Source organism: Dorea sp. AGR2135 (assembly GCF_000420885.1).
In the GTDB taxonomy this organism is placed as follows: Bacteria; Bacillota; Clostridia; order Lachnospirales; family Lachnospiraceae; genus Dorea; species Dorea formicigenerans.
This window is the reverse complement of the sequence record NZ_ATVU01000011.1, coordinates 1-57671: the sequence shown is the minus strand read 5'-3', so window position 1 is coordinate 57671 and position 57671 is coordinate 1. Positions and strand designations below refer to the sequence as shown.

Annotated in this window: 59 protein-coding genes and 1 pseudogene (1 of these 60 running past the window's edge); 58 read left to right on the top strand and 2 right to left on the bottom strand. The window is 41.2% G+C overall.

Annotated elements, in window-relative coordinates:
- The 10 genes from cmk to G593_RS0108660 form a co-directional block, all read left to right on the top strand.
- Window positions 1-575 carry the 3' portion of a (d)CMP kinase gene (gene cmk / locus G593_RS0108705; protein WP_005336234.1) on the top strand. Its footprint begins 82 nt before the window's first position, so the window shows 575 of its 657 coding nt (coding positions 83-657); its start codon lies off the left edge, out of view; the stop codon is at window positions 573-575.
- A 23-nt stretch (window positions 576-598) separates the two neighbouring features.
- Entirely contained in the window at window positions 599-1456 is an 858-nt protein-coding gene (gene ispH, locus G593_RS0108700; protein ID WP_005336235.1) for a 4-hydroxy-3-methylbut-2-enyl diphosphate reductase, read from the top strand.
- On the top strand, window positions 1437-2516 hold the full coding sequence (gene rpsA / locus G593_RS0108695) for a 30S ribosomal protein S1 (RefSeq protein ID WP_005332898.1): 1080 nt from the start codon (window positions 1437-1439) through the stop codon (window positions 2514-2516). The genes ispH and rpsA overlap by 20 nt, the downstream gene beginning before the upstream one ends.
- Before the next feature lie 179 nt (window positions 2517-2695).
- Window positions 2696-4015 carry an electron transport complex subunit RsxC gene (gene rsxC, locus G593_RS0108690; RefSeq protein WP_005332896.1) on the top strand — a complete coding sequence of 440 codons (1320 nt, stop codon included), beginning with the start codon at window positions 2696-2698 and terminating at the stop codon, window positions 4013-4015.
- 44 nt (window positions 4016-4059) lie between these two features.
- The gene (locus tag G593_RS0108685) at window positions 4060-4989 is read left to right on the top strand and encodes an RnfABCDGE type electron transport complex subunit D (RefSeq protein WP_040015481.1); all 930 of its coding nucleotides are present in this window, start codon (window positions 4060-4062) and stop codon (window positions 4987-4989) included.
- Entirely contained in the window at window positions 4989-5582 is a 594-nt protein-coding gene (locus tag G593_RS0108680; protein WP_029731429.1) for an RnfABCDGE type electron transport complex subunit G, read from the top strand. Before G593_RS0108685 ends, G593_RS0108680 begins: the two co-directional genes overlap by 1 nt.
- 2 nt (window positions 5583-5584) lie before the next feature.
- Complete coding sequence (gene rsxE, locus G593_RS0108675; RefSeq protein ID WP_005336239.1) at window positions 5585-6304, top strand: electron transport complex subunit RsxE; 720 nt, start codon at window positions 5585-5587, stop codon at window positions 6302-6304.
- 14 nt (window positions 6305-6318) lie between these two features.
- Window positions 6319-6903: an electron transport complex protein RnfA gene (locus tag G593_RS0108670; RefSeq protein WP_029731428.1), complete on the top strand. Its 585-nt coding sequence runs from the start codon at window positions 6319-6321 to the stop codon at window positions 6901-6903.
- A gap of 12 nt (window positions 6904-6915) precedes the next feature.
- Entirely contained in the window at window positions 6916-7707 is a 792-nt protein-coding gene (locus G593_RS0108665; RefSeq protein WP_005336247.1) for an RnfABCDGE type electron transport complex subunit B, read from the top strand.
- An 18-nt stretch (window positions 7708-7725) separates the two neighbouring features.
- On the top strand, window positions 7726-8205 hold the full coding sequence (locus G593_RS0108660) for a DUF2752 domain-containing protein (RefSeq protein WP_005336249.1): 480 nt from the start codon (window positions 7726-7728) through the stop codon (window positions 8203-8205).
- Between the two features lie 25 nt (window positions 8206-8230).
- Here the strand turns inward: G593_RS0108660 and G593_RS0108655 are convergent, their stop codons facing one another.
- Window positions 8231-9208, bottom strand: a complete 978-nt coding sequence (locus tag G593_RS0108655) for an FAD:protein FMN transferase (RefSeq protein ID WP_029731427.1) — start codon at window positions 9206-9208, stop codon at window positions 8231-8233.
- Between the two features lie 198 nt (window positions 9209-9406).
- Between G593_RS0108655 and G593_RS0108650 the strand changes: the two genes are divergently transcribed.
- The 20 genes and pseudogenes from G593_RS0108650 (at window position 9407) to G593_RS0108560 (ending at window position 26492) form a co-directional block, all read left to right on the top strand.
- Entirely contained in the window at window positions 9407-9778 is a 372-nt protein-coding gene (locus G593_RS0108650; RefSeq protein ID WP_022278407.1) for a NusG domain II-containing protein, read from the top strand.
- A gap of 96 nt (window positions 9779-9874) precedes the next feature.
- Window positions 9875-10372 carry a Gx transporter family protein gene (locus tag G593_RS0108645; RefSeq protein WP_005336255.1) on the top strand — a complete coding sequence of 166 codons (498 nt, stop codon included), beginning with the start codon at window positions 9875-9877 and terminating at the stop codon, window positions 10370-10372.
- Window positions 10373-10391: 19 nt separating this feature from the next.
- Window positions 10392-11003: a Holliday junction branch migration protein RuvA gene (ruvA, locus tag G593_RS0108640; RefSeq protein ID WP_005336257.1), complete on the top strand. Its 612-nt coding sequence runs from the start codon at window positions 10392-10394 to the stop codon at window positions 11001-11003.
- A gap of 19 nt (window positions 11004-11022) precedes the next feature.
- Entirely contained in the window at window positions 11023-12030 is a 1008-nt protein-coding gene (gene ruvB, locus G593_RS0108635) for a Holliday junction branch migration DNA helicase RuvB (RefSeq protein WP_005336258.1), read from the top strand.
- 72 nt (window positions 12031-12102) lie between these two features.
- Window positions 12103-12516 carry a cell division protein ZapA gene (gene zapA / locus G593_RS0108630; protein WP_005332876.1) on the top strand — a complete coding sequence of 138 codons (414 nt, stop codon included), beginning with the start codon at window positions 12103-12105 and terminating at the stop codon, window positions 12514-12516.
- Between the two features lie 145 nt (window positions 12517-12661).
- A complete protein-coding gene (locus G593_RS0108625) occupies window positions 12662-14824 on the top strand; it encodes a peptidase U32 family protein (protein WP_029731426.1) in 2163 nt (720 codons plus the stop codon).
- Between the two features lie 8 nt (window positions 14825-14832).
- Window positions 14833-16305 carry an FtsW/RodA/SpoVE family cell cycle protein gene (locus G593_RS0108620; protein ID WP_029731425.1) on the top strand — a complete coding sequence of 491 codons (1473 nt, stop codon included), beginning with the start codon at window positions 14833-14835 and terminating at the stop codon, window positions 16303-16305.
- A 37-nt stretch (window positions 16306-16342) separates the two neighbouring features.
- Entirely contained in the window at window positions 16343-17674 is a 1332-nt protein-coding gene (locus tag G593_RS0108615; protein WP_242827070.1) for a peptidoglycan D,D-transpeptidase FtsI family protein, read from the top strand.
- A 62-nt stretch (window positions 17675-17736) separates the two neighbouring features.
- Complete coding sequence (locus G593_RS0108610; protein WP_005332872.1) at window positions 17737-18060, top strand: hypothetical protein; 324 nt, start codon at window positions 17737-17739, stop codon at window positions 18058-18060.
- A gap of 6 nt (window positions 18061-18066) precedes the next feature.
- The gene (locus G593_RS0108605; RefSeq protein WP_029731423.1) at window positions 18067-19095 is read left to right on the top strand and encodes a DUF2953 domain-containing protein; all 1029 of its coding nucleotides are present in this window, start codon (window positions 18067-18069) and stop codon (window positions 19093-19095) included.
- A gap of 15 nt (window positions 19096-19110) precedes the next feature.
- Window positions 19111-19503: a GerW family sporulation protein gene (locus tag G593_RS0108600; RefSeq protein WP_005332870.1), complete on the top strand. Its 393-nt coding sequence runs from the start codon at window positions 19111-19113 to the stop codon at window positions 19501-19503.
- 74 nt (window positions 19504-19577) lie between these two features.
- Entirely contained in the window at window positions 19578-19718 is a 141-nt protein-coding gene (locus tag G593_RS20495; protein WP_005332869.1) for a hypothetical protein, read from the top strand.
- A gap of 141 nt (window positions 19719-19859) precedes the next feature.
- Window positions 19860-20048: a 50S ribosomal protein L28 gene (gene rpmB, locus G593_RS0108595; RefSeq protein ID WP_005332867.1), complete on the top strand. Its 189-nt coding sequence runs from the start codon at window positions 19860-19862 to the stop codon at window positions 20046-20048.
- A gap of 162 nt (window positions 20049-20210) precedes the next feature.
- The gene (locus tag G593_RS0108590; protein WP_005336264.1) at window positions 20211-20570 is read left to right on the top strand and encodes an Asp23/Gls24 family envelope stress response protein; all 360 of its coding nucleotides are present in this window, start codon (window positions 20211-20213) and stop codon (window positions 20568-20570) included.
- A gap of 18 nt (window positions 20571-20588) precedes the next feature.
- Complete coding sequence (locus G593_RS0108585; RefSeq protein WP_029731421.1) at window positions 20589-22265, top strand: DAK2 domain-containing protein; 1677 nt, start codon at window positions 20589-20591, stop codon at window positions 22263-22265.
- 5 nt (window positions 22266-22270) lie between these two features.
- Entirely contained in the window at window positions 22271-24301 is a 2031-nt protein-coding gene (gene recG / locus G593_RS0108580; RefSeq protein WP_022278400.1) for an ATP-dependent DNA helicase RecG, read from the top strand.
- A 56-nt stretch (window positions 24302-24357) separates the two neighbouring features.
- A complete protein-coding gene (locus G593_RS0108575; RefSeq protein WP_005332859.1) occupies window positions 24358-24564 on the top strand; it encodes an alpha/beta-type small acid-soluble spore protein in 207 nt (68 codons plus the stop codon).
- Window positions 24565-24795: 231 nt separating this feature from the next.
- Window positions 24796-25350: pseudogene (gene rsmD / locus G593_RS0108570) on the top strand (16S rRNA (guanine(966)-N(2))-methyltransferase RsmD); the annotation flags it as partial.
- A 9-nt stretch (window positions 25351-25359) separates the two neighbouring features.
- Window positions 25360-25854: a pantetheine-phosphate adenylyltransferase gene (coaD, locus tag G593_RS0108565; RefSeq protein ID WP_005336268.1), complete on the top strand. Its 495-nt coding sequence runs from the start codon at window positions 25360-25362 to the stop codon at window positions 25852-25854.
- Window positions 25854-26492: a hypothetical protein gene (locus G593_RS0108560; RefSeq protein ID WP_005336269.1), complete on the top strand. Its 639-nt coding sequence runs from the start codon at window positions 25854-25856 to the stop codon at window positions 26490-26492. Before coaD ends, G593_RS0108560 begins: the two co-directional genes overlap by 1 nt.
- A gap of 84 nt (window positions 26493-26576) precedes the next feature.
- Here G593_RS0108560 and G593_RS0108555 read toward each other — a convergent pair whose 3' ends face one another.
- Window positions 26577-27524: a nucleoside recognition domain-containing protein gene (locus tag G593_RS0108555; RefSeq protein ID WP_029731419.1), complete on the bottom strand. Its 948-nt coding sequence runs from the start codon at window positions 27522-27524 to the stop codon at window positions 26577-26579.
- A gap of 156 nt (window positions 27525-27680) precedes the next feature.
- Between G593_RS0108555 and G593_RS0108550 the strand changes: the two genes are divergently transcribed.
- The 28 genes from G593_RS0108550 to obgE all read left to right on the top strand — a co-directional run bounded on the left by G593_RS0108550 (window position 27681) and on the right by obgE (window position 57582).
- Window positions 27681-29126 carry an aminoacyl-histidine dipeptidase gene (locus G593_RS0108550; protein WP_005336271.1) on the top strand — a complete coding sequence of 482 codons (1446 nt, stop codon included), beginning with the start codon at window positions 27681-27683 and terminating at the stop codon, window positions 29124-29126.
- Window positions 29127-29284: 158 nt separating this feature from the next.
- A complete protein-coding gene (locus G593_RS0108545; RefSeq protein WP_005336272.1) occupies window positions 29285-30031 on the top strand; it encodes a M23 family metallopeptidase in 747 nt (248 codons plus the stop codon).
- 63 nt (window positions 30032-30094) lie between these two features.
- Window positions 30095-31480, top strand: coding sequence for an RsmF rRNA methyltransferase first C-terminal domain-containing protein (locus G593_RS0108540; protein WP_029731418.1), 1386 nt, complete (start codon window positions 30095-30097; stop codon window positions 31478-31480).
- Window positions 31477-32193, top strand: a complete 717-nt coding sequence (locus G593_RS0108535; protein WP_005336274.1) for a pseudouridine synthase — start codon at window positions 31477-31479, stop codon at window positions 32191-32193. The genes G593_RS0108540 and G593_RS0108535 overlap by 4 nt, the downstream gene beginning before the upstream one ends.
- Window positions 32194-32216: 23 nt before the next feature.
- Window positions 32217-34118, top strand: coding sequence for a YgiQ family radical SAM protein (locus G593_RS0108530; RefSeq protein ID WP_029731415.1), 1902 nt, complete (start codon window positions 32217-32219; stop codon window positions 34116-34118).
- A 47-nt stretch (window positions 34119-34165) separates the two neighbouring features.
- A complete protein-coding gene (locus G593_RS0108525; protein WP_005336281.1) occupies window positions 34166-34927 on the top strand; it encodes an SDR family NAD(P)-dependent oxidoreductase in 762 nt (253 codons plus the stop codon).
- A gap of 9 nt (window positions 34928-34936) precedes the next feature.
- Window positions 34937-35515, top strand: a complete 579-nt coding sequence (locus tag G593_RS0108520; protein ID WP_029731413.1) for a hypothetical protein — start codon at window positions 34937-34939, stop codon at window positions 35513-35515.
- 4 nt (window positions 35516-35519) lie between these two features.
- Window positions 35520-36527 (top strand): RluA family pseudouridine synthase, encoded by a 1008-nt coding sequence (locus G593_RS0108515; protein ID WP_029731412.1) that lies wholly within the window; start codon window positions 35520-35522, stop codon window positions 36525-36527.
- Window positions 36485-37024, top strand: a complete 540-nt coding sequence (locus G593_RS0108510) for a Holliday junction resolvase RecU (RefSeq protein ID WP_029731410.1) — start codon at window positions 36485-36487, stop codon at window positions 37022-37024. The genes G593_RS0108515 and G593_RS0108510 overlap by 43 nt, the downstream gene beginning before the upstream one ends.
- A gap of 75 nt (window positions 37025-37099) precedes the next feature.
- Entirely contained in the window at window positions 37100-38347 is a 1248-nt protein-coding gene (hisZ, locus tag G593_RS0108505) for an ATP phosphoribosyltransferase regulatory subunit (protein ID WP_029731407.1), read from the top strand.
- Between the two features lie 75 nt (window positions 38348-38422).
- Window positions 38423-39058, top strand: a complete 636-nt coding sequence (hisG, locus tag G593_RS0108500) for an ATP phosphoribosyltransferase (RefSeq protein WP_005336290.1) — start codon at window positions 38423-38425, stop codon at window positions 39056-39058.
- 84 nt (window positions 39059-39142) lie between these two features.
- Window positions 39143-40435, top strand: a complete 1293-nt coding sequence (hisD, locus tag G593_RS0108495) for a histidinol dehydrogenase (RefSeq protein WP_029731406.1) — start codon at window positions 39143-39145, stop codon at window positions 40433-40435.
- 15 nt (window positions 40436-40450) lie between these two features.
- Window positions 40451-41038, top strand: coding sequence for an imidazoleglycerol-phosphate dehydratase HisB (hisB, locus tag G593_RS0108490; RefSeq protein ID WP_029731405.1), 588 nt, complete (start codon window positions 40451-40453; stop codon window positions 41036-41038).
- A gap of 22 nt (window positions 41039-41060) precedes the next feature.
- Window positions 41061-42347, top strand: coding sequence for a bifunctional phosphoribosyl-AMP cyclohydrolase/phosphoribosyl-ATP diphosphatase HisIE (gene hisIE, locus G593_RS19425; RefSeq protein ID WP_029731404.1), 1287 nt, complete (start codon window positions 41061-41063; stop codon window positions 42345-42347).
- Between the two features lie 85 nt (window positions 42348-42432).
- Window positions 42433-42750, top strand: coding sequence for a hypothetical protein (locus G593_RS0108480; protein WP_005336299.1), 318 nt, complete (start codon window positions 42433-42435; stop codon window positions 42748-42750).
- 123 nt (window positions 42751-42873) lie between these two features.
- Window positions 42874-44817, top strand: coding sequence for a polysaccharide deacetylase family protein (locus tag G593_RS0108475; protein ID WP_029731403.1), 1944 nt, complete (start codon window positions 42874-42876; stop codon window positions 44815-44817).
- A 150-nt stretch (window positions 44818-44967) separates the two neighbouring features.
- Window positions 44968-47214: an NlpC/P60 family protein gene (locus G593_RS19035; protein ID WP_049946473.1), complete on the top strand. Its 2247-nt coding sequence runs from the start codon at window positions 44968-44970 to the stop codon at window positions 47212-47214.
- Between the two features lie 138 nt (window positions 47215-47352).
- Window positions 47353-48699 carry an MATE family efflux transporter gene (locus G593_RS0108465; RefSeq protein WP_029731401.1) on the top strand — a complete coding sequence of 449 codons (1347 nt, stop codon included), beginning with the start codon at window positions 47353-47355 and terminating at the stop codon, window positions 48697-48699.
- 314 nt (window positions 48700-49013) lie between these two features.
- Window positions 49014-50879: a TIGR03960 family B12-binding radical SAM protein gene (locus G593_RS0108460; RefSeq protein ID WP_029731399.1), complete on the top strand. Its 1866-nt coding sequence runs from the start codon at window positions 49014-49016 to the stop codon at window positions 50877-50879.
- Window positions 50863-51582: a TIGR03936 family radical SAM-associated protein gene (locus G593_RS0108455; RefSeq protein ID WP_029731398.1), complete on the top strand. Its 720-nt coding sequence runs from the start codon at window positions 50863-50865 to the stop codon at window positions 51580-51582. Before G593_RS0108460 ends, G593_RS0108455 begins: the two co-directional genes overlap by 17 nt.
- An 84-nt stretch (window positions 51583-51666) precedes the next feature.
- Window positions 51667-52152 carry a Cys-tRNA(Pro) deacylase gene (gene ybaK / locus G593_RS0108450; protein ID WP_029731397.1) on the top strand — a complete coding sequence of 162 codons (486 nt, stop codon included), beginning with the start codon at window positions 51667-51669 and terminating at the stop codon, window positions 52150-52152.
- A gap of 54 nt (window positions 52153-52206) precedes the next feature.
- Window positions 52207-52815: an HAD family hydrolase gene (locus tag G593_RS0108445; RefSeq protein ID WP_005336312.1), complete on the top strand. Its 609-nt coding sequence runs from the start codon at window positions 52207-52209 to the stop codon at window positions 52813-52815.
- Window positions 52816-52901: 86 nt separating this feature from the next.
- On the top strand, window positions 52902-54233 hold the full coding sequence (locus G593_RS0108440) for an aspartate kinase (protein WP_005336314.1): 1332 nt from the start codon (window positions 52902-52904) through the stop codon (window positions 54231-54233).
- A gap of 10 nt (window positions 54234-54243) precedes the next feature.
- A complete protein-coding gene (locus G593_RS0108435; RefSeq protein WP_029731396.1) occupies window positions 54244-55035 on the top strand; it encodes an amidohydrolase family protein in 792 nt (263 codons plus the stop codon).
- 196 nt (window positions 55036-55231) lie between these two features.
- Window positions 55232-55540: a 50S ribosomal protein L21 gene (gene rplU, locus G593_RS0108430; RefSeq protein ID WP_005332804.1), complete on the top strand. Its 309-nt coding sequence runs from the start codon at window positions 55232-55234 to the stop codon at window positions 55538-55540.
- 20 nt (window positions 55541-55560) lie between these two features.
- Window positions 55561-55893, top strand: coding sequence for a ribosomal-processing cysteine protease Prp (locus G593_RS0108425; protein ID WP_005332802.1), 333 nt, complete (start codon window positions 55561-55563; stop codon window positions 55891-55893).
- A 5-nt stretch (window positions 55894-55898) separates the two neighbouring features.
- A complete protein-coding gene (gene rpmA, locus G593_RS0108420; protein ID WP_005332800.1) occupies window positions 55899-56180 on the top strand; it encodes a 50S ribosomal protein L27 in 282 nt (93 codons plus the stop codon).
- Between the two features lie 112 nt (window positions 56181-56292).
- On the top strand, window positions 56293-57582 hold the full coding sequence (gene obgE / locus G593_RS0108415) for a GTPase ObgE (RefSeq protein WP_005332798.1): 1290 nt from the start codon (window positions 56293-56295) through the stop codon (window positions 57580-57582).
- Window positions 57583-57671 lie beyond the last annotated feature (89 nt).

The following is a 57671-nucleotide window of genomic DNA, read 5'->3' as shown; positions in this document are numbered from 1 at the left end:
ATATATATGTAGATACGGGAGCAATGTATCGCGCGCTTGCTGTCTATTTTTTGGACAAAAAAATGAATCCGGAGAATCTGGATGCTATTGCCGCGGCATGTGAAGGTGCAGAAGTGAAAATACAGTATGAACAAGGTGAACAGCAAGTGTATCTGAATGGCGTAAATATTACTTCCAGGCTTCGAAATGAAGAGGTTGGAAATATGGCTTCTAAAGTATCCGCGGTTCCGGAGGTGAGGGAACATTTGCTGAATCTTCAAAAAGAACTTGCAAGAACTCAGGACGTTGTGATGGATGGAAGGGATATTGGAACCTGTGTGTTGCCTGAAGCGGATGTGAAGATTTTCCTGACAGCAAGTGTGGAGACGAGAGCGCTCCGTAGATACAAAGAACTGGAAGAAAAAGGTGTTTCATGTGATTTGGAAGAAATTAAGAAAGATATCAAAGAACGCGATGAACGCGATTGTACAAGAAAAATTGCACCTCTCAGACAGGCGGAAGATGCAGTGTTGATCGATAGCTCAGATATGACAATCGAAGAGGTTGTAAAAGCAATCACAGATAATATCGTGTGAGAAAAAGAAAAGGTGGGATGAACATGCAGGTAGAACTGGCAAAATCGGCAGGCTTCTGCTTTGGTGTACAGAGAGCTGTGGATACGGTATATAAGCAAATTGAAGAAAATTCGGCAGAGAAGATCTACACTTATGGTCCGATCATTCACAATGAAGAAGTCATCAAAGACATGGAGAAAAAGGGAGTTGAAGTAATCCTGTCAGAAGAAGAACTCAAGCAGATAAAATCAGGAATCGTGATCATCCGTTCCCACGGCGTTCCAAAGAGAATCTGTGATCTTCTGGATGAAAACGGAGTACGTTATGTAGATGCAACTTGTCCATTTGTGAAGAAAATACATAGGATCGTGGAAGAAAAAAGCCGGGACGGATATCATATTGTAATTATAGGAAACCGTGAACATCCAGAAGTTATGGGAATTGAAGGATGGGCGCAAGGCCCGGCTACGATCATTCAGACAGAAGAGGAAGCAAGGGCATTTGAACTGGTCCCGGAGAGTGAAAAAGTTTGTGTAGTAGCACAGACGACATTTAATTACAATAAATTTAAAGATTTAGTTGAAATTATTTCTGAAAAGCGTTATGATATTATTGTTTTAAATACGATTTGTAATGCAACGAAAGAGCGTCAGGAAGAGGCTTATGACATTGCAAAGCGGGTGGATGCGATGATTGTCATCGGAGACAAGAGAAGCTCAAATACCCAAAAGTTATTTGAAATCTGCAGCAATGCATGTGCGGATACGTACTATATACAGACACTTGGCGATTTGAATATGAATCAATTAAGGTCCGTGGAAACAGTAGGTATTACAGCAGGGGCATCCACGCCCAATAAAATAATTGAGGAGGTTCAAAATAATGTCAGAATTAACTTTTGAACAGATGTTGGAAGAGTCTTTAAAAACAATTAGAAACGGAGAGGTAGTAGACGGTACTGTCATCGATGTTAAACCAGATGAGATCGTTTTAAATATTGGTTACAAAGCAGATGGTATCATTACAAGAAGTGAGTACACGAACGACAGCAATGCAGATCTTACTACTATGGTATCCGTAGGTGACCCTATGACAGTGAAGGTTCTGAAAGTAAACGACGGAGAAGGACAGGTGTTGCTGACATATAAGAGATTAGCTGCCGAGAAAGGTAATGAAAGATTAAAAGAGGCTTACGAGAACCATGAAGTTCTGAAAGCTCCTGTTACACAGATCCTTGGCGGAGGTCTCAGTGTAGTAGTTGATGAAGCAAGAGTATTTATTCCTGCAAGCCTTGTGTCAGATACTTATGAGAAAGATTTGAGCAAATATCAGGATCAGGAAATTGAATTTGTGATCAGTGAGTTCAATCCAAGAAGAAACCGTGTAATCGGTGACAGAAGACAGCTTCTTGTTGCTGAGAAAGCTGAAAAACAGAAAGAGCTGTTTGAGAAGCTTCATGTTGGTGATACAGTAGAAGGTGTTGTTAAGAATGTTACTGATTTTGGTGCATTTATCGATCTTGGTGGAGTTGACGGACTTCTTCATATTTCAGAGATGTCCTGGGGACGTGTTGAGAATCCGAAGAAAGTATTTAAAGTTGGCGATGAGTTAAAGGTCCTTGTAAAAGATATTCACGATACAAAGATTGCTCTTAGCCTGAAATTCCCAGAGTCTAATCCATGGGCTAATGCTGCAGAAGATTATGCTGTTGGAACAGTAATTACAGGTAAAGTTGCAAGAATGACAGACTTTGGTGCATTTGTAGAACTTGCGCCTGGAGTAGATGCATTACTTCATGTATCTCAGATTTCAAAAGCACATGTTGACAAACCGTCAGATGTACTGAAAGTTGGAGAAGAAGTAACAGCTAAAATTGTTGATCTGAATGAAGCAGAGAAGAAGATCAGCCTTAGCATGAAAGCTCTTGAGGCAGCTGATGAAGAGACAGCTGACGCTGAGTAATAGATTATAAGATGCAAATAATAAGGGGTGGAAAGTTGTAGAACTTTCGCCCCTTTTCTTTGTTAATAAAAGAACGAGCTGTATTACATAATATACAAGAAAATCGAAGCTAACACTGGAAAAATCAGATATTTTCTAGTATAGTATAAAAAGATAAATTAGGAAGGAAGGATAAAAGGATGTCATTGTTAACATTTAAAGGTGGAGTTCATCCGAATGACGGCAAAGCTCTGGCAAAAGATAAAGCAATTGTCCAGGTACAGCCGAAAGGTGATCTGGTATATCCGATGTCACAGCATATCGGTGCACCGGCAGTACCGATTGTGGCAAAAGGTGACCATGTCCTTAGAGGACAGATGATTGCGGAAGCCGGTGGTTTTGTATCAGCGCCAATTTACGCATCAGTTTCTGGAACCGTAAAAGTTATTGAACCGCGTTTCACTCCGGCTGGCTCCAAAGTCAACAGCATTGTGATTGAAAATGACGGAGAGTATGAGGAAGTTGAGTACAGTACACCAAAGGCAGTGTCAGAGATGTCAAAAGAAGAAATCCTGAATGCAATCGGAGATGCCGGAATTGTCGGTATGGGTGGAGCTGGATTTCCAACAAAGGTAAAATTATCTCCAAAAGAACCGGATAAGATCGATTATATCATTGCCAATTGTGCGGAGTGTGAGCCTTATATTACAGCAGATTACAGACAGATTTTGGAGCATGGCGAGGAGTTAGTAGAAGGTATGAAGATAATTCTTCGACTGTTTGATAATGCAAAAGGTCTTTTTGGAGTAGAAGATAATAAACCGGACTGTATTGAAAAATTAAAAGAACTGACAAAAGATGAGCCGCGTATGGAAGTGCTGAAACTCCAGACAAAGTACCCACAGGGGGGTGAGCGTCAGCTCATTTATGCAACAACTGGACGTGCGATTAATTCATCAATGCTTCCGGCTGATGCTGGTTGTGTTGTAGACAATGTTGCTACGATTTCAGCAATTTACCGTGCAGTTGCAAAAGGTGAGCCATCTATGGATAGAATTGTAACAGTCAGTGGAGATGCAGTTCATGAACCTGGCAACTTCAAAGCGCCATTTGGTATGAATCAGGCAGAATTGATTGAAGCAGCTGGGGGCTATAAGGTTGATCCGGAGAAGATTATTTCCGGAGGTCCGATGATGGGATTTTCTATGTTTACAGTGGATGTTCCGGTAACAAAGACTTCTTCATCCATTCTCTGCTTCACAAAGGATGAAGTTGCACAGTACGAGCCGACAGCATGTATTAATTGTGGAAGATGTGTGGAGGTCTGTCCAAGTCGTCTGATTCCATCAAGACTTGCAGATTATGCGGAACACCATGATGAAGAAGCATTTACGAAACACGAAGGCCTGGAATGCATGGAATGTGGATCTTGTAGTTATGTCTGCCCGGCTAAGCGTCAGTTAAAGCAGGCAATCGGTTCTATGAGAAAAACAGCACTTGCAAATCGCAAGAAGAAATAAGAAAGAATAAGAGGTGAATCAACGTGAGCGATCAAACATTAAAAATGTCATCATCACCACATATCCGTGATAATATGACAACCAGCAAGATTATGCTCATGGTAGTAATTGCACTGCTGCCTGCATCTGCGTTCGGTATATATAATTTTGGAGTTCCGGCGCTCATTATGCTCATCAGTACGACAGCATCTGCAGTACTGACAGAATATATTTATGAAAAATTAATGCACAAAAAAATTACAATCGGGGATTACAGTGCTGTTGTAACAGGACTGCTTCTGGGGCTTAATATGCCACCTACAGCACCATGGTGGATGGGTGCACTTGGAAGTGTATTTGGTATCTTGATTGTAAAACAGCTTTTTGGAGGTCTGGGACAGAACTTTATGAACCCGGCACTTGGAGCAAGATGTTTCCTTTTGATTTCTTTTACAAGTCAGATGACGACATTCGTCTATGACGGAGTAACAGGAGCAACACCACTGGCGCTTCTGAAGTCAGGGAAAGCTGTTAATTCTATGGACATGCTGATCGGAACAATTCCTGGAACAATCGGTGAGACTTCAGTGATTGCAATTATCATTGGAGCAATCTTCTTAATTTTAATGGGAATTATTGATCTTCGTATCCCTGGTACATATATTGTGACATTCGTTATCTTTATTGGTATTTTTGGACATTTCCAGAATCCGGCTGTAGGATTTTTTGATGCACAGTATATTACAGCACATCTGTGTGGCGGTGGACTGATGCTTGGTGCATGGTTCATGGCAACGGATTATGTAACATGTCCGATCACGCCAAAGGGACAATACGTATATGGAATCTTGCTTGGAATTCTGACTGGACTCTTCCGTCTGTTCGGCGGTTCCGCAGAGGGAGTTTCCTATGCGATCATTATCAGTAACTTAATTGTACCATTGATCGAGAGAGTTACTCTCCCAAAACCATTTGGTAAAGGAGGAGAGAAATAATGAATAAGATTTTGAAAAACACATTGATTCTGACTGCTATCACTTTGATTGCAGGACTTGGACTTGGTCTCGTTCATGAGATAACTCTGAATCCAATCGCCCAGGCGCAGGAAAAGGCGAAAAAAGAAGCCTGGCAGGCTGTATTTCCAGATGCAAAGCTTGATGAGTTTAAAGAGACAGATGTAGATCAGAAGGCTGCAAAGCAGGCAATCAGTGATCTTGGTGTTAATGCAACTATTGATGAAGTCTGTACAGTTGGTGATACAGGATATGTCATCACAACAACCGATAAGGACGGATATGGCGGAGATATTCAGGTTAGTGTTGGTATCCAGTCTGATGGTACTGTGACAGGTGTTTCCTTCCTTTCTATCAGTGAGACTGCAGGTCTTGGTATGAAAGCAAAAGAACCGTCTTTCTATGAACAGTATGTAGGAAAGAATCCGACAAAGTTTGCTGTGTCAAAAGATGGAGGAGACGGTGAGCAGATAGATGCTTTAAGTGGTGCAACAGTCACTTCAAGAGCAGTGACCGGAGCTGTCAATGCGGCCCTTGGCTATTATCAGAATGCATTTGGACAGGGAGGTAATTAAAGATGAATAAATGTACGGAAAGAGTTTATAATGGACTGATTAAAGAGAACCCTACTTTTGTTCTGATGCTTGGTATGTGTCCGACACTTGCGGTTACGACATCTGCAATCAATGGAGTTGGTATGGGACTTTCAACAACAGTTGTACTGGTCCTTTCCAATATGTTGATTTCCATGCTGCGTAAGATCATACCGGATTCAGTCAGAATGCCGGCGTTCATTGTAGTTGTTGCTTCATTTGTAACAATTGTTCAGTTCCTGTTAGAAGGATTTGTGCCGAGTCTTTATGATGCACTTGGACTTTACATTCCACTGATTGTAGTAAACTGTATCATTCTTGGACGTGCTGAGAGCTATGCATCCAAGAACCCGGTTCTTCCTTCTATCTTTGATGGAATTGGTATGGGACTTGGATTTACATTTGGACTTGCATGCATTGGTATTGTTCGTGAGTTCATCGGAACAGGAGCAATTTTCGGAAAACAGATTCTGCCGCTTGCAGATCTTGCAGCCGGACAGGGCGGTTATGTCCCGGCAACAATCTTTATCCTGCCACCAGGAGCATTCCTTGTTCTTGCATTCTTGGTTGCAGGTATGAATAAAATCAGAAAAAATGCTGAAAAGAAAGGCAAGAAAATCGCAGAGCCTCAAGGATGCTGCTCAGACTGTGCCGGATGTGCCGGATGTAGCGGAAAAGTATTTCCAACAGGCGATGAAGAATAGGAGGAGTGCAGAGTATGAAGACATTATCAGAATTACTGATTATTGCAATCGGTTCAGCTATTGTAAATAACGTTGTACTCAGCCAGTTTCTTGGAATTTGTCCATTCCTTGGAGTATCCAAAAAAGTTGAGACAGCTACAGGTATGGGAGGAGCGGTTGTGTTTGTTATTACACTTTCTTCCCTGTTGACAAGTTTGATTTATAAATTTATTCTTGTTCCATTAGGATTTGAATATCTGCAGACGATTGTATTTATATTATTTATTGCAGCACTCGTTCAGTTTGTTGAGATGTTTCTGAAAAAAGTGATGCCATCACTTTATCAGGCACTTGGAGTATATCTTCCGCTGATCACAACAAACTGTGCGGTTCTTGGTGTAGCACTTACAAATGTCCAGAAAGATTATACAATTTTAGAAGGCGTTGTAAATGGTGTTGGAACATCTGTTGGATTTTTGATTGCAATCGTAATTATGGCAGGTATTCGTGAGAAGATTGAGTACAATGATATTTCAGAGTCCTTCCAGGGGACGCCAATTGTCTTGCTTACAGCATGTCTTATGGCAATTGCGTTCTGTGGATTTTCAGGACTGATATAGGAGGGATAGACAATGAATATTACAGCTGTTATTATTGCTGCTGTTATCGTAGGTGGTACTGGCTTGTTCATTGGTGTATTCCTTGGACTTGCCGGAAAGAAATTTGCGGTTGAAGTAGATGAGAGAGAAGAGGCAATTCTTGGAGTGCTTCCGGGAAATAACTGTGGCGGTTGTGGATATGCCGGATGCTCCGGCCTTGCGGCAGCAATTGCAAAGGGAGAAGCGGAAGTTGGAAGCTGTCCGGTCGGAGGTGCACCAGTCGCAGCCAAGATTGGTGAGATTATGGGAGTGTCTGCAGGCGAGCAGATCCATGAAGTAGCATTTGTAAAATGTGGTGGAACATGTGAGCAGGCAGCAACAGATTACGAATATTATGGAATTGGTGACTGTGTCATGGTCAATATGATGCAGAATGGCGGGCCAAAGACTTGTACATATGGATGTCTTGGAGAAGGAACGTGTGTGAAAGCCTGTCCGTTTGATGCAATCCACATTGTTGATGGCGTTGCTGTGGTTGATAAAGAAGCTTGTAAAGCTTGTGGAAAATGTGTTGCCGCGTGTCCTCGTAAATTGATTGAGATTGTGCCATATGACATGAAACATCTTGTAAAATGTAATTCTAAAGACAAGGGTAAAGACGTCATGAAGGCATGTAAAGTTGGATGCATTGGCTGCAAGATGTGTGAAAAAGCATGCCAGTTTGATGCTGTTAAGGTTCTGGATAATGTTGCGCATATTGATCCGGAAAAATGTACCGGATGCGGTGCATGTGCGGCAAAATGTCCGAAGAAAGTTATTCTCTAGAAAGAATTAAAGTGGAAGATGGAGAAAAAACGTAATCTGAAACAAAGATTAAAAATTGGAAAAACGATATTTTTTAAAGATGTGAAACATGCAAAATGGGCGATACTTTCAGTATTCGCCTATTTTGTGTTGCTTAGGAAATTTTTTATTACAATCTGTCCGGCTGTGCTGATTACCGGACTTCCGTGTCCGGGTTGTGGCATGACGAGAGCGTTTATACATCTTTTGCATCTGGATTTTGCGGGAGCTTGGCAGATGCACCCATTTGTATATCTTTTTATGATTTTTATTCTGTGGTTCGGAATACGAAGATATATATTGGGAATTTCTGATACAAAAAAAGCATGGAAAATTCTTGCCATGCTTGGAATATTGATGATTTTGTTTTATATCTGGCGGATGCTCAGGTATTTTCCCGGAAACCCGCCAATGAGTTATTATTATGGAAATGTGTTATTGAATCTGCACCATATTATTAAAAGCTTCTTACAAATCTGAAAGATGAAATAAGTATTTGCCGGAATTATCGAAGAAAATTCTTTGTGTAGTGAATTTCGTCGTCATTTGTAATAAACAATGCATCTACATTTTCTAACTGATCGATCAGATCGCTGGCAGCTTCATATCCCATGAGATAACATACCGTACTCAGAGCATCAGCTGTCAGGGAAGAGTCAGTAATGATTGTATCACTGTACAATGTATTCTCACATGGATAACCTGTGCGAGGATCAAGAATGTGATGGTAAATTTTCCCATCTGCCTCAAAGTAACGCTGGTAAATCCCGGTTGTAACAACAGATTTATTTGCTACTTTGATGGAAGTGATCGGTTCTCCGGTCTCGCCAAAGGGTTTCTGGATTCCGATGTTATATTTGGAGCCGTCGGTCTTGGATCCGATCAGAAGGATATTTCCACCCAAATCTATGACTGCATGTTTTACACCATTTTTTTTCAGATAATCTTTGATACGATCCGCAATATATCCTTTGGCAATAGCACCTACATCAATGGAGGCGTTTGGATCCAAAAGCTGGACGGTGTTATCAGATACACTGATATTTTTGTAATTTACGTGACTGAGCGCAGAGGCAATTGCATCTGCATCTGGAACAGTTCCGGAACCAGAAGTAAAATCCCATAATTGGGAAACAGATCCAATCGTGATATCAAAAGATCCATTGGATAAATCGCCGTAGTAGATACCTTTTTTGATAAGTGTCGCAGTATCAGAGGAAACGGCTACCGGCATGCCTTGGGCATGATTGATATTGTAAATGTCACTGCCTTCTACATACATAGAAAACATGGTATTGTATTTTTGACAAAGACTTTTTAATCCGTTCATGACATTCTCGTTTACAGGATCCAGAATCTGGACCTTTACAACTGTATCGTAAAGTGTGTCGGAATAAGTCTGGTCTTTTGCATTCGCAGAACTGCAGCCACATAAGAGCATGGCAACTGAACTTAGAACAGCAATCATTTGTTTTAGTTTCATAATAATCTCCATTTTCAAGTATTTATAACTATGGTAATTATAACATGAAATATGAGATATGCAATGATATTGTTCTTTCAGACGCTTGACACTAGCTGCCTTAAGTTTAAGAAAGTGATTCTGGTGAAAGAAACAATCGAACATGTGGTTGCATAGATAGAAGTACTGTGCTAAAATATCCGTAGAGAGGTAGCCGAGATGAAAAATAGATTGAAGAAAAAAGATATTGTACTAATGATCATCATTCTGGTAGTGGCGGGATCGTGTGTGTTGTTACATAGGATTATTGGAGAGAAAAGCGCAGATTACATTACTGTAAAGGTGAATGGAAAGATAGAAGGCGTATATAGTCTGGCAGATGATCAGGAGATCGTGCTGAATAATGGAAGCAATGTTTTGAAGATCAAGAATGGAGAAGCTGATATGATCCGTGCGGATTGCCCGGATCAGCTTTGCGTGAAGCAGAAGGCGGTTTCTAAGAATAAAGAAAGTATTATCTGCCTGCCGAATAAGATTATTGTGGAAGTTGACAGCCATCAGAACAGCCAGTATGATGCGGTAAGTAATTAAAGTTCAGAATTAGTGTCCGTGAAGCAGTAGCATTAAGTGCCGCAGAGGATAAAGAATAAGAAAAAGCGGCCTGATATAGTAGGAGGAGACATAAAAGTGAAAAACCGCGTAGCATATTTTGGAGTATTTACAGCGCTTGCATTGATTTTTAGCTATATTGAAACTCTTGTTCCGATTTCGTTTGGAATCCCGGGAGTCAAGCTTGGGCTGGCTAATCTGATTATCGTGATTGCACTTTATAAGATACCGCTTAGGGAAGTGTATGTATTATCTATAGTACGTGTCCTTTTAAGCGGTGTTTTGTTTGGAAATTATTTTAGTATTGCGTATAGTCTGGCAGGTGGATTACTTAGTTTAACTGTGATGGCACTTTTGAAAAAGGCAGGAGGATTCAGTGTTATTGGAATCAGTATTGCAGGCGGTGTCTGTCACAATATTGGACAACTGGTTGTTGCAATGATTGTGGTTGAGACATTTGCAATGTCATATTATATGCCGGTGCTTCTTGTTGCCGGACTGATTACAGGATTTTTGATCGGTGTTGTTGCAGACCAGGTGCTTAGGAGAATAAGCAACATTATGTTTTTAGAGTAGAAGGAGCAGAGGAGGTACTATGATATCATATATACGAGGTGAGCTGGCTGCTCAATATGAAGATAAAGTAATTGTAGATGTAGGAGGCGTAGGATATGGAATTTATATGTCAGCGCAATCTATGAGTAAGCTTCCACCGGTTGGAAGTGAAGTGAAGATACATACGTATTTGAATGTCAAGGAAGATTCCATGCAGCTGTTTGGATTTCTGACAGTAGATGATTTGAATGTATTTAAGTTACTGATCGGAGTCAGTGGAATCGGGCCTAAAGGAGGTCAGGCAATTCTGTCGGTATTGTCACCAGATGATCTGAGGTTTGCAGTTATGGCTGATGATGTGAAAGCCATTTCATCCGCACCTGGGATCGGGAAAAAAACAGCGCAGAAGTTGATTGTGGAACTTAAGGATAAGTTGAGTATCGAAGATGCTCTGGAACATGCAATAACAGAAGATGGTGCTTTAAAAGCCCAGATGTCAACAGGAGGAGAGATTCAAAGCGAAGCGGTTCAGGCGCTGGTTGCATTGGGATATGGCAATACAGAAGCACTGAAAGCTGTGAAACAGGTGGAAATCACATCAGATATGCAGGTGGAAGAATTGCTTAAACGAGCATTGAAGTTCATGTTCTGATTACTGCAAGGGGAGAGATATGAGCAGGAGAATTATAACAACAGAGAATCTGGAAGAGGATGTCAAGATTGAAAGTCACCTAAGGCCCCAGCTTTTAGATGATTATATTGGACAGGAAAAAGCAAAAGAGATTTTAAAAGTATACATTACTGCGGCAAGAGAGAGGGGGGAAGCCCTGGATCATGTACTTTTTTATGGCCCTCCAGGCCTTGGTAAAACAACACTGGCCGGAATTATTGCTAATGAGATGCATGTGAATATTAAGATTACATCTGGACCGGCAATTGAAAAGCCGGGTGAGATGGCAGCAATCCTCAATAATCTGCAGGAGGGAGATGTACTTTTTGTAGATGAAATTCATCGTTTGAATCGTCAGGTGGAAGAAGTCCTTTATCCGGCTATGGAAGATTATGCGATAGATATTATGATTGGAAAGGGAGCAAGTGCCAGATCCATTCGACTGGATCTTCCGAAGTTTACATTGGTGGGAGCAACAACTCGTGTCGGCATGCTGACGGCACCGCTCAGAGACCGATTTGGTGTGATTCACCGATTGGAGTTTTATACAGTTGAAGAACTTAAGAGAATTATTGCCCGGTCAGCAAAGGTTCTTGATGTAGGGATAGATGATGCCGGAGCTACTGCACTTGCGAGACGTTCCAGGGGGACGCCGAGACTTGCAAATCGTCTTTTGAAACGTGTGAGAGATTTTGCTCAGGTGAAGTATGATGGATATATTACAGAAGATGTGGCGAATTATGCACTGGATCTTCTTGACGTAGATAAGTGTGGACTAGATCAGACAGACCGGACTCTTTTAATGACGATTATAGAAAGATTTGATGGCGGTCCTGTTGGATTGGATACTCTGGCGGCTTCTTTGAGTGAGGATTCAGGAACAATAGAGGATGTGTACGAGCCATATTTATTGAAGAATGGATTTATTCAGAGAACACCGAGAGGGCGGATCGTGACAGATCTTGCGTATGCACATTTAGGGATTTTGAAGCAAAATCATGAAAAATAGTTGGTTTTTATGACAGTTTAGTTTATAATAAATTATATTCATAAGAAATAGCAGAGTTTGTGGGAGGCTTTTATGGCATCATCAAAGAATTTTACAGAAGTTTTAATTGGAGGAAAAGTATTCACTTTAAGTGGATTTGAAAGTGAAGAATATCTACAAAAGGTATCTACATATTTGAATCATAAGATTGACGAATGCAGCAGTAGTGAGGGATATCGTAAGCAGAGTGCAGAGACAAGAAGTGTTCTGCTGGCACTTAATATTGCGGATGATTATTTTAAAGCACGAAAACAGGGCGGTACATTGGAAAGTGATATTGAAGCGAAAGATAAAGAGATGTATGATCTGAAGCATGAACTGATATCTGTACAGATCAAATTAGAGAATGCGGATAAAGCATTGGACAAGTTAAAGGAAGAGAACAAGGAACTTCAGATGAAGATTGTTCAACTGGAGACAGAGATTAAGAATAATAAAGAGAATTAGAATATGAGAGGGGCTGTCGGATTGACGGCCCTTTTTAAAGATAAAGATACCGGAATGACGGAAAAATCATAGAAAATGACAGAGAATTAAAAACTCCTGAATCCTGGTATTCTTGAATAATAATTAATTTAAGGACGAAATCAGAATGAAAAGAGAAGTTGAGATACTTGCGCCGGCGGGTTCATGGGAATGCCTGGAAGCAGCGGTCTGTGCCGGAGCAGATGCGATATACATAGGGGGGAGCCGTTTCGGGGCAAGGGCGCATGCAGATAATCTGAATGAGGAACGCATGTTGGAAGCAATTGACTATGTGCATCTGCACGGACGTAAATTATATATGACAGTCAATACGTTATTGAAAGAGCAGGAACTGGGAGAACTTGTAGATTATCTCCGCCCATATTACGAACAAGGGCTGGATGCAGTGATTGTGCAGGATATCGGGGCTATGCGCCTGATTCGGGAAGCATTTCCGGATCTTCCGCTTCATGTAAGTACTCAGGCAACTGTGACACAAACACTGAGCGCACAACTTTTTCAGAGAATGGGAGCAGAGAGAATTGTGCCGGCAAGAGAGTTGTCTCTGGAAGAAATTAAGAATATGAAAAATGCAACTGGTCTGGAGATAGAATGTTTTGTGCATGGTGCTTTGTGTTACTGTTATTCCGGACAGTGCTTAATGAGCAGTATGATTGGCGGACGGAGTGGAAACCGCGGGGAATGTGCGCAGCCATGCAGACTTCCATATCGAGTTGAAAATCAAAAATCTGCAGATCTAATGAGCATGAAAGATCTTTGTACGATCGATATGATACCCGAACTTGTTGAGGCCGGAATTGATTCTTTTAAGATTGAAGGGCGCATGAAACAGCCGGATTATGTATATACGGTGGCGCAGATGTATCGGAAATATACAGATATTTATCTGCAAAAAGGGAAAAAAGAGTTTCATGTCACAAAGGAGGACAAAGAAAAGCTGGAAAATTGTTACCGCCGAAGAGGGTACTGTGATGGGTATTACAGAAAGCAGAACGGAAAGGAGATGCTTTCTTTGAAGCGTCCCGGAAAAGAGACGGAACCGAAGAAAGAAAAAATGGATTACATATTACAGGAAAGAATTGACGGAAGCCTAAATCTTGCAGAAGGCACTGTCTCAGAACTGACTGTATGGCTGCATGACAGACCGGAAATGACGGTAACTGTGACAGGAGATATGGTCCAGACTGCAAAAAATCAACCCCTTGCGGCAGAACGGATCGAAAAGCAGATACGGAAGACCGGAAATACTCCGTTTGCATTTGAAGAGGTGTATATCGATGTGTCTGGAAATCTGTTTCTGCCGATGCAGAGTCTGAATGAACTACGTAGAGCAGCGCTCTCGGATCTGGAAGTGCAGATTACAGGAGAATATCGCCGGCATATGATCTGGTCGGAGATTCAGGCAGAAGACATGTCTGATAATAAGTTTGAAAATAGCAGAAGAAATTATGAGATTCAGATTTCAGTAGAGACAGTGGAACAGTTAAAGCTGGCTTTAGCCAGGGAATATGTTGATCGCATCTTTATATCTGATGCAATTGCATTTGATGAAACAGTTATCGACATGTTAGAAGAATACCGCTTAAACATGAGAGATAAAAAACATGAATCAAAGATCTGTCTGGCGATGCCATACATTTTCAGGGAAAGAGCAATGGATCTCTACAAGGTATATTTTGAGAAGATCAGCCAGTATTATGAAGGCGTTCTTGTTCGGAACTGGGAAGCTTTAGAATGGATGAAATCAAAAGGATATAAAGGGGAGATTCTGTCAGATTATAATTTGTACGGATGGAATAACAGGGCAATAAAAGAATTGTCAGAACTTGGAATTGATCAGTATACGTCTTCCGTTGAATTGAATTTCCGGGAGCTTAGTGAACTGTCTACGGGAGGTAATCTGATTGTCTACGGGTATCAGCCTGTAATGATTACAGCAAACTGTATCAGAAGGACGACGGAGGGCTGTCTTGGAAAAGATAGTATGTTATATATTACAGATCGCCTTGGAAATAAATTTCCTGTTAAAAATTACTGTAAATACTGTTATAATATAATATATAATTCAGCTCCGATTGTTCTTTTGGATCAGAAAAATGAAATCAGGAGCCTGGAACCATCTGGAATCCGTCTGAATTTTACATTAGAAAAAGAACGGGAGATGGAACAAATCTTAGAAAGTTATAAAAATGTTTTTCTGGAGGATAAAGAGATACCGATGCCAGATATCAGTTTTACCAGAGGACATTTTAAGCGGGGAGTAAAGTAGGTGAAAAATTGGTAAACATTATTGTTGAATTGTCAAAATATCTGATGATCATATTGATGACCTCGTACACATTCTTGTGTTTTAGTATTTTTGGATATCAAGATCCGGATAAAAAGAAGAGTCTTTTAAGGCAGCAGAATGTGTTGATGTTCATGATACATATTATTGCATATCTGGTCATGTATTTGGAAAAGGAGGATATCAAGCTTCTTGCATTTTATCTGATGCAGGTAGTGCTGTTTGGAGCTACTATATTACTATATACGAATATTTATCCGAGAGTATCCAGGCTGGTCGTAAATAATATGTGTATGTTGTTGTGTATCGGTATGATCATGTTGACGAGACTAAGTTATTCCAATGCAGTAAAACAGTTCGTTATTGCAGCAGGCGGTGTGGCAATCAGTCTGGTAGTACCAGTCGTGATCCGAAAGGTGAAAAAGCTTTCGGAATGGAGAAAGGTTTATGCAATTATTGGTATTGTATCTCTGGCTCTTGTCATTGTAATTGGTTCTGTGTCTTATGGAGCAAAGCTTGGTTTTCAGGTGGCAGGAATTAACGTTCAGCCGTCTGAGCTTGTGAAAATTGTATTTGTATTTTTTGTGGCTTCCAGTTTTAAACAGTCCATGGCATTTAAAGATATCGTTGTGACGACAGCACTAGCAGCGTTTCATGTATTGATTTTGGTTGCGTCAAAGGATCTTGGAGCTGCACTGATTATATTTGTAGTGTACTTGGTTATGCTGTATGTGGCAACCAGACAGCCCTTATATGTATTGGCAGGACTAGGAGCCGGAAGTGTAGCTTCAGTGGGGGCTTATTACTTGTTTAATCACGTTAGGAACCGTGTGATCGCCTGGAAAGATCCGATTGCTTCATATAGCGGAAGCGGATATCAGGTAGCACAGTCTTTATTTGCAATTGGAACAGGAAGCTGGTTCGGTATGGGACTGTTTCAGGGACAGCCAGATACGATTCCTGTTGCATCGTCAGATTTTATCTTTTCTGCAATCTGCGAGGAGATGGGGCTGATTTTCGGATTATGCATGACGTTGGTATGTGTTAGTTGTTATGTAATGTTTTTAAACATTGCGATGCAGCTTCGCAATATGTTTTATAAACTGGTAGCACTGGGTCTTGGAACTTGTTACATTTTTCAGGTATTCTTGAATATTGGAGGAGTAACAAAATTTATTCCATCTACTGGAGTGACACTTCCGCTTGTCAGCTACGGAGGAAGTTCTATACTCAGTACATTGATCATGTTTGCAATTATTCAGGGACTTTATATTTTAAGAGAAGACGAGGAAGAGAATCTTGAAAGAAAAAAGAAGGAAAGGTTACGAGCAGAGAGAGGCAGAGGAGAGGTTAAAAAGAGAGCGCGAAAAACGGCAGATGTCCCGCAGAGAGCGAAAAGAAGCAGACCGGCAGGACAAGCGCCGAGAAAAGAAAAAGCGCGCCCGCAACAAAGAGTTCGCTAGAGTCACATATATTTTTGTAGCACTGTTTATTGCTATGATGGGTTATATCTCTTATTTTAATGTTGTGAAAAGCAGAGATATCATCAGCAGCCCTTATAATAAGAGGCAGGATTCTTATGCGGACCGTGTGATCCGCGGAAAGATTCTGGACAGAAATGGAAATGTGCTGGCTCAGACAAATGTGGCAGAAGATGGGACAGAGACAAGAGAATATCCGTACAATAATATATTTGCTCATGTGGTCGGTTATACTGCTCAGGGAAAATCTGGTCTGGAGTCTGTTTCTAACTTTGAACTTCTGACTTCCAATGCATTTTTTGCAGACAAATTAAAAAATGAATTCCAGGATAAGAAAAACCAGGGAGATAATGTAGTAACGACACTGGATACAAATCTCCAGGAAGCAGCTTATGATGCACTTGGTTCTAATAAAGGTGCAGTAGTTGTTATGGATCCAAGTACAGGAAAGATTTTAGCTATGGTTTCAAAACCTGATTTTGATCCGAATACAGTTGGACAAAACTGGAATGAACTCAGCACAAGTGAGGATAGTGTGCTTCTGAATCGTGCAACGCAGGGGCAGTACGCACCTGGTTCTACGTTTAAACTTGTAACAACACTGGAGTTCATACGTGAAAATGCAGATTTTGATTCCTATTCCTATAACTGTACAGGTTCTATTGAAAGTGGTGATGTTACAATTCATTGCTATGGTGGACACGTACACGGACAGGTGACTTTGAGGGATAGTCTTGCGTATTCATGTAATACTTCATTTTCCAATATCGGAAGATCATTGAATGCAGACACTTACAAGGATACTGCGCAAGAGCTTCTGTTTAATAAGAAACTTCCGTCTGTCCTGCCGTACAGCAAGAGTCAGTTTACGTTGACTTCATCGGACACGGAGGCAGAGCGGATGATGACTGCCATGGGACAGGGAAAAACACAGGTAAGCCCATATCATATGGCTTTGATCACGTCAGCAATTGCCAATGGCGGAACATTGATGAAACCATATCTGGTAGATTCTGTTACCAACAATGCAGGAAATGTGATCGAGAAGACAAAACCGGAGAAATATAAAGATCTGATGACTTCCAAAGAGGCGGCGCAGCTCAAAGATTATATGACGGCTGTTACCGATTATGGAACAGCATCTGTACTTGGTGGACAAAACTACACGGCTGCAGGAAAGACCGGAACGGCAGAATATAGCTCAGATAAGGAAAAAGATCATTCCTGGTTCGTTGGAATTGCTAATGTTGACAACCCGGAACTTGTGATCAGTGTGATTATTGAGCAGGCTGACGGTTCTGCAAAAGCAGTTAATATTGCAAAAAAAGTGTTTGATGCATATTATCAATAAAGAAGATTCTGTGATATGTGCAGGTAATAATTGGCAAATAGTTGAGAAAATGGAAAGGTAACATGAGATATTATCGCAGACTTTACTGGGGTGAAGACCTGAAAAAGAAAAAAGAAAAGATTATAAGAAGACTGAATACGGGAAAACTTCAAAGAGATATCTATGTACTGGTATTGCCGGAACATGGGTCGAATCAGCTTGAAATTTATAATGCAGCGCTTTTTCTCCAGCCGGATTTTCCAAATGATGATTTCTTTGTTGTAGGAATTGTAAGAGGTTACGAGGCGGCTCTGGAGCTGGTAGAAGAGATCGCCGGGAAAGTGTATGAACAAACAGGAGCGGCGGATATCCGCACATATCTGTTAGAAAGAGAACAGGAAGGCTAAGATGCGATGCTACATATTTTGATTTTGATATTAAAAATAATCGGCATAATAATCGCTGTAATACTGGGAATCCTATTGCTATTGATTGCTATTTTTCTTTTTGTGCCGGTTCATTACGAGGTACAGGGAAGGTGTGATGGTGACCTGGATTCTCTGAAGGGAAAAGTGCAAGTTACCTGGCTTTTGCAGCTTGTTCGGGCGGACATCTTGTATAAGAATGGAAAAATGAAGTGGCGGCTTAGATTTGCATGGATAAAAAGAGGAAATACAGGAGCCGGAAAGAAACAAAAAGAGGTACAGACGCTGCAGAAACAAGCTGAGATTTCAGAAATAGAAGAAGAGGAGAAAACTGAGATTTCAGAAATAGAAGAAGAGGAGAAATCGAATCATGAGAAGAGTATTACAGAAACAGACAAGATTGAAAAGAATGAACCTGAAAAATTTACAGAAAAATCTGAAGAGAATCTGGCGACGCCGCAGACGATACGCCAAAAGAGTGCGCATGCTCCGGAATCTGAAAAATGGAAAACTGAAAAAGAAATTCCTGAAAAAGAAAAATCCGTGGACTGTGAAAAGAATGGAAGCTTCTATCAGAGGATTCTTTCGTGGATTCAGAAGATAAAATGTACTTTTGGAAAATTGTGTGATAAAATAAAAGCATTGTCAGGAAAGAAAGAAAAGTTGGAAGAATTTCTTCGAGATGAGGTGCATAAAGGGGCATATCACAAATGTAAAAAAGAACTTTTCAGGCTTATGAAACATTTAAAGCCAAAAAAGGCAGATGTGAGGATTATTTATGGATTTGATGATCCGTATCATACCGGACAGGCTTTGGCAGTGTTTGGCGTGCTATATCCATTTGTTGGAGGATGTATAAGTGTGACACCTGATTTTGGACATCAGGTGCTGAAAGGTTCAGCATATTTAAAAGGAAAGATTTATCTGTGGCATTTTGTTCAGAGCGGCTGGAAACTGATCTGGAATAGAAATGTGCGTCAGACTTATCGTGATATTCGTAATTTTAAAATAAAATAACAGGAGGATTTTTATATGGCAGATAATAATTTTAAAGGGACTGTGGAGGCATTGTTCACAGGAATTGATGGAGTTGTTTCATCGAAGACAGTAGTAGGAGATGCAATCCATATCGGGGACACGATCATTCTTCCACTGGTGGATGTATCTTTTGCAATTGGAGCCGGAGCGTTTAATGCGGACAAGAAGGAAAAAGGAGCCGGAGGTGTTGGCGGCAAGATGACACCTTGCGCAGTTCTTGTGATCCAGAATGGACACACAAGACTGGTAAATATTAAGAACCAGGATACGATCACAAAGATTCTTGATATGGTGCCTGACATGGTCGACAAATTTACAGGAGGTAAAGATTCAAAACTTGACGAGAATGATGTGAAGGATATTCTTGATAGCGTAGATGTACAGTAGTTATCTGTAATGCCCGGTCTGTGTGAAGCATAGAATAGAGTAAGATACGTTATAAGAGAAGGGTTGATAAAAAAATGAAACGGGTAGTGGGATTTGCGCTGTTTGGAATAGCAATCGGACTTGTGATTGCCATGCTTTTGCCCAATACATTTGTAACTGTTCTGTGTGTCATACTATGCCTGCTGGCTGGATATAATTTGTTTTGCTGTAAATAACAAAAAAGGCAAATATAAATCTTGATTGAAAAATGTCGGAAAAATCTTGAAAATAATACTTGCTTTTGTGAGAATTATCTGCTAGTATATTATTGTTGCGAGTCTGAAAAAGACTTATTATGAGCGTTAGGAGGTGCAGTCATGGCAAAATGTGCTATTTGTGAAAAGGGTGCTCACTTTGGAAACAACGTAAGCCACTCTCATAGAAAATCCCCAAAAATGTGGAAATCTAATGTAAAATCTGTTCGTGTTAAGACAGAGAACGGAGCTACAAAGAGAATGTATGTTTGTACTTCTTGTTTGAAATCTGGCAAAGTTGAGCGAGCATAATAGTATAAAAGCTCAGATTCCAGAAATGGAATCTGGGCTTTTTTTCGTATGTGAAAATGATGATCAGGCAGAACAGTCGGGACATGCCTGTTTTGCCTTGTAATATATAATGAAACAGAGTATAATACATATGTTAAATATACGGATATGGAGGTATCGGATATGAAAGGTTGTATGAGCACGGATCTCGGAATTATTACGATTGATCCTGAAGTGATAGCAAAATATGCAGGAACTGTAGCGGTAGAGTGTTTTGGAATCGTTGGAATGGCTGCAGTGAATATGAAGGATGGTCTGGTTCATCTGTTAAAAAAAGAGAGCCTGACCCGTGGAATTAGGGTACGTATCTCTGAGGATAACCATGTAAGCTTGAGCTTTCATATCATTGTTGCGTATGGCGTAAGTATTTCAGCGGTTACGGATAACCTGATCAGCAATGTGAAGTATCGTGTGGAAGAGTTTTCCGGAATGCCGGTAGATAAGATTAATATCTATATCGAGGGCGTACGCGTCATTGATTAATCAAGGAGGACATAAGAAGTGGCTACAAAGACAATTGATGCAAATATGCTTGCGAAGATGTTTCTTGCAGGCGCGCAGAATATAGAAGCAAAGAAAGAATTTATCAACGAACTGAATGTATTCCCTGTTCCGGATGGAGATACGGGAACTAATATGACTTTGACAATCCTGTCAGCAGCTAAGGAAGTGACAGCGCTTGCAGATGTTGATATGAAGAACCTGGCAAAAGCAATTTCTTCCGGTTCCTTAAGAGGAGCCAGAGGTAACTCGGGAGTTATTCTTTCTCAGCTTTTAAGAGGGTTTACAAAGTTGATTCGTGATGAAAAAGAGATTGACACTGCAGCCCTTGCAGCAGCTTGCCAGAGAGCAAGAGACACAGCATACAAGGCGGTTATGAAGCCGAAGGAAGGAACAATCCTTACTGTTGCAAGTGGAATCGCAGATAAAGCAGCAGAGCTTGCTCTTGAGACAGAAGATCTTGAGGAGTTTATCCCGGCAGTTATTGAGCATGCGGATGCAGTTCTTCAGAAGACGCCGGAGATGCTCCCGGTTTTGAAAGAAGCAGGGGTAGTGGATTCTGGTGGACAGGGACTCTTAGAAGTTATCCGCGGAGCATATGATGCATTTCTTGGGAAAGAGATTGATTATAGCGCAATTGCACCGGCTGCTGGAAATAGTACAGCAGTAAAAGTCAGCGTCGAGGAAGAAAAAGAGATTAAATTTGGCTACTGTACAGAGTTTATCATTCTTCTCGAAAAGGAATTTACAGAGAACGACGAGCATGAGCTGAAAGCATACTTGTCATCAATTGGTGATTCTATCGTATGTGTAGCAGATGATGAAATCGTGAAGATCCACGTACACACGAATGATCCAGGACTTGCGATTCAGAAAGCACTGACTTATGGACAGTTATCACGCATGAAAATAGATAATATGCGTGAGGAGCATAGGGAAAAACTGATTCGTGATTCCGAGAAGCTTGCAAAAGAACAGGCAGAAGCCGAAGAAGCTAAAAAGACTGCAGAGCCGAAGAAGCCAATGGGATTTATTGCAGTATCTATCGGTGATGGAATGAACGAAATCTTCCGTGAACTTGGAGCAGATTATATCATTGAGGGTGGACAGACTATGAACCCAAGTACAGATGATATGTTAAAAGCCATTGATCAGGTCAATGCAGAGACAATTTTTATTCTTCCAAATAACAAGAATATTATTCTCGCAGCAAACCAGGCAAAAGACCTTGTAGAAGATAAAGAAATCATTGTAATCCCAACAAAGACTGTTCCACAGGGGATTACTGCAATTATTAACTTTGTTCCGGATGCAGATGCAAAGTCTAACGAAGAGACAATGCTTGATGAAATTAAGAATGTGAAAACCGGACAGGTTACTTATGCAGTCCGTGATACACACATTGATGACAAAGAGATTCATCAGGGAGACATTATGGGAATTGGTGATGCAGGAATCCTTTCTGTAGGACAGGATATTGCAGAGACTACACTGGAAATGTTAGAACAGCTTGTAGATGATGATTCGGAACTGATCAGTCTGTATTATGGACAGGATGTGACTGAGAAAGAGGCGGATGCCTTTACACAGGAAGTTGAAAAACTCTATCCAGATATAGATGTTGATGTGCACTGTGGTGGTCAGCCAATCTATTATTATGTATTAGCTGTAGAATAAGAGATATGATTGAACAGAGTAAGATTCATGAAATAAAAGGCGTCGGGGAGAAGACGGAGAAGCTGTTTGCAAAACTGGGAATTTATACAGTTGGTGACCTTCTCAGGTATTATCCGAGAAATTATGACGTGTATGAGGAGGCCGTCCCTATCGCAGAGGTAGAGGACGGTCGAACTGTTACTGTAACAGGAATGATTTTCGGGCGTGTGCAGGTGGGTGGAAGTCGGAACTTGCAGGTGACGACCATTCACGTAAAAGATCTGACGGGGACGATCAAAGCAGTCTGGTTTCGTATGCCGTTTCTTAAAAATACGCTGGCAGGTGGTAGTCAGGTTACCTTGCGCGGCCGAGCTGTGAATCGGCGGGACGGACTTGTACTGGAACATCCGGAAATCTTTTATCCAAGTGAAAAATATGAAGAAAAACTGCATACACTACAACCGATTTATAATCTGACAGCAGGCCTGACGAACAATGCGATTTCAAAAGCTGTTAAGCAGGTCATAGAAAGCCTTGATCTTACAAAAGAGCATTTGCCTGAAGAAATCCGTCTGCATTATCAGTTGGCAGAATATAATTATGCCATTCGTGGTATTCATTTTCCGGAAGATAAAGAAGTCTTTTATCATGCAAGAGAACGGCTTGTATTTGAAGAGTTTTTACAGTTTATACTTGCAATCCGGAAACTAAAAGACAGCAATAGCCGCATGGATAATGAATATGTGATTCCATTGGATTTACGGACAGAGGAGTTTCAAAAAGCGTTACCATTTGAACTGACCAGGGCACAGCAGAACGTATGGAGAGAAATCCAGCAGGACATGGCATCTGCGCATGCCATGTCAAGACTTGTGCAGGGAGATGTAGGGTCAGGTAAAACGATCGTTGCAGTATTAGCGCTTCTGAATACCGCATTAAAAGGCTATCAGGCGGCAATGATGGCACCGACAGAGGTGCTGGCAAGACAACATTATGAATCGATCACCAGTCTTTTTGAAGCATATAATATTCCGATAAAAGTAGTGCTTTTGACAGGTTCGATGACGGCAAAAGAAAAACGCAGAGCTTACGACCGGATCGAGTGCGGACTTGCGAAGATCATCGTGGGGACGCATGCACTTATTCAGGACGCAGTTTATTATGATAATCTGGCACTTGTAGTGACAGATGAACAGCATAGATTTGGGGTAAAACAAAGAGAGTCATTTGCAAAAAAAGGCGGTGTTCCGCATGTTCTTGTTATGAGTGCGACACCGATCCCGAGAACCCTTGCAATCATTTTATACGGAGATCTTGATATTTCTGTGATAGATGAACTTCCGGCGAACCGTCTGCCTATTAAGAATTGTGTGGTAGACACCAGTTACCGGCAGACGGCCTACACATTTATGAAAAAGCAGATTGCAGAAGGAAGACAGTGTTACATTATCTGCCCGATGGTAGAAGAAAGTGAAGCTATGGAGGCGGAAAATGTGACAGATTATTCCAGAATGCTGCAAGAAGAAATGGGGACTCAGATTGTAGTTGATCATCTTCATGGGAAAATGAAGCAGGCAGCAAAAGACGAGATTATGGAGCGTTTTGGACGTAATGAAATCCAGATCCTTGTGTCAACGACAGTGATTGAGGTTGGAATTGATGTGCCTAACGCAACCGTTATGATGATTGAAAATGCAGAGCGTTTCGGACTGGCGCAGCTTCATCAGCTCCGCGGTCGTGTTGGACGAGGAAAATATCAGTCTTATTGTATTTTTATGACCGGCTCAAAGGCAAAAGAAACAAAAAAACGTCTGGAAATTTTAAATAAAACGAACGATGGATTTAAAATCGCAAGCGAAGATTTAAAACTTCGCGGTCCGGGAGATTTGTTTGGAATCCGTCAAAGCGGACTTATGGATTTTGGACTGGGAGACATTTATCAGGACGCGGCAATTTTGCAGAAAGCGAACGAAGCTGCAGAATGGCTCTTAAAAAATAATCCTGAATATGTCCAGCAAATTCCAGATTATGAAGGAACTTCTAGTGTAATAATTTAAATCCTCCATATACTAACAACGTAACAAAAACAAAGTTACAAAAGGAGGAGTATAAAATGGCAAATCGTTCATCTAACAAAGCAGCAGTTCCAGAGGCAAAAGGAGCACTGGACAAATTCAAGTATGAGGTAGCAACAGAACTTGGAGTACCATTAACAGACGGTTACAATGGTGACCTGACTTCCAGACAGAATGGATCAGTTGGTGGTTATATGGTAAAAAAGATGATTGAACAGCAGGAAAAACAGATGGCCGGTAAATAATATTTAACGGTAACAGAACAAAGATGAAATGGGGATATGACAAGAAAAAGTTGTATCCCTAATTTCATGGAGTCAGTGTCAGAATTTTGCATAGAATACAGTACATCGGGGAATCGGATTGACATTTCCATGGGACAAATTTATAATGAACGAGAAACTAAGAAAAATTTACGAAAAATATAGATAAAAATAGATGAAATAGTATAAAAAAGAACTGATAAAGAGGAATGTGATATGAGAGTAATTGCAGGAACAGCCAGACGTCTGCAGCTTAAGACACTGGATGGAATGGATACAAGACCTACAACAGACCGGATAAAAGAAACATTGTTTAATATGATTTCGGCAGAACTCTATGATAGTAATTTCCTGGATCTCTTTTCCGGAAGCGGCGGGATTGGGATTGAGGCGCTGAGCCGCGGGGCGGCAAATGCGGTATTCGTAGAGAAGAATCCAAAAGCTATGAAGTGCATACAGGAGAATCTGGAATCTACAAAATTAAAAGACCGGGCAAAGACGATGCAGATGGATGTATTTGCGGCACTTTCGAGACTGAATGGTGAGTGGAAGTTTGAATATATATTTATGGATCCACCGTATAATCACGAATGGGAAAAGCAAGTGCTGGAATTTCTTGCTGATACGACTTTGCTGGCGGATGACGGAATTATTATTGTGGAAGCATCGAAGGAGACAGATCTGTCTTATGCAGAAGAACTGGGCTATTCCATAATAAAAGAAAAGATGTATAAGACAAATAAACACATTTTCCTGGAGAAAGAATAAGGAGCAGTTATGAAGAGAGCAATTTATCCCGGAAGTTTTGATCCGGTTACATATGGACATTTGGATATTATCAGAAGATCCGCACTGCTTGTGGACGAGCTGGTCATCGGAGTATTGAATAATAATGCAAAAACCCCGTTGTTTTCCGTAGAGGAACGTGCTAAAATGTTAAATGAGGTAACACGGGATATGACAAATGTAATCGTAGCCCCATTTGATGGGCTACTGGTAGAATTTGCAAAAAAGATGGATGCCTGTATGGTAGTTCGAGGACTCAGGGCAATCACAGATTTTGAATATGAGCTTCAGATGGCTCAGACGAACCATAAACTGGAGCCAAGTGTTGAGACCGTTTTTTTAACGACAAGCCTGGAGTATTCTTATCTGAGCTCTACCATAGTAAAAGAAGTAGCTTTCTATCATGGAGATATTTCAAAGTTTGTTCCCGATGTTGTGCGAGAAAGAATAAGGGAGAAAATGAATCAAAAAGGAGAGTGTAGATAATGAGCAGCCGTATTGAGCAGATCATTGAAGAAATCGAGGAATATATTGACAGTTGTAAGTTTCAGCCACTGTCTACATCAAAAATTATTGTAAATAAAGATCAGATGGACGAGCTCCTTCGTGAGCTTCGTATGAAGACACCAGATGAGATCAAGCGTTATCAGAAGATCATTGCAAATAAAGATGCAATCCTTGCTGATGCACAGGCAAAAGCGGACAGCATGCTGGAGGAAGCACAGATTCATACGAATGAACTGGTGAGCGAGCATGAAATTATGCAGCAGGCATACGCACAGGCGAATGAGATTGTAACTGCTGCCACAGAGCAGGCACAAGAGATTCTTGATAATGCAACAAGCGATGCGAATGAAATCCGTATCGGAGCTATGCGTTATGCAGATAATCTGATGGCAAATGCAGAAGGAATCATTGGACATACACTGGACAGTTATACAACCAAGTATGATAGTCTTGTGAATTCTCTTCAGGAGTGCTATGACATGGTTCGTAATAACCGTGCGGAGCTGGATATTCCGGATCAGCCGGCAGCAGCACAGAATGAAGATCAGGGATATGAGCAGGAAGAAGAACCAGCAGAGGATGCATTCCCGGATTTTGACCTGGACAATGAGGAGTAGATTCTTTATCCTGTACGAAGATTTGTTTACAGATTCTCAATTAAGAGTCAGGGATTGCTGCAGATGTGAGTGCAAACACAGTTTTTAGGTTGAACGTATATAAAGATAAGCAAACAGACTGGTCACCAGAGCGGTGACCAGTTTTTTTCTTGCATAGGAGTTGAGAGAAAGTCCGCTTCCATTTATCATGCTGCCTGTCTGAAAAAGTGCACACCAGCCGCCGAAAGCAGTGTGTCCCATACAGAGGCTATAATAGATAGGAAAAGACAGAGGGATGGTCTGGGTGGTTATTGTTTTGTTTAAGAGAGCGCAGCCGTTAGTTAGTTCTAAAGATGGCAGAAGAAATAACTGATAAAACGGGTGTGAAATCGGGAGCTTTTGGAGTAAATTTAAAATGACGGAAAAAAGGATAATATATCCGCCGATTTTAACGATAGTCTCAGAACTATCCATAAGACAGAAATCGAGAGAACATGAAGGAATTTTTGAAATAGTAAATGGAGATGTAATGTCTGTAGTGTTCGATGATGCGAAATGTTTCTTTATGCGAAAGAAAAAAGTTAGTAGGATTGGCGTTCCGTATAAGATCAGCACAGATGGGAAAATGAGTCTGGGGTTCTGAAAATATCCGAGAACAATATAATGGATGAGGAATGCAGGGCTTGTATTATTGCAAAATGACAGTAGATAAGAAGCTTCTGCTTTTGAAATCTGCCTTGCATGAAAGAGATCGGCGGTAATCTTTGCCCCCATAGGATAACCACACAGGAATCCTACAATAAAAGCGAAGGAACCTTGGGCGGAAATGCCGAACAGACGGCTTATCGCAGGAGCAAGGAGTTTGTTTAAAAGTGAACAGGCACAGGAGTCAAGAAGCAGGCGCGAAATGAGAAGAAATGGAAAAAGCGTTGGCAAAACAGTAAGGAACCAAAGTAGAAGTCCGGATTTTGCGCCTTCAAATACTTCAGAAGGAAATAAAAGCATCACAAAAAAGCATAGGATCAGAAAAAACTGAAAAAAATGATTTTTCATGGAACAAGCCTCCTGCTGAGCAAAATCTTAAAACTTAATTAACCATATGGAAATATTTGATTTTTTATGACAAATGATACATAATAGAGAAAGAAATTCGTGGTTGCGCAGATATGGGGTGACCACAAAAATTATTTCAAAGAGAGGGTTATAAACATGGTATTAGAAAACTTAGAACCAAAAGAAGTATTTCGATTTTTCGAGGAAATCTGCCAGGTACCTCATGGTACATTCGATACAAAGCGAATCAGTGATTACTGCGTAGCATTTGCAAAAGAAAGAGGACTTGCATGCATCCAGGATGAGACGAATAACATTATCATTTCCAAACCGGGAACGGTGGGATATGAGAACAGTGAACCGGTCATTATTCAGGGACATATGGATATGGTATGTGAGAAACGTCCGGAATCAAATCATGATTTTAAGAAAGATCCGCTTGAACTGTATGTAGAAGACGGATATGTAAAAGCAAAAGACACTACACTTGGGGGTGATGACGGTATTGCAGTTGCTATGGCACTGGCGATTTTGGACAGCAAGGATATTCCGCATCCACCAATTGAGGCTGTGTTTACGGTAGATGAAGAGATTGGAATGGGTGGAGCAGAGAATATTGACTTGTCCGTACTTAAAGGAAAGAAGCTTATTAATATTGACTCTGAAGAAGAGGGAATCCTGACAGTTGGCTGTGCAGGCGGATTCGGATATAATACTGAGATTCCAGTCACACGCGAGAACGAAGAAGGAGAGAAAATCAGTATCCGTATCCACGGACTTCTTGGAGGACATTCCGGAGCAGAGATTCACAAACAGCGTGGAAATGGACATAAAATGATGGGAAGACTTCTGAATCACGTATCTTTGGAGACGGATATCCGCCTGATTAGCATTGCAGGAGGAACAAAGAACAATGTCATTTCAAGTGAGTGTAAGGCAGAGATCCTTGTGGCGAAAGAAGATGCTGATAAAGTAAAAGCTTCTGTTGCAGAGTTAAAAGCAACATGGGACAAGGAGTTTCTTGGAAAAGAACCGGGACTTACTGTGGATGTAGAAGAAGAAAGCGTATCTGGTGTGGCAGTTATGAACGCGGAGAGTACAAAACGTGTAATCACATATTTTATCATCTGCCCGAACGGAGTACAGTGCTATGACCGTGAACTGGAAGGATTGGTTGAAACTTCCCTGAATCTTGGTATTGTAGAGACAACTAAGGACACTGTAAAGCTTGAAAGTCTTGTAAGAAGTTCTATGGAGAGTAAGAAAGCAGATATGAAAGAAATCCTGGATACTTGTGCACAGGCTGTCGGAGCTAACGGAAAGGTGCAGGGTGGATATCCTGCATGGGAGTACAAAGTAGATTCCGAACTTCGCAAAGTAATGGTAGAGACATTCGTAGAGCAGTATGGAAAAGAACCGGTTGTATCTACCATTCACGCCGGACTGGAGTGTGGACTTTTCCTTGGAAAGAAACCGGATTTGGATTGTGTATCTATGGGACCGGATCTTTTGGATATTCATTCCTTTAATGAGAAGCTGGATATTGCCTCTACACAGAGAACATGGGAATATTTAAAAGGAATTCTTGCAAAATTAAAATAGGATAACGTGGTGTGTAGTATAAAAAATCTACAGACATCATGGCAGTTTGAAAAAATATAAAAGTAGAACATATGGAGAAAGAATCTGTATGTTCTATTTTTATTTGATATAGTCATATAGTAGAAGAAAAATGTGCGGAAAATGAGAATAAAACTGAAATGAAGAAAAACAGGAATCTTAGAAATAAACAAGTGTATACCTGGCAGGTAAGCTTGAGGCTGTTTGCAATTCTGCTTGTGATAGCGCTACTGGATGCTGTTGGAATATCAATTTCATATACGTCCGGAAAACACATGACAGATCGAATGCTGACGTTGGCTGCGCAGCAATTTCGAGATAATTTTTTTTCGGAAGAACTGCGTCAGAATAAATACCTGTCTTTAACATGCAGGCAGGCGATGCAAAATGTGGAAAAAGAGGCCTTGTATTTCCCGATTCCAGAGTCTGATTTGGATAAATCTTTGGAAGTAAGTTTTGTGGACACCTGGCATATGGAACGTAATTATGGCGGAAAGCGGGTGCATGAAGGAACAGATATTATGGCGGCTGAAAATAAACGGGGACTGTATCCGGTGGTGAGCGTTAGTGACGGAACAGTGAAAAATAAGGGCTGGCTTGAAAAAGGGGGGTGGCGGATTGGTATCATAAGCGATAGTAGTACTTATTACTACTACGCACACCTGGACTCTTATACAAACCTGAAAATAGGAGATTATGTAAGAGCAGGAGAATTGCTTGGGTACATGGGAGACAGCGGTTATGGAGCAGAAGGAACGGTGGGACAGTTTCCCGTACATTTACATTTTGGAATTTATTTTTATGAAAATGGGAAAGAAATCAGCGTTAATCCGTATGAAGTGCTTTTGTTTTTAGAAAATAAAAAATTAATCTATTCATATTTCTAGAGTTATACACCCAGATATGATATACTATATTATGTATGTTTATGCGCTGGAGGAGAAAAATCAATGAGATTGCCAGAGAATTTTGAAAAAAAGATGCGAGATCTTCTGAAAGAAGATTTTGACGATTATATTGCATGTTATGAAGAGCCGCGTTATTATGGGCTTCGTGTAAATACGAATAAAATTTCCGTAGAAGAGTTTAAAAAGATCTGTCCGTTTGAAATCGAGCCGATTCCCTGGATTGAGAATGGATTCTATTATGACGGGGAGCATGTAACTCCGTCTAAACATCCATATTATTTTGCAGGGCTTTATTATCTGCAGGAGCCAAGTGCCATGACACCGGCAAACCGGCTTCCGGTGGAACCGGGAGACAAGGTGTTAGATGTATGTGCGGCACCGGGAGGAAAGGCTACGGAGCTTGGAGCAAAGCTTCAGGGGGAAGGAGTACTTGCGGCCAATGATATTAGTAATTCCAGAGCCAAGGGACTTCTGAAAAATATTGAGGTGTTCGGTATTGGCAATGTTCTTGTTTTAAGTGAAGAGCCTGGAAAAATGGAAAGCTATTTTACAGAGTATTTTGATAAGATTCTGATTGACGCACCGTGTTCCGGAGAAGGAATGTTCCGAAAAGATAAAAAAATGGTATCTGCATGGGAGGAGCATGGGCCGGACTTTTTCTGTAATATTCAGAAGAGCATTATCTTGCAGGCTGCTCGTATGTTAAAGCAAGGCGGAATGATGCTGTACTCCACCTGTACTTTTGATCCGAAAGAAAATGAGCAGGTCATCGAACATTTACTTAAGACCTGTCCGGAATTTAGAATCTTGAAGATTGCGCCATATGAAGGCTTTGCTCAGGGGATGCCGGAAGTGACAGAATCACGGGATCCGTCGCTTGCGGATACTGTCCGCATATTCCCACATAAAATGAAAGGGGAAGGACATTATCTGGCACTTGTACAAAAGGGCGAACCGTGTGACCGTGTGAAAGGTGAACTGACCGGTGGAAACGGAAAGAAGAAATTACCAGAGGAACTGGAAGAATTTTTAAATGATGTAAAGAAAGAAATCCGTACGGATCTTCTGGATATCCACGGCGAGCGTGTCTATGTAATGCCGGCAGGGCTTCCAAATCTTAAGGGACTTCGGTTCCTGCGTACCGGACTTTTACTTGGAGAACTTAAGAAAAAACGGTTTGAGCCAAGCCAGGCATTTGCCATGACCCTCAAAAAAGATGATTATGAGAAGATTGTTGATCTGCCACTAGAAGATGATCGTGTGAGCCGTTATCTGAAAGGGGAAACACTGGATGTTGATGATTTGGTAGAGACGAAAGCAAAAGGCTGGTATCTGGTCTGCGTGGATGGTTATCCACTGGGATGGGGAAAGCTTGCTAATGGAACTTTGAAGAATAAATATCTGCCGGGATGGAGGCTGAATTCATGATCCGGTTAGACAAGTTCCTGTCTGAGATGGGCGCAGGAACCAGGCAGGAAGTGAAGCAGTATATTCGAAAAGGCAAAGTAGAGGTAGATGGCGAGATTGAAAAGCGCCCGGAACTTAAAGTGGACGAGACAAAAGCAAATGTTACACTGGACGGTGAACGAATCGGATATGCCTCTTATGTATACTATATGTTGAATAAACCGTCGGGGGTGGTGTCTGCAACAGAAGATAAACGCGAGAAGACCGTGATTGATCTGATCAAGGGACAGAAGCGGAAAGATCTGTTCCCGGTGGGTCGTCTGGATAAGGATACGGTGGGACTCCTTTTAATTACAAATGATGGAAATCTGGCACACCGGTTACTTTCTCCGAAACATCATGTGGATAAATGCTATTTTGCGAAAGTGCAGGGGAACGTTACAAAAGACGATGCGGAAAAATTTGCAGAAGGTGTAAATATTGGCACAGAAGATGAACCGGAGATCACGATGCCGGGAAAACTCGACATTATAAAAAGTGATGATTTATCCGAAATACGTCTGACCATCCAGGAAGGAAAGTTTCATCAAGTAAAACGCATGTTCCAGGCAGTGGGAAAAGAGGTTGTTTATCTGAAACGGGAACGTATGGGCAGCTTGATTCTGGATGATAATCTGGCAGAGGGCGAATACCGCATGCTGACCGAAGAAGAATTAAAGAATTTATTATTTTGAACGCTACAAGTGAGGTATTATAGATGTCACAGGGATTTTTACCAATATGTAAAAAGGATATGGAAGAACGGGGCTGGGAACAGTTGGACTTTGTGTACATTTCAGGGGACGCTTATGTAGACCATCCATCATTTGGACCGGCAGTTATTACAAGGCTTCTGGAAGATTATGGATACAAGGTCGGAATCATCGCACAGCCGGATTGGAAAGATAAGAACAGCATCACCGTTCTTGGCGAGCCAAGACTTGCTTTTCTTGTATCGGCAGGTAATATGGATTCTATGGTAAATCATTACTCTGTATCAAAAAGGCGTAGAAGTACAGATGCCTATACTCCAGGCGGTGTTATGGGAAAACGTCCGGATTATGCGGTGACAGTCTATGGCAACCTGATCCGCCAGGTTTATAAAAAGACACCAATCATTCTCGGAGGAATCGAGGCGAGTCTTCGAAGACTGGCACATTATGATTATTGGTCCAATAAATTAAAACGCTCCGTGCTATTGGATTCCGGGGCGGATATTATTTCATATGGAATGGGTGAGCATTCGATCATTGAGATTGCAGAGGCGTTAGATAGTGGACTTAGTATTCAAGATATTACTTACATTCCGGGAACTGTGTGTAAGGTCAAGAGTCTGGACAGTGTCTATGAACCGACAATTCTTCCATCCTATGAGCAATTGAAAGAGGACAAGCTCAATTATGCAAGAAGTTTTTATGTGCAGTATTGTAATACAGATCCGTTTTCGGGGAAATGTCTCGTAGAGCCTTACAGCAATCATCTTTATGTTGTACAGAATCCACCTGCAAAACCGCTTTCTCAGGACGAGATGGATCTGGTGTATGGCCTTCCGTATATGAGGACTTACCATCCGAGTTATGAAAAAGACGGAGGGGTTCCGGCAATCAAAGAAATCAAGTTCAGTCTGATCAGTAACCGTGGCTGTTTTGGAGGGTGCAGCTTCTGTGCCCTGACCTTTCATCAAGGAAGGATTGTGCAGACGAGAAGTCATGAGTCCTTATTAAAAGAAGCGAATGAAATGGTGAAGGACAAGGATTTTAAAGGATATATTCATGATGTTGGAGGCCCAACGGCAAACTTCCGTGCACCGTCCTGTGAAAAGCAGTTAAAATACGGCGTCTGCAAGGAAAAGCAGTGTCTGTTCCCGAAACCGTGTAAAAATATGAAGGTCGATCACCGGGATTACGTGGCACTTCTTAGAAAATTGCGTAAAATACCTGGAGTCAGGAAAGTTTTTATCCGTTCCGGAATCCGGTTCGACTACGTTATGGCAGATAAGGATGACACATTTTTAAAGGAACTGTGCCAGTATCATATAAGCGGGCAGCTTAAGGTTGCACCGGAGCATGTATCAGACGCAGTCCTGGAAAAAATGGGAAAACCGGAGAATTCTGTCTATAAGGGGTTTGTAAAACGGTATAAAAAAATGAACGAGCATCTTGGTATGGATCAATATCTTGTGCCGTATCTAATGTCTTCTCACCCGGGGTCAACGTTAAAAGAAGCAGTCGAGCTTGCAGAACATTTACGGGATCTTGGATATATGCCGGAGCAAGTACAGGACTTCTATCCGACACCGTCCACCATATCTACCTGTATGTACTACACAGGCGTAGACCCAAGAAATATGAAACCAGTTTATGTACCGAAGAACCCGCATGAAAAAGCAATGCAGAGAGCATTGATCCAGTACCGGGATCCGAAGAATTATGATCTGGTCATGGAGGCACTTAGAAAATCCGGGCGCATGGATCTGGTGGGATTTGACCAGAAATGCTTGATCAAGCCAAGGAAAATCAAGTCAGACATGCCTGGAGTAAAAAGAAAGCAGAACTGCAAGAATTCAAAAAATGTAAAAAATAACAGAGGCGGAAACAATAAACGCCGAAAGAGCAGATAATAACAGCGAAAGTGATAATTGTAAACACTGCAAGAGGTGATAGGAGTATGATGAAGATAGCATTGATTACAGGGGCATCTTCCGGACTTGGAAGAGAATTTGCAAGGCAGATTCCAAAGCTTTATCAGAATCTGGATGAAATCTGGGTCGTCGCAAGACGGGCAGAACGTCTGAACGAACTGGAGATGGAATTAAAAGTTCCGGTGCGTATTTTTGACGGAGATCTGAACCAGGATTATATTTATAAAAAACTGGGGATAGCACTGGGAAAATCCCACGCCAATGTACGGATGCTCGTAAATGCGGCTGGTTATGGAAAGATTGGAACATTCTGCGAGTATGGCTGGAAGGAAGAAACCGGCATGGTAGATCTCAACTGCCGGTCACTGACAAGAATGACAGCACTTTGTCTTCCGTATATGCATTGTGGCAGCAGAATTGTGAACCTTTCATCAGCTGCAGCATTTGGACCACAGCCTGGATTTGCAGTGTATGCAGCGACAAAATCTTACGTTTACAGCCTGTCCATGGCACTTGGCAGAGAACTTAAAGGAAGCGGTATTTATGTGACTGCCGTGTGTCCGGGACCGGTGGATACAGAATTCTTTGACCATACCGGAAAAGAAGTCGCAAGTGTGAAAAAGAAATTTCGTGCCGATGCGAAAGATGTGGTCAGAAAAGCTCTGATCGACAGCGCGAGAGGCAAAAAGATTTCCGTGTATGGTCTATCCATGAAAGCTGCGCAGGTGGCATCAAAAATTGTGCCGGACAGTGTGATCGTGGCAGTAATGGAGAAAATTGCAGAATAGGAGGTTCGCATGAAGAAAAAAGAAAAGGGACAGCCAGGTTATATTAAATGGAGAAAAGAAAAATACCTGATCGGAACGATTGCGGAGTTTGCAGTTGTCATAGCACTTGTCGTGCTTGGTTATGTGCAGACGAAGACCAAGCTGAATCTGCTCACGGTAGTTGCAGCCGTCGGGTGTCTTCCGGCATCAAAGATGCTGGTCGAATTTATTACCATTGCACCACATCAGAGTATAGAAAAAGATATTTATCAGGAAATCGAGGCGAAAGCGTCACTTTTAAAAAGAGTTTATGATCTTGTCATTACAAGTCCGGAGAAAGTGATGCCGGTTGACGCTATTGTGATTTCCGGTCATACAGTCATCGGTTATGCGTCGAATACAAAGACGGACGAGATAACATGTGCCAGATATTTGAAGGACATGCTCAATGCAAATCATCACGAGAAAATGACGGTCAAGATATTCCACGATTACAAAGCATTTTTAAGCCGCGTGGAGGGCATGAATAATATTGTTGAGGTGGGACATACAGAGAACGTACGGGAAGACCGTGCAGTCCGGAAGCTGCTTTTGTCCACTTGTATGTAGAATTATGAAAGAGACGATTATCAAAGAAAATGAGTCTGGTCAGAGGCTGGACAAATATTTGAAAAAATATCTTCCTCAGGCGCCTGGAAGTTTCATTTATAAAATGCTCAGAAAGAAGAATATTACATTAAATGGGAAAAAGGCAGCAGGACAGGAGAAACTTAATACCGGAGATTCGATAAAGTTTTTTCTTGCAGAGGAGACAATCGATAAATTTACAGGAAATGCAGCAGCAAGTGAGTCTTATCCTGTAAAAAAGGATCTGGAGATTATTTATGAAGACGATAATATCCTGCTTATAAATAAACCGGCAGGCATGTTATCTCAGAAAGCGAAGAAAGAAGATGTGTCACTGGTGGAATATGTGATTGGATATCTTCTGTCAAATGGTTCTGTTACAAAAGAAGAACTTCTGACATTTCACCCTGGAATCTGCAACCGGCTGGACCGAAACACAAGCGGTATGGTCGTGGCAGGGAAGAGCCTGGCCGGGCTTCAGATTATGGGGGAAGCTTTTAAAGAAAGAACCCTTGCAAAATATTACCTCTGTCTGGTCAAAGGCTGTATTAAAGAAACTTCACATATTCGTGGATATCTGAAAAAAGATGAGAAAACGAATAAAGTTATGATTAGCCGGAAAATGTCGGAAGGGGCAGCAGCCATTGAGACAGAATATGAGCCAGTGGCTTATCAAAAAGAGCTTACGCTGTTAAAGGTTCATCTGATCACCGGTCGGACGCACCAGATCCGTGCACATCTGGCAAGTATCGGACACCCGTTAATGGGGGACTACAAATATGGAAATATATCCTGGAACCACCAGTATGAGACATACGGTGTAAAGGCACAAATGCTGCATTCTTATGAGCTGCATTTTCCGCAGATGCCAAAACCGTTGGAGAATCTTTCGGAAAATGTATTTCAGGCGCGCGTTCCGGGTAAATTTTATCAACTTATTAAGGAGACAGCATGGGAACATGGAACTCAAGAGGCCTTAGAGGTTCTACATTAGAAGAGATGGTCAATTGGACCAACGACCATTATCTGGAAAAGGGACTTGCCCTGCTTCAGAAGATACCGACCCCCATTACACCGGTGCGCATGGACGCAGATCACAAACAGATCACACTGGCGTATTTTGAAAAACGAAGTACGGTAGATTACATTGGAGTAGTCCAGGGAATTCCAGTGTGCTTTGATGCAAAAGAATGTGTAGCTGATACATTCCCATTACATAACATCCATGAGCATCAGATTACATTTATGACTCAGTTCGAGCATCAAGATGGAATTGCGTTTATCCTGATTTATTATTCTGAACGGAATGAACTTTATTATATGCGATTTGAAGAAATGATTCGTTTCTGGAACCGAGCATGTGATGGCGGGCGTAAAAGTATCCGCTACGAGGAATTAGATCCACGATTTTTTATGAAACCAAAAAACGGGTATTATATTCCTTATCTGGACTTCATAAATCTGGATTTGGAACTCCGTGAGGAAGCTTGACAAAGTGCCTGGAAATGCGTATAATGCAATAAGGTTTTAATATGGTAGCACGCTAAAGTGCGGGAGGAATGATCTATGGAAAAACTACTTCATACGCCGGAGGGAGTCCGGGATATTTATAATGTTGAGTGCGGAAAGAAGCTGGCACTGGAAAATCGACTAAAAAAAACACTGCATTTATTTGGATATCATGATATTCAGACTCCGACCTTTGAATATTTTGATGTGTTCCGGAAGGAAATCGGAACAATACCGTCCAAAGATCTGTACAAATTTTTTGATAAAGAAGGCAACACGTTGGTTTTGCGACCAGATATCACACCGTCCATCGCACGTGTGGCTGCTACATTATTTGGAGAGGAAGATCTGCCGATACGGCTTTGTTACACAGGTAATACATTTATTAACCATTCCAACAATCAGGGACGATTAAGAGAAGTGACCCAGATGGGAGCTGAGCTGATTGGGGATGATTCCGTGGAGGCAGATGCAGAGATGCTTGCTATGGTCATGGAATCTATGCAGGCGATCGGACTTAAGGAATTTCAATTAAGCGTTGGACATCTTGGCTTTTTTCAAAGTCTTATTGAAGACGCTGCATTGGACGAAGAAGCACGGGAGCGGGTTGTTGAACTGATCAACAACCGCAATTACTTCGGAGTTGAGGAATATCTGGACAGTATTATGGTAAAGAGAAGCTCAAAAGAGGCATTTGCAGCTCTTGGAAATCTGGTCGGAGGCGTGGAAGTTCTTGCAAAAGCAAAGAACATTGCACCCAATTCCAGTGGAATCATGGCTGTGAAGCGGCTGGAGAAGATTTATGATATCCTCGCACTTTACGAAGTCGAGAAGTTTGTGACTTTTGATCTGAGTATGACAGGAAATTATGGATATTATACGGGAATCATCTTTCGTGGTTATACATTTGGAACCGGAGATGCGGTAGTCAAAGGCGGCCGTTATGATCATTTGCTGGAGAAGTTTGGAAAGACATCAGCATCTATCGGCTTTGCCATTGTCATTGATGAGTTGATGAATGCTCTGATCCGCCAAAAAATCCGCATTGTTTATACAAGAAAGAATGCAATTATTCTTTATGATGAGAGCCGTGCAAGAGATGCAATCCGGCTTGCAAAAGATTTCCGGGCGAAGGCAAAGAACACAGAACTGATTAAGAAATCACCGGAGAAGGGACTGGAAGACTATATCCGGTTCGGCAAGGAATATTACGCCGGAAGTCTTGTATATATTAAGAAAAGCGGTGAAATTACCATGGTAAATCTGGTGACCGGAGAACAAAAGGAAGTTAATAATAACAAATAAAATGTCTGCTTTGGCAGACTCGGATTCGAAAACCCCTGAAAATGGGTTATGAATTTGACGATAGGAGTTTTTTATATGAGATATCTGACATTTGCCCTCGGAAAAGGGCGTCTTGCCAATCAGACACTGGAACTGTTTGAAAAGATTGGTATTACTTGCGAAGAGATGAAGGACAAGAATTCCAGAAAGCTGATTTTTACCAATGAAGAATTGAAGCTTCGTTTCTTTCTGGCAAAGGGACCAGATGTACCGACCTATGTAGAGTATGGTGCGGCTGATATTGGAGTTGTAGGAAAGGACACCATTTTGGAGGAAGGGCGTAAAGTCCACGAGGTTCTGGATCTTGGCTATGGAAAATGTAAAATGTGTGTCTGCGGATATAAGGACGCAGCGCCGCTTTTACAGCATCATGAATTGATCCGTGTGGCAACAAAATATCCGAATATTGCAAAGGATTATTTTTATAATAAAAAGCATCAGACTGTGGAGATCATCAAACTGAACGGTTCCATTGAACTGGCACCAATCGTTGGACTTTCTGAGGTCATTGTCGATATTGTGGAGACTGGTTCCACACTTCGTGAAAATGGACTGGAAGTTCTGGAGGAAGTATGTCCTCTTTCCGCAAGAATGATTGTGAATCCAGTCAGCATGCGTATGGAAAGCGAGCGGATTAAGAATCTGTTGATGAAGCTTCGCACACAGATTTAAAATCATAAATGGTTTCTGGACAGAAAAAGCGGAAAGACATGTAAGAGGATAACAGGAGCCTTGAATATAGGAGGAAGAACGGCAATGAGAATACAGAAATTAGATGAAAACAGCAGAAAAAATCTTTTAGAGGATCTGTTAAAGAGAAGCCCGAACAATTATGGACAGTACGAGCAGGGAGTGACAGAAATTCTCGCAAATGTAAAGGCAAACGGAGATCAGGCTCTGTTTGAGTACACAAAAAAATTTGATCAGGCAGACTTAAATGCAGGAAACATCAAAGTTACAGATGCTGAGATTGAAGAGGCTTATGCACTGGTAGATCCAAAGCTTGTTGAGATTATCCGTAAATCACTTGCAAATATACGTACTTATCATGAAAAACAGCGTCAGACAAGCTGGTTTGACAGCAAACCGGACGGAACGATCCTTGGACAGAAAGTGACAGCACTTCACAGAGTAGGTGTGTATGTACCAGGTGGAAAGGCAGCGTATCCATCTTCTGTATTGATGAACATTGTACCGGCAAAGGTAGCTGGAGTTGATGAGATTATTATGGTGACACCTCCGGGAAAAGACGGAAAGGTAACACCGACTACACTGGTGGCAGCAAAAGAGGCCGGAGCAGATGCAATCTATAAAGTCGGCGGAGCACAGGCAATTGGAGCACTTGCTTATGGAACTGAGAGCATACCAAAAGTTGACAAAATCGTAGGACCTGGTAATATTTATGTGGCACTTGCAAAGAAAGCAGTTTATGGTTATGCAAGTATTGATGCCATTGCCGGACCAAGTGAGATTCTTGTTATTGCAGACGAGACTGCAAACCCAAGATTCGTGGCAGCAGACCTTCTGTCACAGGCAGAACATGATGAACTCGCCTCAGCAATCCTTGTAACAACAAGCGAAGAACTTGCCAAGAAAGTTTCTGATGAGACTGACAAGTTCATAAAAGAATTATCCCGTGGTGAGATTATTCAGAAATCTCTCGATAACTATGGATACATACTGGTTACAGATACGATGGATGAGGCAATTGAGACCGCAAATGAGATTGCATCCGAGCATCTTGAAATCCAGACAAAGAATCCATTTGATGTCATGACAAAAATCCGTAATGCCGGAGCTATTTTCATCGGAGAGTACGCAAGTGAGCCACTGGGAGATTATTTTGCCGGACCGAACCATGTTCTTCCGACAAATGGAACTGCAAAATTCTTCTCACCACTTTCCGTAGATGATTTTATTAAGAAATCAAGTATAATATCTTATTCTGAAAATGCACTTCGTGCGATCCACGAGGATATTGAAGCATTTGCTACAGCTGAACACTTAACTGCACATGCAAATTCAATTAAAGTCCGTTTTGAGAAATAAGGAGGCTTGAAAGATATGGCAAGAATAGCAACAAAGAAACGTACAACAAAAGAAACTGACATTGAAGTAACATTGAATCTTGATGGAACCGGGAACAACCAGATCGATACTGGAATTGGATTTTTTGATCATATGTTGGACGGAATGGCAAGACATGGGTTGTTCGATCTTACCGTAAAGGTCAATGGAGATCTGGATGTGGATTGTCATCACACCATAGAAGATACCGGAATCGTAATCGGACAGGCAATTTTGGAAGCGGTAGGAGATAAAGCCGGAATCAAACGGTTCGGGCATATGATTCTTCCGATGGACGAGACACTGGCACTGTGTGCAGTAGATCTTTCTGGACGTCCATATTTGAAATATGATGCAGAATTTACGGTAGAGAATATCGGTGAGCTGGATACCGAAATGATCAAAGAATTCTTCTATGCCATAGCTTACAGTGCAATGATGAATATTCATCTGAAAATTATGGACGGAGAGAATAATCACCATATGGCAGAAGCCCTGTTCAAGAGCTTTGGTAAGGCTCTTGACATGGCGACAATGAGAGAACCGCGTATTGATGAGGCGTGGACAACGAAAGGAAGCCTGTAAAAGGAGAGAATAAAACTTGATTATGATAAGTTACAGAAAATTAATCCCATGTATTTATATTGCAGGAGGGAAAGCGATAAAATGGTTTGATGACCGGGAAGTACTGGCAGATAATGTAGTAGAGCTCGCGAAGCACTACAGCGACCGCGGGGCGGATGAACTTCTGATTTTTGATTTATCAGATTCTGATGATGATCACGAGGCATCTTTAAATCTTCTCAGACAGATTCATAATGTGATCAGTATTCCAATGGTAGCAGGAGGCAACATCAAACGTATGGAAGATGTACAGAGAATCCTGTATTCTGGAGCTAAACGAGTGATTTTGAATTTTTCAAAACCGGACAGTGCTGAGATGATGGCAAAAGCGGCTGAACGTTTCGGAAAAGAGAAGGTTGCAGTTTCGCTAGATGATTTTGACGGATTGTTCAAGCATCAGCATTTGATTGAAGATAATTGCAGCGAACTGATTTTTATGCACAGACTGGATCTGAACTCTGTTGTGGCAGTTACAGACATTCCATGTGTCATTGTGACTGATACGATGGAAGAACTGGAATTATTTAAAATTTTAAAATCCGAAGGAGTCAAAGGTCTGTCTGGGCGATATATCAGTCAGCCGGAAATGAATTTTAATGATTTTAAAGAACTCTGCGAAAAAGAAGATATTCAGATGACTTCATTTGAAAGTATTATGGAGTTCTCACAGTTTAAGAAAAATCCACAGGGGCTTCTTCCGGTCATCGTACAGCATTACCAGACAGGAGAAGTGCTGATGCTGGCGTATATGAATGAAGAAGCATTTAACCAGACGGTTAAGACCGGGCGCATGACTTATTACAGCAGAAGCAGACAGAAGCTTTGGCTGAAAGGAGAGACAAGCGGACATTTTCAGTATGTGAAGTCACTGACAATAGATTGCGATCTGGACACGCTCCTTGCAAAAGTTGATCAGGTGGGAGCAGCTTGTCACACAGGAAATCCAACTTGTTTCTTCCAGCCTATTGTTGGAAGTGATAATAATGAGAAGAGCCCGGTACAGGTGTTCGAACATGTTTACCAGACAATTATTGACAGAAAAAATAATCCAAAGGAGGGGTCTTATACAAATTATCTCTTTGAACAGGGACAAGATAAGATCCTGAAGAAGATTGGAGAAGAAGCAACCGGCATTGTGATTGCCTCCAAAAATCCAAATCCGGAAGAATTGAAAACGGAAATGGCAGATTTCCTTTATCATGCTATGGTACTGATGGTGGAAAAAGGAATTACATGGGAAGATATTACAAATCAGTTATTGCAGAAATAGATCCCTTGCAGGTATAGGTGCATAAGTAAGTTCATAGATTTAAGAAAGCGATAAATGTTCAATAATGAATAAGGTGGAGGAAGCTATGAATGATGCAGAAAGACGCAGGCAGGAGCTTTTGGAGCAGACAAGGGCTCTATATAATGATAGAAGGACGATACCTGCAGTACACCCAAGATATGCAAATGCATATCATTACCTGTATGGAAAGTCACAAGAGGATATAAATGAAGATACAAAAGGCGGAACATTTGGAATCCGCCTTTTTTTGTGTGCATTGATGTTTGCTGCATTTTTAACAATAGATAAACAAAAACAGGAAGTATTTCATATGAGCAGCAGTGATATAGCCAATGAAATTACAAAAGATACGGATATTCAGGAAATTTGGAAATCATTGTAACAGGTTGTAATAAGTTGTAACAAAACCTTAAGAAATTCCTAATAACTATCCCGTTGAGAAAAATGTCGAACTGAGCTATACTTAACTGAGAATAAGAAAAGGAAAAGTGGAGAAAGAATACCTATGAGAAAATTTCGAGATGAAGATGAATTTAATATAGATGAAGATCAGAGATATGATTTTGGTGAAGACTATGATCTGGACGATGAAGGCAGCGGATTAGATGACGATGAAGACTATGAAGACTATGATCTGGATGAAGATTATAATCTGGACGAAGATTATATAGATTACGGAACAGAAGCAGAAGATTCGGAGAGGTATTCTGACTATGACGAAGACGATGATTGGATCTCTCATGAGAATAGAAGAATCCATGGAAACCATTCGAAGAAAAAATCGGATGATCTGAAAGGGTATGATAGCAGAAGTGAAAGACATGGAAGCCTTAAAAACCACCGAAAGAGAAAGAAGAGGAATCAACTCCTGATTTTGGCAGCCTGTTTAGTACTTGCGTGTCTGGTCTTGACCGGAATATTAAAGTTTGCCGGAGTGATTGGTGTTAAGACTGAAGTTACGCTCAAAGCAGACAAGATTGAAATACAACAGAACAGTCAGGATCCGGTAAATCTTACAGCTACGGCAACATCAGAGGACGAGAAAAAAGCTGCCAAAGTATGGTTGGATAAGAAAAAGGGTTACAGTGTTGCAGATTTCATCAATGAACTGAGAGCTGGAAAGAATTATGAGATTTCCACAGATGCCAAGACTGATACAGAAGGAAAATACAAGATCACGATTAAGATGAATTCCGATATCCAGAAAAAGCTGGAGAATGAATGGAAACATAAAGTCAGACTGACAGTTGAAGGCGGTACATTTGTTGTGACAAATCCAACAGGAACATGGGATGGAGACAAGTTTAAGAAGTACGATGGTACATATGTAATGAATGATTTTGTGGTTTCCAAAGGTAAGACTTATTATTTTGATGCAGATGGTAATAAAGTAACCGGAAAGCAGACCATCAATAATGCAACATATTTCTTCAATAAAGACGGTGTTATGCAGACCGGATGGAAGAAAACTGATGACGGAACATATTATCTAGGGGATAATGGTGCGGCAGTCATTGGCTGGCAGACCATTGAAGATGATGATTATTATTTTGACAATAGTGGAATTATGGCGACCGGAGAAGTTCAGGTAGGTCTTGTAAAATGTACATTTTCCAAAAAAGGTAAACTGAAATCAAAAGGAGATGTCAATATTGATGCGAGTAAACCGATGGTGGCGCTTACATTTGATGACGGACCGGGAGAACGAACCGGAGAGCTTCTGGCTCAGTTAGAGAAGTATAATGCACATGCAACATTTTTTATGCAGGGAAAGAATATTCCAGGAAAAGAAGATTTTGTAAAGAAGATGAAAGAAACTGGTTGTGAATTAGGAAACCATTCTTATGACCATCCGCAGCTTACGAAGCTCAGTGCAGATAAGATCGCAAATCAGATTGGTACAACGAACGATCTGATCCAACAGGCAGCAGGATCCACGGCAACCGTCATGAGACCACCTTATGGTGCAATCAATGATACGGTAAGATCTTCTGTAGGACTGCCAATGATTTTATGGAGTATTGACACCCTGGATTGGAAGACAAGAAATGCGCAGTCAAGCATTGATACGGTTATGAATGATGTACAGGATGGAGATGTTATTCTGATGCATGATATCCATACAGAATCTATTGATGCGGCACTTGTTTTGATTCCAAAACTTGAAGAAGCAGGCTATCAGCTCGTGACAGTTTCAGAGATGGCAAAGGCAAAAGGCGTTGCATTACAGAACGGTGAGAAGTATGTTGATTTCTGGGCAAAAGATGTAGAAAAGTATAAGAGCAGCGGCTCAGCCCTGACAGATACAAGCAGCAGTTCAACATCTGATGCGAAGAGTGAAGCAACATCTGATGCAGACAGCTCAAAGAAAAGTGACAGCAGTTCTTCAAGAGACAGCAGTTCTTCAAAAAACAGCAGTCCCAAAAAGAGTGGCAAGAAGAGTAATTGAAATCATAAGGTGTTAAAGAAAGAATCTGTAGAGTGTAGACTTGCAGAGGTGCGCAGTAGAAGTATGTCATACAATTGCATGACGCGCACCTCGCAGCAAGAATGCCGAGGCATTCTTGAATATTATTCAATAGTTAAGAAAGGACAACTTGTGAAAGCTAAAAGGACAAACATTATAAAAAAGCAAGGAACAAAGACATTGGCAGGGATTCTGGCAGTTGGCATGACATTTGGCACACCGATTTCAGTACTTGCAGATGATAATATATCTGACAGTACGATGGAACAACAGGCAGGGGTACAAAATGTACTGGCTAAAAAAGTCGATGGTTCAGAAACTTTGGTAAAAGTATCTGAAGTAGTACTTGGAATGATTCAGCGCAATGAGGTGAAGCTGGACACCGATAAGTTTCTGAAAGATGTGACGACTGGACAGAAGGTAGATCCGACAACCGGAGAACGAGTAACAGAACTGGGAACACCCGTAGAACCGAGCGAACCGGAAATACCGACAACACCGACAGAACCGAGTGAACCGAGTAAACCGGAAACACCGGAAGAGCCGACAACACCGAGTGAGCCGGAAGCGCCGACAACACCGAGTGAGCCAGATGAACCGGAAACTCCTGCTGACAATATAGAAAATACAGAGACAGATCAGAATGGGCAAGCTAATCAGGAGGAAGCGGTTCAAACTGAGAATACAGAAACAGCGAGTAATGAGGATTTAATTTCCAAGCAGCAGATTGTAAAACTTCCACAGATTATTGATGATTTCAGATTTTGGACAGTTGCGAGAACTTATGCATTTGCAAAGGATGATCTGTATGTCAGAGAATCCATTCCGGAAGGAATAGATGGAACCGCCGACACATCAGATGAGTCTTTGAAAGCAGATAAAAAGGCTGCGAAAAAAGAAGCAAAAAAGTTAAATGCCATTTACGAAAAGACAGAGCAGAATAAAAAAGCAGCAATTCACGCAGAGCTTATTACCGAACAGCAACAGACAGAAGACGATGTGACGCTAAATGAGAATGTAACAGATCAGAATGCTGAGCAGGTCCGTTACATTGGTAAACTTGATAAGAATGGTCTTCTTTACATTTTAAAAGAAGAAGAAAATGGCTGGCTTTACGTAGAGTCCGGTAATGTCAGAGGATTTGTGAAAGCATCAGAAGTTTATACCAGCAATGCAGCGCAGAAACTTTTGGAAGTTTATCAAAAAGAAGCAAAGAAAACTGCAGCAGAGAATGGGACGGAATATACTGGAATTGAAGGAACGGCAGCAATTGCCCAGACATTAGTTTCACCACTGGAAAATCAGGCATATACGTATCTGCGTGCAACGGTAAATCAAACTGTTGCAGATAAGAATTATGCGACGGTAAATGCGACGATGCTGAATGTACGTGAGGGCAAAGGTACAGAATCCAGAATCGTGGGAACGATGAATCAGGGAGCGCTTTGTTATGTGCTTGCAGATGCGGATTCTGACTGGGTATATGTGGAGTCCGCAGATGTGCGTGGATTTGTGGCAAGACAATATCTGAATACTGGAGATGAAGTAACCACACAGGTGGAGATTACAGGTGAGGATCACTATCAGACTGCAGAAGAAATTATATCGCCAGAAGAGAATCAGGCACTTTACTATACACTTACGTCTACAAAAGAAGGAACTCCGAATGGAGCAGTTCGAGAATCTATTTTGGAATATGCTTCTCAGTTTATAGGTAATCCATATGTCTGGGGAGGAACCAGTCTGACAGAAGGGGCAGACTGTTCTGGATTTGTGCAGCAGATTTATAAGGCATACGGATATGAACTTCCAAGAGTTGCACAAGATCAGAGTCAGTATGGGACACAGATTCCTGTGGAAGATGCCCAGCCGGGAGATCTGATTTTCTACGCAAAAGCAGGACATGTGTACCATGTAGTCATGTATGCTGGCGATGGAAAAACGATTGAGGCAGCCAACACGAAAGCCGGAATTATCAGTGGCACTGTCAATACGGAAAATGCAGTGTGGGCAACTCGTATATTAGAGGATAATGAGGCAGTTGTTGATGGAGGCATTGGAGAAGTCAATGCAACGACAGATATGTATGGAGCTTGTCTTGGGAATTTTAAGATTACATACTACTGTGCATGCGAAAAGTGTTGTAATAAAGCAGATGGAATTACAGCAACAGGAAGCCGTGTGGCAGAAGGAAGAACCATTGCAGTTGATCCAAGTGTCATTCCATACGGAACAAAAGTTATCATCGGAGGACATATATTTACAGCAGAAGACTGTGGTGGAGCGATCAAGCAGAATCACATTGATATCTATGTGAACAGCCATGAAGAGGCAGAGGCGCTTGGCGTGGCAAATGCCTCTGTATATCTGGTTAAGTAAGGATTTTTTTGAAGATTTATTATGAATTGTAAAATGAGAGACAGTAAAGCAATGAAATCATGCTTTGCTGTCTTTTCTGAGCTAAAAACACAGGCGTTTATTTTCATATAATAGAGGATAATAAAAAGGAAGAAAATTATGAGCAGGGAAAACAAATACGAGATTGATATGTGTAATGGATCAATCATGGACAAGTTAATATCATTTGCATTGCCGTTGATGTTATCCGGTATGCTGCAGTTAATGTTCAATGCGGTGGATATTGTAGTCGTAGGAAGATTCAGTGGAAGCCAATCTCTTGCGGCAGTAGGGGCAACGACAGCACTTATTTATCTTTTTACAAACTTATTTATTGGTATTTCTCTTGGTGCAAATGTATTAGCTGCCCGATACTATGCGGCGGGAAAGCATGAAGAAATGTCCGAGACCGTTCATACAGCGATGATGTTTGCTTTGATCAGTGGAATTATTATGATTTTTGTGGGATTATTTTTTTCAAGACTTGCGCTTGAGATTATGGGTACCCCTTCTGATGTTATTGATCAGGCAACGCTGTATATGAGAATTTATTTCCTGGGTATGCCTTTTTTTATGCTTTATAATTACGGCGCAGCCATATTAAGAGCTGTCGGAGATACGAAACGGCCGCTGATATTCCTGATTATTTCCGGAGTGGTCAATGCATGCTTAAATATGTTGCTTGTTATTGTATTCCATCTGGACGTGGCAGGAGTTGCAATTGCAACGGTGACTTCACAATTTATTTCCTGTGTACTGGTAATTGGTTGTTTATACAGAACTAAAAGCAGCTACCAGTTACGATTTTCCCGCTTGAAGATACGGAAGGAATATCTGAAACCAATCTGCCAGGTCGGAATCCCGGCTGGTATTCAAAGTACTGTAATTAATTTTTCAAATGCATTGCTTCAATCTTCGGTGAATTCATTTGGTTCAACAACTATGGCCGGATATACAGCAGCAAATAATATTTTTGGATTCTTATATGTCTCTGTCAATGCAATCACACAGACATGTATGAGCTTTACCAGTCAGAACTATGGACTGCGAAAACTGAAACGTATGGATAAAATATTGATGGATTGCCTGATTCTGACGGTTGTCGTATCGCTTGTATTAGGAGGCGGAGTTTATTTATTTGGAGCAGAGATTCTGAGATTATATACAGAAGAGGCGGAAGTAATCCGTTGTGGTATAGAAATTTTTGCATATACCACCGTGACATATTTCCTGTGCGGAATTATGGATCTTTTTCCAGGGGCACTCCGTGGTATGGATCGTTCAACAGTACCGATGATCTTATCCGTTATTGGTACAGTGGGAACAAGAATTGTATGGGTGTTCTGGTTGTTCCCGGCTCACCGTTCGCTGGCATTTCTGTTTATTTCATATCCGGCATCATGGCTCATTACAATTGCGATGCAAGTTATTTGCTTTTATTTTGTGAGGAGAAAAGTGCATGGGTAACAGTAGGTTATGCTAAGATTTGACAGGAAATCCTGGATGTAACCGATAGTGAATAATATGTGGAAAAATATGCAATCGAATTTAATTGACTATTATCTGATTACCATATATTATTATATATTGTTAACCATTACTAAACGTCAGTCAGTGTTCAGGATTCTGGAAGTTTTGTAGTAATTTACAATTTTCACCCTAGAATAGACTAAAATACAGCAAAAAAAACAGTTACAAAAAACAACGAAAATTTACGATTTTACAAGAAAAAACAGTAAGAATTTCTTTGTGTATATTGCACAAAGAATCAAGGAGATTTAATGAGAAAACTTGCTTTAAACGATGAAATATTACTAAAAATCGAGAAACCTGCCCGTTATATCGGAGGCGAGTATAATTCGGTCATGAAAGACCCGGAAAAGGTAGATGTCAGGTTCGCTATGTGTTTCCCGGACGTCTACGAAATTGGAATGTCCCATCTTGGCATCCAGATTCTTTATGACATGTTCAACCGCCGTGAGGATGTGTGGTGTGAGCGTGTCTATTCTCCGTGGGTAGATCTGGACAAGGTGATGCGTGAGGAACATATTCCTCTTTTTGCATTGGAATCTCAGGATCCAGTGAAAGAGTTTGATTTTCTCGGTATTACAATCCAGTACGAAATGTGCTATACGAATATTTTGCAGATTCTGGATCTGAGCGGAATTCCGCTTCACGCAAAAGAAAGGACGGAGAATGATCCGATTGTAATTGGCGGCGGTCCTTGCACCTATAATCCGGAACCAATTGCAGAATTTTTTGATATGTTTTATATCGGTGAAGGGGAAACGGTTTATGACCAGCTCTTAGATATTTACAAAGAAAATAAGAAAAATGGTGGAAGCAGATGGGATTATCTGGCAAAAGCTGCAGAGGTAGAAGGTATCTATGTTCCGGCGTTTTATGATGTAACATATAAAGAAGATGGCACGATTGATTCATTTGTACCGAATCATCCAAATGCAAAAGAAAAGATCAAGAAGCAGCTTGTTATGGATATGAGTGAGGCTGTCTACCCGGAGAATCCGGTCGTTCCATTTATTCGTGCGACGCAGGACCGTGTTGTACTTGAGATCCAGCGTGGCTGTATCCGAGGCTGCCGCTTCTGTCAGGCAGGAATGTTGTACCGTCCGACCAGAGAAAAAGATGTAGAGGTTTTGAAACAGTATGCTTATAAGATGTTAAAGAGCACCGGGCATGAAGAGATTTCACTTAGTTCCTTAAGTTCCAGTGATTACAGTCAGCTAAAGGAGCTTGTAAACTTCCTGATCGACGAATTCAAAGGAAAAGGGATCAATATTTCTCTGCCGTCTCTTCGAATTGATGCCTTTTCTCTGGATGTTATGGAACGTGTCCAGGATATTAAGAAAAGTAGTGTGACATTTGCACCGGAGGCTGGTTCCCAGAGAATGAGGAATGTGATTAATAAAGGACTTACGGAAGAGGATATTCTCGGTGGTGCAGGACAGGCATTTGACGGGGGCTGGAACAAGGTAAAACTTTACTTTATGCTTGGACTTCCGACGGAAACCGAAGAAGATATGAAAGAGATTGCGGTTCTGGCAGATAAAATTGCGAGACGCTACTATGAGATTCCAAAGGATCAGCGCAATGGAAAATGTCAGATCACAGCCAGTAGTTCTTTCTTTATTCCGAAACCGTTCACTCCATTCCAGTGGGCGCCGATGTATGAAAATACAGAATATATTGCAAGAGCTGCCATTGTGAAACATGCATTTCAAGATCAGCTTAACCGTAAGAGTCTGAAGTACAACTGGCATGATGCAGAAGTGACTGTTCTGGAAGGTATCCTTGCCAGAGGCGACCGAAAGGTCGGAAAACTGATTGAGGAAGTATATCGTCTGGGAGCTATTTACGATTCCTGGAGTGATCAGTTCGACAATGATAAATGGATGCAGGCATTTGAAAATACTGGAATTGATATTGGATTTTACAATTTACGAGAACGCTATGAAGATGAAGTGTTCCCGTGGGATTTCATTGATATTGGTGTTACGAAAAAATTCTTGAGAAAAGAATGGGACAAAGCTATGAAAGGAGAAGTAACACCGAACTGCAGAATGCAGTGTTCCGGCTGTGGTGCCGCAAGATGGGGAGGAGGTGTCTGTGTTGAAGGCAAGAATTAAATTTCGAAAATACGGATGTATGAAATTTATCGGACATTTGGATGTTATGCGTTTCTTTCAAAAAGTGATGCGGCGGGCAGACATACCAATCGCGTTCAGCGGCGGATACAGTCCGCATATGATCATGTCATTTGCTCAGCCACTAGGAATCGGCCTTACCAGTGACGGAGAATATCTGGATATTGAATTGACAGAACCGATTGATTCAAAAGAAGCGGTGGCCCGAATGAATGCAGTCAGCGTAGAAGGAATTGAGATGGTAAGTATGGTGCAGATTTCCGAGGAGAAAAAGGCCAGTGGTATGACGATTACGGCAGCCTCCGATTATCAGGTGTTTTTACTGGAATCAGGAAAGAGTTCGGATGTTCGAAGAAAGATTCCGTCTGAATGGAAAGAATCCTGGGAGGAGTTCTTAAGTCAGGAGCAGATTTTGGTTTGGAAGAAGACAAAGAAGAGCGAAAAAGAAGTTGATATTAAGCCGATGATTTACGGGTCAGAAATAAAGGAAGAATATCTATATCTATATCTGGCAACCGGTAGCGAACAGAACTTGAAACCAGATCTTGTGATGGAAACATTTTTGAAATATATTGGGCAGGAAGATGCACCGTTGTTCTATAATCGCCTCGATGTATATGCAAGGGACGAGGCTGGAAAACTGGTGCCCCTTGAGGCACTTGGGACACCGATGGTCTGTTCTTAGTTAGAAAGAGTAGTTTGACGTGTTTTTTACAGCGAGAATGTGCCGAGGCGCATTCTTTGTTCAATAAGACAAGGAGTGATTGACTTGAGTAAAAAAGAAGTAAAGACAAATGCCATGCGTATGTTGGATCGTATGAAGATTCCATATGAATATGAAGAATATGAATGTGATGAATTTTCAGACGGTATTGAGACTGCGGATAAGTTAGGGTATGATCATAAATATGTATACAAGACACTGGTAACAACAGGAAAAAGCGGTGGGCATTATGTCTTTGTTATTCCTATCGAGGAAGAAATCGATTTTAAGAAGGCTGCAAAAGTTGTAGGTGAAAAATCACTGGAGATGCTTCATCTGAAAGAATTGACAAAGGTGACTGGATATGTGCGGGGAGGCTGTACATCAATCGGAATGAAGAAACAGTTCCCGACAGTGATCCAGGAAGATGCAAAAGAACTGGATCATATGCATGTCAGCGGTGGAAAGCTGGGCATGCAATTGACTTTGTTGCCTGAAGATCTTGCAAAAGCCGCAAAAGCACAGTTTGCTGATGTTATTCATAAAGATTAACAGAGGATTTTTTGCGAGAATGCCGAGGCATTCCTGAAAGAAGGAGAGACAATTATGGATAATTACCTGACAGAAAATATGGATACCGTAATTTTTGATATTGGAAATGTATTGATACATTTTGCGTGGGAGGACTATCTTCATGATCTTGGTTATGAAGGTGCGATGTTTGACCGTGTGGCAGATGCAGTATTTCGCAGTGATGACTGGGATAAAGGTGATTCCGGACTTTACACGACACAGGAGTGGCTTGACTCGTTTATTGAAAATGATCCGGAGATTGAGGGAGATATCCGCAAAGTGTTCGAAGGATTTGGCGCGTCCATTGTCCCGTATCCGGTAACAGAACGTTGGCTTTCGTATATTCATGAAAAAGGAATGAAAATGTACTATCTGTCCAATTATTCTGACGAAATGTACTGTCAGTCAGAGGAGCAATTAAGCTTTTTGAAAACATTTGACGGAGGGGTATTTTCTTGGAAGGAGAAATGTATGAAGCCGGATCCAAAGATTTATGAGATACTTCTTAAGCGTTATAAAATCGTTCCGGAACAGGCACTGTTCTTTGATGACAGACCTGAAAATGTGGAAGGTGCACGAAAGGTGGGCATAAATGGAGTCGTATTTAATACAGATATTCCATTGCAGATGCTTGAAAAATAATGTAATATATCAGAAGATAGTTTTTTCATAGGATGATAAATTATTCAGCATTACTAGATTATGTTATGTGGAGGAATACAAAAAAGATGATAAAGGTCGTAAAATTCGGAGGAAGTTCACTGGCCAGTGCTGCTCAGTTCAAAAAAGTAGGAGCTATTATCCGAAAAGAAGAGACAAGACGTTATGTGGTTCCGTCAGCGCCTGGTAAGCGTCATTCTGGTGACACAAAAGTGACAGACCTTTTGTATAAATGTTACGGACAGGCAATTTTAGATGATGACAGAGAAGAGGATTTTGAAGAAATCCTGAAAGTTATCAAAGATCGATATGATTCTATTATTAATGGATTGGAGCTTACGATTTCTCTGGACGATGAATTTAAGACGATCCAGGAAAACTTCAGTAAAAAGATCGGGAGAGATTACGCTGCTTCCAGAGGAGAATATCTGAATGGTATTATCATGGCAGTTTATCTGGGATATGAATTTATTGATGCAGCTGAAGTCATTTTCTTTGATGAAGAAGGAGAATTTGACGCTGAGAAGACAAACGAAGTATTGTCCGAGAGACTGGCGCATACAGAGCGGGCAGTCATTCCTGGATTCTATGGATCTAATCCGGACGGAACAATCCATACATTTTCCAGAGGAGGATCTGATATTACAGGTTCTATCGTAGCAAGAGCAGTACATGCAGATATGTATGAGAACTGGACAGACGTATCAGGTTTCCTGATTGCAGATCCGCGTATTATCAAGAATCCAAAGGCAATCGACGTGATTACTTACAGAGAGCTTCGTGAGTTGTCTTACATGGGTGCAACAGTTCTTCATGAAGACGCAATCTTCCCTGTAAGAAGAGAAGGAATTCCAATCAACATCCGGAATACTAATGCTCCGGAAGACAAGGGAACTCTGATTGTTGAAGCAACATGCCAGAAACCGAGATTTACGATCACTGGTGTGGCTGGTAAGAAGGATTTTGCCTCCATTACAGTTGAAAAAGCCATGATGAACTCAGAGGTAGGGTTCTGTCGTAAAGTTCTGACAGTATTTGAAGATAATGGAATTTCTATTGAACATATGCCATCTGGAATTGACACTATGACAATCTTCGTTCATCAGGACGAATTTGCTGAGAGAGAGCAGAAAGTGATTGCGGGAATCCATCGTGCAGTTGAACCGGATTTCCTGGAACTGGAATCAGATCTTGCGCTGATCGCGGTTGTGGGACGCGGTATGCGTGCCACGAGAGGAACTTCCGGAAGAATATTCTCAGCACTGGCACATGCAAATGTTAACGTAAAGATGATCGATCAGGGTTCCAGTGAGCTGAATATTATCATTGGTGTGAGAAATCACGATTTTGATGCAGCAATTAAAGCAATTTATGACATTTTTGTAAATACAAGAATTTAAAGGAGAAACTATGATCATAGATTTTCACACGCATATGTTTCCAGATAAAATTGCTGCAAGAACGATTGATTTCCTGTCAAAGACAGGCGGTGGCATGAATCCGTTTACCGATGGAACATGGAAAGGGCTAAAAGAATCTACAAAACAGGCAGGTATTGATCATTCTATCGTGCTTCCGATTGCAACCAGACCAGGTCAGTTTCATACAATCAATGAATTTGCAACACATTTTCAGGAAGGGACACTCATTTCTTTTGGAAGTCTGCATCCGGAAAGTGAGAATTATAAAGAAGAACTGAAACAGATCCAGGATATGGGTATGAAAGGAATCAAACTTCATCCGGATTATCAGGATACTTATTTTAACGATATCCGTTATAAGAGAATTATTTCCTATGCTACTGAGCTTGGACTGATAATCAGCGTGCATGCAGGTCAAGATCCGAAGTGTCCGGATAATATACACTGCACGCCGGCCATGGCAGAAGAAGTATTGAATGAAGTGGAACCAGAGAAACTGGTGCTTGCGCACATGGGTGGTAATGAACTCTGGAGTGAGGTGGAAGAACGGCTGGTTGGAAGAAATGTTTATTTCGATACAGGTGTGATTCTTGACCGTATGCCGCAAGAACAGTTTCTTCGTATGGTACGCGAACACGGTGCAGACAGGATTGTGTTTGGAACTGATTCTCCGTGGGCAGATCAGAAAAAGTTTGTAGAGATTTTGAAGGAAATGCCTTTGGAAGAGGAAGAACGAAATCAGATTTTTGCTGGGACAGCAGTAAAATTACTGGGATTATAATTACACATTAATTGTGAACGGTTCCACAGTTTTTGATAAGCGTTGAAAATTATTTTTGAATTTTTGGAAAAAGACTTGATTTTTGAAAAATCATATGCTAATATATACAGGTATGCCGCACAATGAGGTTTTAAAGTCTTGCAAAATTATTTTGCAGACACCGTAATTGGCGAGTAATGATAATAGGAGGTGCCATATGTACGCAATTATAGCAACAGGTGGTAAACAGTACAAAGTAGCTGAAGGCGATATCATTAAAGTAGAGAAGCTTGGTGTTGAGGCTGGAGAGACTTATACTTTCGACCAGGTGCTCGCAGTAAGCAACGACGGATTAAAGGTTGGTAATCCGACTGTTGAGGGTGCAACAGTTGAAGCTTCTGTAGTTGAGAACGGTAAAGCAAGAAAAGTTATCGTTTACAAGTATAAGAGAAAAACTGGATACCATAAGAAAAACGGTCACAGACAGCAGTACACTGCAGTTAAGATCGAGAAGATTAATGCATAATTAATTTTTGGAGATTATCCATGATTCATGTAGTCATTTATCAAAATGAGAAGGAAGAATGTACAGGATTTCAGACAGAGGGACATGCTGAATATGCAGATCCAGGACAGGATATTGTGTGTGCAGCAGCATCGGTATTGATTATCAATACGATGAATGCAATTGAACTTTATACAGAAGATGCATTTTCTGTATTTTCTGATGAAGAGACAGGCATGATTTCCTGGCATCTGGAAGGTAATCCTTCTAAAGAAGCCGGACTTCTTCTGAACACGATGATTCTCGGACTCAAAGGAATGGCTGATGACGAGAACTACGAAGAATATATTGATTTAACTTTCGAGGAGGTGTAACAACCATGATGAACTTAAATCTTCAGTTTTTTGCTCATAAAAAAGGAGTTGGTTCTACAAAGAACGGTAGAGATTCCGAGTCTAAGAGACTTGGTGCTAAGAGAGCTGACGGACAGTTTGTAAAAGCTGGTAATATCCTTTACAGACAGCGTGGAACAAAGATTCACCCAGGTCTTAACGTAGGACGTGGCGGAGATGATACATTATTCGCTCTCGTTGATGGCGTTGTAAGATTTGAAAGAAAAGGAAGAGATAAGAAACAGGTTTCTATCTATCCAGTAGCATAATTAAGAATGAGCAAAAGATGCTGCAATATAACTGATGCTAGTTGTTAGTTATGTGCAGCATCTTTTTTCTTTATCATAAAACAGCATTTTATTATAAAAAAGGAGAAAGAACATGTTTGCAGACAGAGCGACAATATCGATCAGATCCGGAAAAGGTGGCGATGGACACGTCAGTTTCCGAAGAGAATTATATGTTCCCAACGGCGGACCGGACGGCGGTGACGGTGGTCGTGGCGGAGATGTAATCTTTGAAGTGGACGAAGGATTGAATACTCTTCAGGATTACAGACACCGCAGAAAATATGCAGCGAAAGACGGTGAACCAGGCGGAAAGAAGAGATGCCATGGTAAAGACGCTGATGATATCGTATTGAAAGTTCCTGAAGGGACTGTCATCAAAGAGGCTGAGTCAGGCAAGGTCATTGCCGATATGTCTGGAGACAACAGACGTCAGGTCATCTTAAAAGGTGGAAAAGGAGGCCTTGGAAATCAGCATTTTGCGACAGCGACTATGCAGATTCCGAAGTATGCACAGCCTGGACAGCCGGCAAAAGAGCTGATGGTAAAACTTGAGCTTAAGGTAATCGCTGACGTTGGACTGGTAGGTTTCCCGAATGTCGGAAAATCTACACTTCTTTCCAGAGTAACCAATGCACAGCCGAAAATTGCAAATTATCACTTTACAACACTCAATCCGAACCTTGGAGTTGTTGATCTTGAAGGCGCCAATGGATTTGTTATCGCAGATATTCCGGGACTTATTGAGGGAGCATCTGAAGGTATCGGACTTGGACATGAGTTTTTGAGACATATTGAGCGTACAAAGATGATGATTCATGTTGTAGATGCAGCAGGAAGTGAAGGGCGTGATCCAGTGGATGATATTCATAAGATCAATGCAGAACTACATGCATACAATGCAGAGATCGCAAGCCGTCCACAGGTCATTGCAGCGAATAAAATAGACCTGATTTACGATGATGGTGAGTCAGAAAATCCGGTAGAACGTTTGAAAAAAGAATTTGAACCACAGGGAATCAAAGTATTTCCAATTTCTGGTGTTACAGGAGCAGGAATCAAAGAGCTTCTTTATTATGTTTCTACTGAGATCGAGAAGCTGGATGTTGCGCCAATTATCTTTGAGCCTGAGTACTTCCCAGATGAAGAACTTATTAATCTGGATCTTCCATATACAGTTGAGAAAGAAGACGATATGTATATAGTAGAAGGACCAAAGATTGAGAAGATGCTTGGTTACACGAACCTGGATTCGGAAAAAGGATTTGCGTTCTTCCAGAAGTTCTTAAAGGATACAGGAATCCTGGAGCAGCTTGAAGAACTTGGAATAGAAGAAGGAGATACTGTGAAAATGTATGGCCTTCAGTTCGATTATTACAAATAAAATAGCCTGCAAATAAAAAGTCAAGGCTAAATTGAAAGAACATTGAAAATTTTATACAGGTTGAAAATTGGGTATCAAAATAAGACCAC

What these genes read in the sequence shown, in the direction of transcription:
- ispH (WP_005336235.1), top strand. Translation starts at nt 599, where the DNA reads ATGCAGGTAGAACTGGCAAAATCGGCAGGCTTCTGCTTTGGTGTACAG.
- rpsA (WP_005332898.1), top strand. Translation starts at nt 1,437, where the DNA reads ATGTCAGAATTAACTTTTGAACAGATGTTGGAAGAGTCTTTAAAAACA.
- rsxC (WP_005332896.1), top strand. Translation starts at nt 2,696, where the DNA reads ATGTCATTGTTAACATTTAAAGGTGGAGTTCATCCGAATGACGGCAAA.
- G593_RS0108685 (WP_040015481.1), top strand. Translation starts at nt 4,060, where the DNA reads ATGTCATCATCACCACATATCCGTGATAATATGACAACCAGCAAGATT.
- G593_RS0108680 (WP_029731429.1), top strand. Translation starts at nt 4,989, where the DNA reads ATGAATAAGATTTTGAAAAACACATTGATTCTGACTGCTATCACTTTG.
- rsxE (WP_005336239.1), top strand. Translation starts at nt 5,585, where the DNA reads ATGAATAAATGTACGGAAAGAGTTTATAATGGACTGATTAAAGAGAAC.
- G593_RS0108670 (WP_029731428.1), top strand. Translation starts at nt 6,319, where the DNA reads ATGAAGACATTATCAGAATTACTGATTATTGCAATCGGTTCAGCTATT.
- G593_RS0108665 (WP_005336247.1), top strand. Translation starts at nt 6,916, where the DNA reads ATGAATATTACAGCTGTTATTATTGCTGCTGTTATCGTAGGTGGTACT.
- G593_RS0108660 (WP_005336249.1), top strand. Translation starts at nt 7,726, where the DNA reads ATGGAGAAAAAACGTAATCTGAAACAAAGATTAAAAATTGGAAAAACG.
- G593_RS0108655 (WP_029731427.1), bottom strand. Translation starts at nt 9,208, where the DNA reads ATGAAACTAAAACAAATGATTGCTGTTCTAAGTTCAGTTGCCATGCTC.
- G593_RS0108650 (WP_022278407.1), top strand. Translation starts at nt 9,407, where the DNA reads ATGAAAAATAGATTGAAGAAAAAAGATATTGTACTAATGATCATCATT.
- ruvA (WP_005336257.1), top strand. Translation starts at nt 10,392, where the DNA reads ATGATATCATATATACGAGGTGAGCTGGCTGCTCAATATGAAGATAAA.
- ruvB (WP_005336258.1), top strand. Translation starts at nt 11,023, where the DNA reads ATGAGCAGGAGAATTATAACAACAGAGAATCTGGAAGAGGATGTCAAG.
- zapA (WP_005332876.1), top strand. Translation starts at nt 12,103, where the DNA reads ATGGCATCATCAAAGAATTTTACAGAAGTTTTAATTGGAGGAAAAGTA.
- G593_RS0108625 (WP_029731426.1), top strand. Translation starts at nt 12,662, where the DNA reads ATGAAAAGAGAAGTTGAGATACTTGCGCCGGCGGGTTCATGGGAATGC.
- G593_RS0108615 (WP_242827070.1), top strand. Translation starts at nt 16,343, where the DNA reads ATGGGTTATATCTCTTATTTTAATGTTGTGAAAAGCAGAGATATCATC.
- G593_RS0108610 (WP_005332872.1), top strand. Translation starts at nt 17,737, where the DNA reads ATGAGATATTATCGCAGACTTTACTGGGGTGAAGACCTGAAAAAGAAA.
- G593_RS0108605 (WP_029731423.1), top strand. Translation starts at nt 18,067, where the DNA reads ATGCTACATATTTTGATTTTGATATTAAAAATAATCGGCATAATAATC.
- G593_RS0108600 (WP_005332870.1), top strand. Translation starts at nt 19,111, where the DNA reads ATGGCAGATAATAATTTTAAAGGGACTGTGGAGGCATTGTTCACAGGA.
- G593_RS20495 (WP_005332869.1), top strand. Translation starts at nt 19,578, where the DNA reads ATGAAACGGGTAGTGGGATTTGCGCTGTTTGGAATAGCAATCGGACTT.
- rpmB (WP_005332867.1), top strand. Translation starts at nt 19,860, where the DNA reads ATGGCAAAATGTGCTATTTGTGAAAAGGGTGCTCACTTTGGAAACAAC.
- G593_RS0108590 (WP_005336264.1), top strand. Translation starts at nt 20,211, where the DNA reads ATGAAAGGTTGTATGAGCACGGATCTCGGAATTATTACGATTGATCCT.
- recG (WP_022278400.1), top strand. Translation starts at nt 22,271, where the DNA reads ATGATTGAACAGAGTAAGATTCATGAAATAAAAGGCGTCGGGGAGAAG.
- G593_RS0108575 (WP_005332859.1), top strand. Translation starts at nt 24,358, where the DNA reads ATGGCAAATCGTTCATCTAACAAAGCAGCAGTTCCAGAGGCAAAAGGA.
- coaD (WP_005336268.1), top strand. Translation starts at nt 25,360, where the DNA reads ATGAAGAGAGCAATTTATCCCGGAAGTTTTGATCCGGTTACATATGGA.
- G593_RS0108560 (WP_005336269.1), top strand. Translation starts at nt 25,854, where the DNA reads ATGAGCAGCCGTATTGAGCAGATCATTGAAGAAATCGAGGAATATATT.
- G593_RS0108555 (WP_029731419.1), bottom strand. Translation starts at nt 27,524, where the DNA reads ATGAAAAATCATTTTTTTCAGTTTTTTCTGATCCTATGCTTTTTTGTG.
- G593_RS0108550 (WP_005336271.1), top strand. Translation starts at nt 27,681, where the DNA reads ATGGTATTAGAAAACTTAGAACCAAAAGAAGTATTTCGATTTTTCGAG.
- G593_RS0108545 (WP_005336272.1), top strand. Translation starts at nt 29,285, where the DNA reads ATGAAGAAAAACAGGAATCTTAGAAATAAACAAGTGTATACCTGGCAG.
- G593_RS0108540 (WP_029731418.1), top strand. Translation starts at nt 30,095, where the DNA reads ATGAGATTGCCAGAGAATTTTGAAAAAAAGATGCGAGATCTTCTGAAA.
- G593_RS0108535 (WP_005336274.1), top strand. Translation starts at nt 31,477, where the DNA reads ATGATCCGGTTAGACAAGTTCCTGTCTGAGATGGGCGCAGGAACCAGG.
- G593_RS0108530 (WP_029731415.1), top strand. Translation starts at nt 32,217, where the DNA reads ATGTCACAGGGATTTTTACCAATATGTAAAAAGGATATGGAAGAACGG.
- G593_RS0108525 (WP_005336281.1), top strand. Translation starts at nt 34,166, where the DNA reads ATGATGAAGATAGCATTGATTACAGGGGCATCTTCCGGACTTGGAAGA.
- G593_RS0108520 (WP_029731413.1), top strand. Translation starts at nt 34,937, where the DNA reads ATGAAGAAAAAAGAAAAGGGACAGCCAGGTTATATTAAATGGAGAAAA.
- G593_RS0108515 (WP_029731412.1), top strand. Translation starts at nt 35,520, where the DNA reads ATGAAAGAGACGATTATCAAAGAAAATGAGTCTGGTCAGAGGCTGGAC.
- G593_RS0108510 (WP_029731410.1), top strand. Translation starts at nt 36,485, where the DNA reads ATGGGAACATGGAACTCAAGAGGCCTTAGAGGTTCTACATTAGAAGAG.
- hisZ (WP_029731407.1), top strand. Translation starts at nt 37,100, where the DNA reads ATGGAAAAACTACTTCATACGCCGGAGGGAGTCCGGGATATTTATAAT.
- hisG (WP_005336290.1), top strand. Translation starts at nt 38,423, where the DNA reads ATGAGATATCTGACATTTGCCCTCGGAAAAGGGCGTCTTGCCAATCAG.
- hisD (WP_029731406.1), top strand. Translation starts at nt 39,143, where the DNA reads ATGAGAATACAGAAATTAGATGAAAACAGCAGAAAAAATCTTTTAGAG.
- hisB (WP_029731405.1), top strand. Translation starts at nt 40,451, where the DNA reads ATGGCAAGAATAGCAACAAAGAAACGTACAACAAAAGAAACTGACATT.
- hisIE (WP_029731404.1), top strand. Translation starts at nt 41,061, where the DNA reads ATGATAAGTTACAGAAAATTAATCCCATGTATTTATATTGCAGGAGGG.
- G593_RS0108480 (WP_005336299.1), top strand. Translation starts at nt 42,433, where the DNA reads ATGAATGATGCAGAAAGACGCAGGCAGGAGCTTTTGGAGCAGACAAGG.
- G593_RS0108475 (WP_029731403.1), top strand. Translation starts at nt 42,874, where the DNA reads ATGAGAAAATTTCGAGATGAAGATGAATTTAATATAGATGAAGATCAG.
- G593_RS0108465 (WP_029731401.1), top strand. Translation starts at nt 47,353, where the DNA reads ATGAGCAGGGAAAACAAATACGAGATTGATATGTGTAATGGATCAATC.
- G593_RS0108460 (WP_029731399.1), top strand. Translation starts at nt 49,014, where the DNA reads ATGAGAAAACTTGCTTTAAACGATGAAATATTACTAAAAATCGAGAAA.
- G593_RS0108445 (WP_005336312.1), top strand. Translation starts at nt 52,207, where the DNA reads ATGGATAATTACCTGACAGAAAATATGGATACCGTAATTTTTGATATT.
- G593_RS0108440 (WP_005336314.1), top strand. Translation starts at nt 52,902, where the DNA reads ATGATAAAGGTCGTAAAATTCGGAGGAAGTTCACTGGCCAGTGCTGCT.
- G593_RS0108435 (WP_029731396.1), top strand. Translation starts at nt 54,244, where the DNA reads ATGATCATAGATTTTCACACGCATATGTTTCCAGATAAAATTGCTGCA.
- rplU (WP_005332804.1), top strand. Translation starts at nt 55,232, where the DNA reads ATGTACGCAATTATAGCAACAGGTGGTAAACAGTACAAAGTAGCTGAA.
- G593_RS0108425 (WP_005332802.1), top strand. Translation starts at nt 55,561, where the DNA reads ATGATTCATGTAGTCATTTATCAAAATGAGAAGGAAGAATGTACAGGA.
- rpmA (WP_005332800.1), top strand. Translation starts at nt 55,899, where the DNA reads ATGATGAACTTAAATCTTCAGTTTTTTGCTCATAAAAAAGGAGTTGGT.
- obgE (WP_005332798.1), top strand. Translation starts at nt 56,293, where the DNA reads ATGTTTGCAGACAGAGCGACAATATCGATCAGATCCGGAAAAGGTGGC.